Source organism: Agrobacterium radiobacter, assembly GCF_040801995.1.
Classification (GTDB): domain Bacteria; phylum Pseudomonadota; class Alphaproteobacteria; order Rhizobiales; family Rhizobiaceae; genus Agrobacterium; species Agrobacterium radiobacter.
Window position 1 is genome coordinate 1,326,912 of record NZ_JBEGHX010000001.1, and the last position, 57,065, is coordinate 1,383,976.

At 60.3% G+C, this 57,065-nt stretch carries 52 protein-coding genes, 1 tRNA gene and 1 pseudogene (2 of these 54 cut by a window edge); 23 read left to right on the forward strand and 31 right to left on the reverse strand.

Annotated features, from left to right (window positions below; all coding sequences use genetic code 11):
- Together MRBLRC7O_RS06700 and MRBLRC7O_RS06705 are read left to right on the forward strand one after the other, a co-directional pair.
- Positions 1-303, forward strand: partial view of an AMP-binding protein gene (locus MRBLRC7O_RS06700; RefSeq protein WP_003503015.1) — the end only. 1,230 nt of this gene lie to the left of the window's left edge; 303 of the gene's 1,533 nt are visible here — the last part of the coding sequence; its start codon lies off the left edge, out of view; the stop codon is at positions 301-303.
- A pseudogene (locus tag MRBLRC7O_RS06705) lies at positions 287-1,555 on the forward strand (type III PLP-dependent enzyme); the annotation flags it as partial. The gene MRBLRC7O_RS06700 and the pseudogene MRBLRC7O_RS06705, both read left to right, overlap by 17 nt.
- A gap of 501 nt (positions 1,556-2,056) precedes the next feature.
- Here MRBLRC7O_RS06705 and MRBLRC7O_RS06710 read toward each other — a convergent pair.
- The 6 genes from MRBLRC7O_RS06710 to coaD form a co-directional block, all read right to left on the reverse strand.
- Positions 2,057-3,214 (reverse strand): aminodeoxychorismate synthase component I, encoded by a 1,158-nt coding sequence (locus tag MRBLRC7O_RS06710; protein ID WP_080866175.1) that lies wholly within the window; start codon positions 3,212-3,214, stop codon positions 2,057-2,059.
- A gap of 37 nt (positions 3,215-3,251) precedes the next feature.
- On the reverse strand, positions 3,252-4,382 hold the full coding sequence (gene tgt, locus MRBLRC7O_RS06715) for a tRNA guanosine(34) transglycosylase Tgt (protein ID WP_006314436.1): 1,131 nt from the start codon (positions 4,380-4,382) through the stop codon (positions 3,252-3,254).
- Complete coding sequence (gene queA, locus MRBLRC7O_RS06720; protein ID WP_003503023.1) at positions 4,382-5,464, reverse strand: tRNA preQ1(34) S-adenosylmethionine ribosyltransferase-isomerase QueA; 1,083 nt, start codon at positions 5,462-5,464, stop codon at positions 4,382-4,384. The genes tgt and queA overlap by 1 nt, the downstream gene beginning before the upstream one ends.
- 320 nt (positions 5,465-5,784) lie before the next feature.
- Complete coding sequence (locus MRBLRC7O_RS06725) at positions 5,785-6,294, reverse strand: peptidylprolyl isomerase (RefSeq protein ID WP_003503025.1); 510 nt, start codon at positions 6,292-6,294, stop codon at positions 5,785-5,787.
- A gap of 36 nt (positions 6,295-6,330) precedes the next feature.
- Complete coding sequence (locus MRBLRC7O_RS06730; protein WP_003503027.1) at positions 6,331-6,900, reverse strand: peptidylprolyl isomerase; 570 nt, start codon at positions 6,898-6,900, stop codon at positions 6,331-6,333.
- Between the two features lie 29 nt (positions 6,901-6,929).
- Positions 6,930-7,424, reverse strand: a complete 495-nt coding sequence (gene coaD, locus MRBLRC7O_RS06735; RefSeq protein WP_003503029.1) for a pantetheine-phosphate adenylyltransferase — start codon at positions 7,422-7,424, stop codon at positions 6,930-6,932.
- 437 nt (positions 7,425-7,861) lie between these two features.
- On the opposite strand from coaD, the gene MRBLRC7O_RS06740 reads away from it, so the two are divergent.
- From MRBLRC7O_RS06740 to MRBLRC7O_RS06770, 7 genes are all read left to right on the forward strand, one after another.
- Complete coding sequence (locus MRBLRC7O_RS06740; protein WP_003503030.1) at positions 7,862-8,041, forward strand: hypothetical protein; 180 nt, start codon at positions 7,862-7,864, stop codon at positions 8,039-8,041.
- Between the two features lie 552 nt (positions 8,042-8,593).
- Positions 8,594-10,486 carry a peptidylprolyl isomerase gene (locus MRBLRC7O_RS06745; protein ID WP_080866176.1) on the forward strand — a complete coding sequence of 631 codons (1,893 nt, stop codon included), beginning with the start codon at positions 8,594-8,596 and terminating at the stop codon, positions 10,484-10,486.
- A gap of 16 nt (positions 10,487-10,502) precedes the next feature.
- Positions 10,503-11,516, forward strand: a complete 1,014-nt coding sequence (gene trpD / locus MRBLRC7O_RS06750; RefSeq protein WP_080866177.1) for an anthranilate phosphoribosyltransferase — start codon at positions 10,503-10,505, stop codon at positions 11,514-11,516.
- 10 nt (positions 11,517-11,526) lie between these two features.
- Positions 11,527-12,342, forward strand: a complete 816-nt coding sequence (gene trpC, locus MRBLRC7O_RS06755; RefSeq protein WP_080866178.1) for an indole-3-glycerol phosphate synthase TrpC — start codon at positions 11,527-11,529, stop codon at positions 12,340-12,342.
- Between the two features lie 7 nt (positions 12,343-12,349).
- On the forward strand, positions 12,350-12,841 hold the full coding sequence (gene moaC, locus MRBLRC7O_RS06760; RefSeq protein ID WP_080866179.1) for a cyclic pyranopterin monophosphate synthase MoaC: 492 nt from the start codon (positions 12,350-12,352) through the stop codon (positions 12,839-12,841).
- Positions 12,842-14,059: a molybdopterin molybdotransferase MoeA gene (locus MRBLRC7O_RS06765; protein WP_111820721.1), complete on the forward strand. Its 1,218-nt coding sequence runs from the start codon at positions 12,842-12,844 to the stop codon at positions 14,057-14,059.
- 505 nt (positions 14,060-14,564) lie between these two features.
- Positions 14,565-15,635, forward strand: a complete 1,071-nt coding sequence (locus MRBLRC7O_RS06770) for a GGDEF domain-containing protein (RefSeq protein ID WP_003509694.1) — start codon at positions 14,565-14,567, stop codon at positions 15,633-15,635.
- Positions 15,636-15,860: 225 nt separating this feature from the next.
- Here the strand turns inward: MRBLRC7O_RS06770 and MRBLRC7O_RS06775 are convergent, their stop codons facing one another.
- From MRBLRC7O_RS06775 to MRBLRC7O_RS06785, 3 genes are all read right to left on the reverse strand, one after another.
- On the reverse strand, positions 15,861-16,469 hold the full coding sequence (locus tag MRBLRC7O_RS06775) for a pyridoxamine 5'-phosphate oxidase family protein (protein WP_003509696.1): 609 nt from the start codon (positions 16,467-16,469) through the stop codon (positions 15,861-15,863).
- Positions 16,470-16,523: 54 nt separating this feature from the next.
- Positions 16,524-18,335, reverse strand: coding sequence for a monovalent cation:proton antiporter-2 (CPA2) family protein (locus tag MRBLRC7O_RS06780; RefSeq protein WP_112540172.1), 1,812 nt, complete (start codon positions 18,333-18,335; stop codon positions 16,524-16,526).
- 201 nt (positions 18,336-18,536) lie between these two features.
- On the reverse strand, positions 18,537-18,905 hold the full coding sequence (locus MRBLRC7O_RS06785) for a gamma-butyrobetaine hydroxylase family protein (RefSeq protein ID WP_003509699.1): 369 nt from the start codon (positions 18,903-18,905) through the stop codon (positions 18,537-18,539).
- Positions 18,906-19,037: 132 nt separating this feature from the next.
- On the opposite strand from MRBLRC7O_RS06785, the gene moaA reads away from it, so the two are divergent.
- The 5 genes from moaA (at position 19,038) to mobB (ending at position 23,553) form a co-directional block, all read left to right on the forward strand.
- Positions 19,038-20,087 (forward strand): GTP 3',8-cyclase MoaA, encoded by a 1,050-nt coding sequence (gene moaA / locus MRBLRC7O_RS06790; protein WP_080866182.1) that lies wholly within the window; start codon positions 19,038-19,040, stop codon positions 20,085-20,087.
- 161 nt (positions 20,088-20,248) lie between these two features.
- The gene (locus MRBLRC7O_RS06795) at positions 20,249-21,217 is read left to right on the forward strand and encodes a DMT family transporter (protein WP_060726306.1); all 969 of its coding nucleotides are present in this window, start codon (positions 20,249-20,251) and stop codon (positions 21,215-21,217) included.
- 1 nt (position 21,218) lies between these two features.
- The gene (locus MRBLRC7O_RS06800) at positions 21,219-22,418 is read left to right on the forward strand and encodes a multidrug effflux MFS transporter (protein ID WP_080866183.1); all 1,200 of its coding nucleotides are present in this window, start codon (positions 21,219-21,221) and stop codon (positions 22,416-22,418) included.
- Positions 22,415-23,041 carry a molybdenum cofactor guanylyltransferase MobA gene (mobA, locus tag MRBLRC7O_RS06805; protein WP_003509706.1) on the forward strand — a complete coding sequence of 209 codons (627 nt, stop codon included), beginning with the start codon at positions 22,415-22,417 and terminating at the stop codon, positions 23,039-23,041. The genes MRBLRC7O_RS06800 and mobA overlap by 4 nt, the downstream gene beginning before the upstream one ends.
- On the forward strand, positions 23,038-23,553 hold the full coding sequence (gene mobB / locus MRBLRC7O_RS06810) for a molybdopterin-guanine dinucleotide biosynthesis protein B (protein WP_003509707.1): 516 nt from the start codon (positions 23,038-23,040) through the stop codon (positions 23,551-23,553). Before mobA ends, mobB begins: the two co-directional genes overlap by 4 nt.
- Positions 23,554-23,843: 290 nt before the next feature.
- On the opposite strand, the gene MRBLRC7O_RS06815 is transcribed toward mobB, so the two are convergent.
- From MRBLRC7O_RS06815 to MRBLRC7O_RS06875, 13 genes are all read right to left on the reverse strand, one after another.
- Positions 23,844-25,406 (reverse strand): LysM peptidoglycan-binding domain-containing M23 family metallopeptidase, encoded by a 1,563-nt coding sequence (locus MRBLRC7O_RS06815; RefSeq protein ID WP_003509709.1) that lies wholly within the window; start codon positions 25,404-25,406, stop codon positions 23,844-23,846.
- Positions 25,407-25,752: 346 nt separating this feature from the next.
- A complete protein-coding gene (locus tag MRBLRC7O_RS06820) occupies positions 25,753-26,406 on the reverse strand; it encodes a protein-L-isoaspartate(D-aspartate) O-methyltransferase (protein WP_026364136.1) in 654 nt (217 codons plus the stop codon).
- Entirely contained in the window at positions 26,403-27,173 is a 771-nt protein-coding gene (gene surE, locus MRBLRC7O_RS06825; RefSeq protein ID WP_003509717.1) for a 5'/3'-nucleotidase SurE, read from the reverse strand. Before surE ends, MRBLRC7O_RS06820 begins: the two co-directional genes overlap by 4 nt.
- Before the next feature lie 205 nt (positions 27,174-27,378).
- Positions 27,379-28,662 (reverse strand): serine--tRNA ligase, encoded by a 1,284-nt coding sequence (gene serS, locus MRBLRC7O_RS06830; RefSeq protein WP_080866185.1) that lies wholly within the window; start codon positions 28,660-28,662, stop codon positions 27,379-27,381.
- A 102-nt stretch (positions 28,663-28,764) separates the two neighbouring features.
- Entirely contained in the window at positions 28,765-29,568 is an 804-nt protein-coding gene (gene tatC / locus MRBLRC7O_RS06835; protein WP_111820722.1) for a twin-arginine translocase subunit TatC, read from the reverse strand.
- Positions 29,565-30,302 (reverse strand): Sec-independent protein translocase protein TatB, encoded by a 738-nt coding sequence (tatB, locus tag MRBLRC7O_RS06840; RefSeq protein WP_003509721.1) that lies wholly within the window; start codon positions 30,300-30,302, stop codon positions 29,565-29,567. The genes tatC and tatB overlap by 4 nt, the downstream gene beginning before the upstream one ends.
- Positions 30,303-30,358: 56 nt before the next feature.
- Positions 30,359-30,565: a twin-arginine translocase TatA/TatE family subunit gene (locus MRBLRC7O_RS06845; protein WP_003509722.1), complete on the reverse strand. Its 207-nt coding sequence runs from the start codon at positions 30,563-30,565 to the stop codon at positions 30,359-30,361.
- A 128-nt stretch (positions 30,566-30,693) separates the two neighbouring features.
- On the reverse strand, positions 30,694-31,428 hold the full coding sequence (gene scpB, locus MRBLRC7O_RS06850; RefSeq protein ID WP_003509723.1) for an SMC-Scp complex subunit ScpB: 735 nt from the start codon (positions 31,426-31,428) through the stop codon (positions 30,694-30,696).
- Positions 31,418-32,266, reverse strand: coding sequence for a segregation and condensation protein A (locus MRBLRC7O_RS06855; RefSeq protein ID WP_003509724.1), 849 nt, complete (start codon positions 32,264-32,266; stop codon positions 31,418-31,420). The genes scpB and MRBLRC7O_RS06855 overlap by 11 nt, the downstream gene beginning before the upstream one ends.
- 58 nt (positions 32,267-32,324) lie before the next feature.
- The gene (nagZ, locus tag MRBLRC7O_RS06860) at positions 32,325-33,341 is read right to left on the reverse strand and encodes a beta-N-acetylhexosaminidase (RefSeq protein ID WP_003509725.1); all 1,017 of its coding nucleotides are present in this window, start codon (positions 33,339-33,341) and stop codon (positions 32,325-32,327) included.
- Between the two features lie 239 nt (positions 33,342-33,580).
- On the reverse strand, positions 33,581-36,610 hold the full coding sequence (locus MRBLRC7O_RS06865) for an SPOR domain-containing protein (protein WP_080866186.1): 3,030 nt from the start codon (positions 36,608-36,610) through the stop codon (positions 33,581-33,583).
- A gap of 66 nt (positions 36,611-36,676) precedes the next feature.
- On the reverse strand, positions 36,677-38,434 hold the full coding sequence (gene argS / locus MRBLRC7O_RS06870; protein WP_080866592.1) for an arginine--tRNA ligase: 1,758 nt from the start codon (positions 38,432-38,434) through the stop codon (positions 36,677-36,679).
- Positions 38,435-38,510: 76 nt separating this feature from the next.
- Positions 38,511-39,728 (reverse strand): deoxyguanosinetriphosphate triphosphohydrolase, encoded by a 1,218-nt coding sequence (locus tag MRBLRC7O_RS06875; protein WP_003509728.1) that lies wholly within the window; start codon positions 39,726-39,728, stop codon positions 38,511-38,513.
- Between the two features lie 214 nt (positions 39,729-39,942).
- Here MRBLRC7O_RS06875 and erpA point away from each other — a divergent pair, with 214 nt between their 5' ends.
- Entirely contained in the window at positions 39,943-40,275 is a 333-nt protein-coding gene (erpA, locus tag MRBLRC7O_RS06880; protein ID WP_003509729.1) for an iron-sulfur cluster insertion protein ErpA, read from the forward strand.
- A 308-nt stretch (positions 40,276-40,583) separates the two neighbouring features.
- Positions 40,584-41,381, forward strand: a complete 798-nt coding sequence (xth, locus tag MRBLRC7O_RS06885) for an exodeoxyribonuclease III (RefSeq protein ID WP_080866187.1) — start codon at positions 40,584-40,586, stop codon at positions 41,379-41,381.
- 45 nt (positions 41,382-41,426) lie between these two features.
- Here xth and exoR read toward each other — a convergent pair whose 3' ends face one another.
- From exoR to MRBLRC7O_RS06925, 8 genes are all read right to left on the reverse strand, one after another.
- On the reverse strand, positions 41,427-42,221 hold the full coding sequence (gene exoR, locus MRBLRC7O_RS06890; RefSeq protein WP_003509731.1) for an exopolysaccharide production regulator ExoR: 795 nt from the start codon (positions 42,219-42,221) through the stop codon (positions 41,427-41,429).
- Between the two features lie 562 nt (positions 42,222-42,783).
- Positions 42,784-44,073, reverse strand: a complete 1,290-nt coding sequence (locus MRBLRC7O_RS06895; protein ID WP_003509739.1) for an outer membrane protein transport protein — start codon at positions 44,071-44,073, stop codon at positions 42,784-42,786.
- Positions 44,074-44,534: 461 nt separating this feature from the next.
- The gene (locus MRBLRC7O_RS06900) at positions 44,535-47,378 is read right to left on the reverse strand and encodes a valine--tRNA ligase (protein WP_080866188.1); all 2,844 of its coding nucleotides are present in this window, start codon (positions 47,376-47,378) and stop codon (positions 44,535-44,537) included.
- Between the two features lie 219 nt (positions 47,379-47,597).
- Positions 47,598-48,584, reverse strand: coding sequence for a cell division protein PopZ (gene popZ, locus MRBLRC7O_RS06905; RefSeq protein ID WP_080866593.1), 987 nt, complete (start codon positions 48,582-48,584; stop codon positions 47,598-47,600).
- Positions 48,585-48,975: 391 nt separating this feature from the next.
- Positions 48,976-49,647 carry a protein-L-isoaspartate O-methyltransferase family protein gene (locus tag MRBLRC7O_RS06910; RefSeq protein WP_020810546.1) on the reverse strand — a complete coding sequence of 224 codons (672 nt, stop codon included), beginning with the start codon at positions 49,645-49,647 and terminating at the stop codon, positions 48,976-48,978.
- A 183-nt stretch (positions 49,648-49,830) separates the two neighbouring features.
- A complete protein-coding gene (locus MRBLRC7O_RS06915; RefSeq protein WP_162686120.1) occupies positions 49,831-50,076 on the reverse strand; it encodes a hypothetical protein in 246 nt (81 codons plus the stop codon).
- A gap of 43 nt (positions 50,077-50,119) precedes the next feature.
- Positions 50,120-50,193: transfer RNA gene (locus MRBLRC7O_RS06920), tRNA-Cys, on the reverse strand.
- Between the two features lie 240 nt (positions 50,194-50,433).
- Entirely contained in the window at positions 50,434-50,586 is a 153-nt protein-coding gene (locus tag MRBLRC7O_RS06925) for a DUF3309 family protein (RefSeq protein WP_003495626.1), read from the reverse strand.
- 707 nt (positions 50,587-51,293) lie between these two features.
- Between MRBLRC7O_RS06925 and MRBLRC7O_RS06930 the strand changes: the two genes are divergently transcribed.
- On the forward strand, positions 51,294-51,596 hold the full coding sequence (locus MRBLRC7O_RS06930; protein WP_003509745.1) for a hypothetical protein: 303 nt from the start codon (positions 51,294-51,296) through the stop codon (positions 51,594-51,596).
- A 94-nt stretch (positions 51,597-51,690) separates the two neighbouring features.
- A complete protein-coding gene (locus tag MRBLRC7O_RS06935) occupies positions 51,691-51,936 on the forward strand; it encodes a DUF982 domain-containing protein (RefSeq protein WP_003509748.1) in 246 nt (81 codons plus the stop codon).
- A gap of 512 nt (positions 51,937-52,448) precedes the next feature.
- Here the strand turns inward: MRBLRC7O_RS06935 and wrbA are convergent.
- Positions 52,449-53,048 (reverse strand): NAD(P)H:quinone oxidoreductase type IV, encoded by a 600-nt coding sequence (gene wrbA, locus MRBLRC7O_RS06940; protein ID WP_003509751.1) that lies wholly within the window; start codon positions 53,046-53,048, stop codon positions 52,449-52,451.
- A gap of 277 nt (positions 53,049-53,325) precedes the next feature.
- On the opposite strand from wrbA, the gene MRBLRC7O_RS06945 reads away from it, so the two are divergent.
- The 5 genes from MRBLRC7O_RS06945 to MRBLRC7O_RS06965 form a co-directional block, all read left to right on the forward strand.
- Positions 53,326-54,117 carry a competence/damage-inducible protein A gene (locus tag MRBLRC7O_RS06945; RefSeq protein ID WP_080866189.1) on the forward strand — a complete coding sequence of 264 codons (792 nt, stop codon included), beginning with the start codon at positions 53,326-53,328 and terminating at the stop codon, positions 54,115-54,117.
- Positions 54,118-54,220: 103 nt separating this feature from the next.
- Complete coding sequence (locus MRBLRC7O_RS06950) at positions 54,221-55,066, forward strand: universal stress protein (protein WP_080866190.1); 846 nt, start codon at positions 54,221-54,223, stop codon at positions 55,064-55,066.
- A gap of 299 nt (positions 55,067-55,365) precedes the next feature.
- A complete protein-coding gene (gene gpt / locus MRBLRC7O_RS06955; protein WP_003508098.1) occupies positions 55,366-55,863 on the forward strand; it encodes a xanthine phosphoribosyltransferase in 498 nt (165 codons plus the stop codon).
- Positions 55,864-56,160 (forward strand): hypothetical protein, encoded by a 297-nt coding sequence (locus MRBLRC7O_RS06960; RefSeq protein ID WP_143242732.1) that lies wholly within the window; start codon positions 55,864-55,866, stop codon positions 56,158-56,160.
- 382 nt (positions 56,161-56,542) lie between these two features.
- Positions 56,543-57,065, forward strand: partial view of a vitamin B12-dependent ribonucleotide reductase gene (locus MRBLRC7O_RS06965; protein ID WP_111820724.1) — the 5' end (the start) only. It continues 3,296 nt past the right edge of the window; the window shows 523 of its 3,819 coding nt (coding positions 1-523); the start codon lies at positions 56,543-56,545; its stop codon lies off the right edge, out of view.

Consider the following 57,065-nt stretch of genomic DNA (forward strand, 5'->3'; position numbering starts at 1 on the left):
TCAGGCTATCGCATCAGCCCGACCGAGGTCGAGGAGAGCCTGATGTCGACAGGGCTTTTCCAGCAGGTCGCCGTTATCGGCCTGCCCGACCCGTTTGCGGGCGAAAAGGTGCATGCCGTGGCGACCGCCGCCAACCAGAATATCGATGTTTCGGCCGCGCTTAAAAAAGCCGCCGAAATGCTCGCCCCCTTCATGATCCCGCGCGCCATCGAACTGGTGGAACGACTGCCGACAACGGCCAATGGCAAGGTGGATTACCGCGCGCTGGTGCGCGAACGGACGGACAATGGCGCCAACGGATAAACCCCAGAGCCACGGCCCGGCCTTTGCAGCCGCGTTATTCGGCATAAGCGAAAACGATCTGATGATCGGTGGACTTCCCGTGCGCGATATTGTCGCCGGAACCGGAACACCATGCTTTCTCTATGACGCCAGCGCCATGCGCCGCGCCTATCGCAATCTCGAAACGGCGCTCAGTGGCTTTGCCGACATCTATTATTCGGTGAAGGCCAATCCCCTGCCCGCCATCATCTCGCTTTTCCGCCAGGAAGGCGCCGGTGCGGAAATTGCTTCCGTCGGCGAATACCGCGCCGCCATCAAGGCCGGTGTCGCACCGGAAAAAATCATCTTCGCCGGCCCCGGCAAAAGCAAAGCCGAATTGCGCGAAGTGATCGAGGGCGGCATCGGCGAAATCCACATCGAAAGCGCCGAGGAAATCGGCCGCATCGAGGCGATCGGCAAGCCGGTCAAAGCCTCGATCCGCATCAATCCGGTGCCGGATGCACAGGCCGGCGCGATGCGTATGGGCGGCAAGGCCACGGCCTTCGGTTTCGATGAGGAAGAGCTGGAAAATGTCCTGCCACTCTTCAAGGACGCCCGCCATATCGATCTCATCGGCGTCCATATTTACGGCGGCACGCAGATACTCGATGCCGACATGCTCGTCTCCCAATGGCGACACGGCATTTCCCTTGCCGCGCGCATGGCCGAGATGCTCGGCAAGCCGCTCGAGACCATCGATCTTGGCGGCGGTCTCGGCATCCCCTATTTCGCCGGGGAAACACCGCTCGATCTTGAGAAAGTCAGCGCCGCCATTCCCGACCTCAAGGCGCTTCTGAAGGCGCATCCGCTAGTCGCAGACGCCCATATCATTGTCGAACCCGGCCGTTTCCTCGCCGGCCCGGCTGGCATCTATGTGGCGGAGGTGAATTCGGTAAAGAACTCACGCGGCACCACCTTCGTGGTGATGGATGGCGGCATGCACCACCACCTCGCCGCCTCCGGCAATCTCGGCCAGATCGTCAAGCGCAACTACCCCATCGTCGCACCGGCCATGATGCAGGCAGACTATGAGGAAACGGCAACCATCGTCGGCCCGCTCTGCACACCGCTCGACACCCTGGCCCGCAATGCGGCCCTGCCGAAGCTGAAGGCTGGTGATCTCCTGGCAATCCTGCAATCGGGCGCCTATGGCGCCACCGCTAGCCCTTCGGGTTTTCTCAGCCATCCGGCGGCGAAGGAAGTGCTGATCGAGGATGGTGACATCGCCATTGTCACGTCGGCTCGAGATAGGGCTGGAGACAATATTGCTACCCTCACATCCGAAAATCCCCATCAAACACTAAGAATTTATGACATTCGCGAGGGCGTAATTGCAGCCGATCTTTACGATCTCCTTCATCTCCTCGCACCGGCCTCTCAAACGGCAACTTGGGTCGTTTCCACGGTCAAGTCTCTGCAATCCGCCGATGAATGGTTTGAGGTGGTGGGTGAATCGCGAGATGACCTCGAGATGTTGGCCCAGAAAGATGCGCGTATTTCAGGCGCCGTTCTGGCCGACCTCGCGAAGAAGGCGAAACAAGTGATATGGGGGCAGTTTACTGCATTGTCGCCAGCCTTGGATCAGGAATGGGTGACCATTCGGGCAATCGACAGTAGCTTCTATGAGGTAACGACGCCTGACGCGAATGTGCAGGATAAGATTAAATCGTTCTTTCGGGATGTCCGCCCTACAGATTCGCAATACCGGTAAACTGAGACGCAACGCACGGGATAATCACCCCCGTAACAGTCTGTCCCCAACCGCAAATTTGGATTTCAGCAGACACTCATCATATTCCGCCTCGGCATCGGAATCGAACACAATACCGCCGCCAACATTGAAGACCGCGCGACCGTCATCGAACAGCGTCATCGTGCGGATCGCCACGGAGAACCTCATCTCCCCACCAGGCGATATGGCGCCGATCGCGCCGCAATAGGCGTCGCGCGGCGTCTGTTCCAGTTCGCGCAGGATCTTCATCGCCCACATTTTCGGCGCGCCGGTCACCGAACCGCAGGGAAAAAGCGCCGCGAAAATATCCTCCACCGTCACATCAGGCAAAAGCTTCGCGCGCACATGGCTGACCATCTGGTGCACGGTGGGATAGGTCTCGATATCGAACAGTCGCGGCACATGGAGGCTGCCGACCTCGGTGATGCGGGAAATATCGTTGCGCAGGAGATCGACGATCATGCGGTTTTCGGCAAGCGTCTTTTCATCCTCAAGCATCGCCGCGATGATCGTCCGGTCCTCTTGCGCATTCGCACCGCGCGGCGTCGTTCCCTTCATCGGATGGGTTTCAATGAAACCTTCCCCGTCCACCGAGAAAAACAGTTCCGGTGAGCGCGACAGGATCACCGGTCCACTGAGATCGACCAGCGCGCCATATTTGACCGGCTGGCGCTCAACCAATGACCAGAAAGCCGTGAGCGGATCGCCGCTCCAGCGAGCATGAACGGGCATCGTCAGATTGCCCTGATAACAGTCGCCGCGACGCAGATGCCCGTGCAACCGCTCGAAGCGCTGGCAATAATCTTCAAGGCTCCATGCGGGCGCGGGATCGGACAGGAACGCATCGGCATCCGGCAGACTTTCGGGCCGCGCAAATCGCCCCTCATCCGGCTGTGGGCCGGAAAAGACGCCGAAGCGAAGGAACGGCACGTTGCGAGGCTCGGCAGCAAAGTCCACAAGTTTCGGCTCGAACAGGAAACCCGCCTCGTAGGACATATAGCCGGCAAGGTATTTCCCGGCGCGGCGCAGCTGCTCCATGCGCGTCAGGGCGGCAAAAAACGCTTCCGGCTCGTCCGCGACGATGATCTCTTCCGGCTCGGTGAAGGCAGTCACCGTGCCGGTCGTATCATCCCGGAAAAGAACGTAAGGCGCATGTGCCAATGAAAGCGTCCGAAACAGGAGAAAGGGTCGGGAAACGTCAGACCGGGTCTATATCGCCCCGCGCCCACATCTCGATGGTTTCCGCATAAAAATCGGCGAAACGGCCTTCCTCGATCGACTTGCGGATACCCTGCATCAGCTCCTGATAATAGGCAAGATTGTGCCAGGAGAGCAGCATGCCGCCCAGCGCCTCGTTGGAGCGCGTAAGATGATGCAGATAGGCGCGGGAGTAATCACGCGAGGCCGGGCAGTTTGACTGCTCATCGAGCGGCCGCATATCCTCCGCATGGCGGGCATTGCGGATATTGACCCTGCCGCGACGGGTGAAGGCAAGCCCGTGACGACCGGAACGGGTCGGCATCACGCAGTCGAACATGTCGATGCCGCGCGCGACGGATTTCAGAATATCGTCAGGCGTACCGACGCCCATCAGATAACGCGGCTTTTCAGTGGGCAGCACCGGCAGCGTGATGTCGAGCATGCCCAGCATCACATCCTGCGGCTCGCCGACGGCAAGGCCGCCGACCGCGTAACCCTTGAGATCAAGCTCCTTCAGCCCTTCGGCGGAACGAATGCGCAGATCCGGCTGGTCGCCGCCCTGCACGATGCCGAACATGGCCTTGCCAGGCTGTTCGCCAAAGGCAACGCGGCAGCGTTCCGCCCAGCGCAGCGACATTTCCATGGCGCGCTCGATTTCCTTGCGCTCGGCTGGCAGCGCGATGCATTCGTCGAGCTGCATCTGGATATCCGAATCGAGCATGCCCTGGATTTCGATCGAGCGTTCCGGCGACATATGATGCAGCGAACCATCCACATGGCTCTTGAAGGTCACGCCCTTCTCGTCCAGCTTGCGCAGGCCCGAAAGCGACATGACCTGAAAACCACCGCTGTCGGTGAGGATCGGGTGCGGCCAGCGGATCAGCTCATGCAGGCCGCCAAGCCTTGCCACGCGCTCCGGGCCGGGCCGCAGCATCAGGTGATAGGTATTGCCGAGAATGATATCGGCGCCGAGCTCGCGCACCTGATCGAGATACATGGCCTTGACGGTGCCGACAGTGCCAACAGGCATGAAGGCGGGCGTGCGGATGACGCCGCGCGGCATGGCAACCTCGCCAAGGCGTGCGCCGCCACTCGTGGCTTTCAGGGTGAAGGTGAATTTCTCGTGCATCAGTTTTTCCGGAACAACAGGCTGGAATCGCCATAGGAATAGAAGCGGTATCCGGTTTCGATGGCGTGCTTATAAGCGTCACGCATCGTTTCGAGACCGCAGAAAGCCGAAACGAGCATGAACAGCGTCGATTTCGGCAGGTGGAAATTGGTCATCAGAATATCGACCGCGCGGAAGCGATATCCGGGCGTGATGAAGATGCCTGTGGGGCCTGACCATGGGTGAATGACGCCGTCTTCGGAGGCAGCGCTTTCGATCAACCGCAGCGAGGTGGTGCCGACGCAGACGATGCGCCCGCCGCGCGCCTTCACGGCATTCAGCCTGGCTGCGGTTTCCTGCGACACATGGCCGATCTCGAAATGCATCTTGTGATCGTCGGTATCGTCGGACTTAACCGGAAGGAAGGTGCCTGCCCCAACGTGAAGTGTCACGAAATGTCGCTCGACGCCCACCCCATCAAGAGCTTCGAACAGGTCGGGCGTGAAATGCAGGCCGGCGGTGGGGGCGGCGACGGCTCCTTTTTCGCGGGCGTAGATGGTCTGGTAATCGGTCTGGTCCTGCGCATCTTCCGGCCGTTTGGCGGCGATATAGGGCGGCAAGGGAATATGGCCGACGGAGGCGATCGCCTCATCCAGAACAGGGCCGGAAACGTCGAAAAGCAGCGTGATTTCGCCCTCTTCGCCCTTTTCCTCGACGGTGGCCTCGAGATGGGCAAGGCCGCAGGCATTGTCGCGCTCATAACCGAAACGGATGCGGTCACCTTCTTTGATGCGCTTGCCGGGGCGCGCGAAAGCCTTCCAGCGCGACTGGTCGGCGCGCATGTGCAGCGTGGCCGAAACAGCCGTCTCCGGCGCGCCTTCGCGCAGGCGAACGCCCTCAAGCTGGGCGGGAATGACGCGGGTATCGTTGAAGACAAGCGCATCGCCGGGCTTCAGGAAAGACGGCAGGTCAAAGACGCGGTGGTCTTCCATGCGGTTTTCATTCGGATCGACCACCAGCAGGCGCGCGCTGTCGCGCGGGTTCGCCGGGCGAAGGGCGATATTCTCCTCGGGCAAATCGAAATCGAACAGGTCTACACGCATTGCAAGGGTCTTCCAGACATCAAAACTTTACACGGCACGGTGAATTTCGGTCCGCCGCATCCCGCCCACTCCCCTCATTCCTGTGCTTGTCACAGGAATCCAGTCGACACGCGTCTGCCTGGCGAGGGTGGCTTTCCAGCCCAAAGACTTGGGCTGGCTGGATTCCTGTGACAAGCACGGGAATGAGGGAAAAAGGAAACGGCGCAAAGAACAGCAATCGTCAAATCTGCCGCACCGTCCTCCACATCAAGCACCGTCAATAAACATCAAAACCCGCCCCGCATAAACTGCGGGACGGGTCAAACTGCAACTTCCGAAAATCAGGCCGCAGAAGCGAGCTTGATGGAAACGATCGAATCGGGATCCTTCACCGGCTCGCCGCGCTTGACCTTATCGATGGCTTCCATGCCTTCGATGACCTGGCCCCAGACGGTGTACTGCTTGTTGAGCCACGGAGAATCCGTGAAGCAGATGAAGAACTGCGAATTGGCGGAGTTCGGGCTCTGCGAACGGGCCATGGAGCAGGTGCCCCGCACGTGCGGGATGGCGGAGAATTCAGCCTTCAGGTCCGGCTTGTCGGAACCGCCCATGCCGGCGCGGGCCGGGTTGAAGCTGTCGGAACCCTTCTTGCCGAACTGCACGTCGCCGGTCTGGGCCATGAAGTCTTCGATGACGCGGTGGAACACGACGCCGTCATAAGCGCCTTCCGATACGAGTTCCTTGATGCGGGCAACGTGGCCCGGAGCAACTTCCGGCAGCAGCTGGATCACGACCTTGCCGGTCGTCGTTTCCATGATGATGGTGTTTTCCGGATCCTTGATCTCGGCCATGGTTATTCTCCTCTGTTCGGGCTCTATTGCCCTACCTTACTTTTTGCCGACGGTGACCTTGATCATCCGGTCGGGGTTGGAAACTTCGCCGTTGCCGCCGGCGCCGCGCTTGATCTTGTCAACGGCTTCCATGCCGGACACGACCTTGCCGACCACGGTATATTGCCCGTTCAGGAACGGGCCGTCGGCAAACATGATGAAGAACTGCGAATTGGCGGAATTCGGATCCTGCGAGCGGGCCATGCCGACCACACCGCGCGTGAACGGAACCTTGGAGAATTCGGCCGGAATATCCGGAAGGTCGGAACCACCCGTACCTGCGCGCTGGGCGCTGAAGCCCTTCTCCATATTGCCATACTGCACGTCGCCGGTCTGCGCCATGAAGCCGTCGATGACGCGGTGGAAGGCGACGTTGTCATAAGCGCCCTTCTTGGCCAGCGCCTCGATCTGCGCCACGTGCTTCGGCGCAACATCGGGCATCAGCTCGATGACAACGAGACCATCCTTCAGCTGGACGGTGAGAAGTTCGGCGGCCGAAGCGAGGGTGCTGGCGGCAAGCGCGCCTGCAAACATGGCGCCGGCAAAGGCAAATCGAACGAGTTTCATCGGATTGGCTCCAGAATGTGGGGCTGAAGTCAGCGCTTCAGCTTGGCGTTGAGGGCTTCAAGCACGGCCTTGGGCACGAAGGCGTCGACATTGCCGCCCATGGCGGCGATCTGCCGGACCAATGTGGCTGTAATGGGTCGCGACGACGTGCCGGCGGGCAGGAACACGGTCTGAATATCAGGCGCCATCTGGCGGTTCATGCCGGCCATCTGCATTTCATAATCGAGATCGGTGCCGTCACGCAGGCCGCGCAACAGAAGGTGCGCGCCGTGCTGGCGCGCGGCGTCGACGACCAGATTATCGAAGGAAACGACTTCCATGCGCGCCGCCTGATCGGGCAGCTGTTCGGAAAGCGCCTGCTTTATCAGCGCCGCCCGCTCTTCGAAGCTGAACAGCGGCGCTTTTCCGGGATGGATGCCGACGGCAACGATGACTTTCGACGCCACGTTCAGCGCCTGGATAAGCACATCCAGATGTCCGTTGGTCATCGGATCGAAGGATCCTGGATAAAAGGCAATCGTCATATCGCTCTCAGGTGGTGGGCGCGCTTCGATGCTGGGTATCATGTGCCCGCCTTTTGTCATGGAGAGGCACGCGGCGCAAGACTTTATAACCATCCCTCACAAGCTCGGCTGCGGCGTGAACCCGGGATGAATGGGCCGTTCAGTGCGGTTTCACAGCTATTTTGTTTAAATGCACAACATCGGGAAACCGAAACGCCCCTCACTCGTTAAGCATCCGGAGAATTGAAAATGCTGGCCTTCATGATCGTCCTTTCGATCATCGCATCATTCGCTGCCGAGTATCTTTTTCTCGAATGACGGCCTTAGCCAGTTTCCTGAACGCCAGATGAACGAGCCATTCAAGGAAGTTTCACAGGCGCGATGCTAATCGATTTTTACGGTTGACGCGGAACATGTTGAGACATGGCGCGTTAAGAAAGAACCAAAGGAACGGACAGATGTTTGTAAGAGAAAAACAGTCTACTTCGGCGAAAATCAGCGTCATCAGCACCGCCTGGACAGTACTGGTTATCGCAATGGTAGCAACGACGTTTAGCCTTTATGAGCAGAAGCCTGAAACCCAGGGACCGGACTACCCGCAGCTGACCGCCCGTTACCAGTATATGAATTATTACTGAGGAACGGGGAGAATTTCCCCACAACTCCCGGAGACGATATCAATGTTCACATTTCTGACGATGCTTCTGGCCCTGATCAGCGTAATGTTCGTGACATCGATGATATCAGTCGTCGCCGAGATGCGGCGGGACCGCGCCTTCTGAGCGCGGCGAACCGACCCGACGGCCCCTTAGAAATGATTCTTTTCAACCGCCTGGACCTTCCGGGCGGTTTTGTTTTGCCAAGCCGCCAGCCTCTCCTTCCCTCATTCCTGTGCTTGTCACGGGAAACCGGCCGACGCGGCTCTCGTGCAGTGGGAGGAGTCCTTTCAGCCCAAGGACTTGAGCTGGCTTAATTCCTGTGACAAGCACAGGAATGAGGGAAGAAGAGGCAGCCGATATCGAACCGTCGCCTCCATTTCGGCGCCTCCAATCACACAACCGTTTTCAAAACCCCGTTTTTCCAAGGCAAATTCCCTTCAATTTCCGTTTGGATTGATTTAAGGAACGCCGATACGTTGCGGGCCGGACAGCCGGCGACCGCGATGACGTTCCTGTGAGGTTTGCATAACGATGCTCGATTCCCTGAGAAATGCTTCTCGAACCATGGCAGCCAAACTGCTGCTTCTCCTGCTTGTTGTTTCGTTTGGCGTCTGGGGCGTCTCCGCATCGCTTGTCACCGCCAATTCCCACGCCGTCATGACGGTGGGCGACCAGACGGTCAGCCCTGAGGAGTTCCGTCTCGCCTATCAGCGCCAGATTTCCGATCTCAGCCGCCAGTTCGGCACCCGGCTGACGACCGAACAGGCCAAGGCCTTCGGCATCGACCGTCAGGTCTTCAGCCAGCTTGCGGCCGGTGCAGCCCTTGACGAGCTGGCCGCGAAGATGAATCTCGGCCTTTCGGAAAACCGCCTCGCCAACCTCATCGCCGAAGACCCGGCCTTCAAGTCGGTCAACGGCCAGTTCGACCGTAATCTCTTCAGCGAGCGCCTGCGCAATTCCGGCTTCCGCGAGGACGACTACATCAAGGAACGCAGCAAGGTTGCCGTCCGAAGCCAGATCGTTGAAGCCGTCTCCGATGGTTTTGCCGCACCGCAGGTGCTGGTGGATGCGCTGAAGCAATATCGTAATGAACAGCGCTCGGTCGACTACGTCATTCTTTCGAACGCCGTCATTCCGCCGGTCAAGGCGCCGGGCGACGATGTGCTCACGCCCTGGTTCGAGACCAACAAGACGAAATACCGCGCGCCCGAGTTCCGCAAGTTCACCTATGTGAAGCTGGAACCGTCGGACATTGCCGATCAGGCCTCCGTCACCGACGCCCAGATCGCTGATTATTACAACAGCCACAAGGACAGCTTCCGCACCGCCGGCCGCCGCACGGTGGAGCAGCTGACCTTCCCTGAAAAGGAAATGGCCGAAGCCGCCGCCGAACAGATCCGCCTCGGCAACACCACTTATGACCAGGTGGTGAAGGATCAGGGCAAGGCCGCGTCGGACGTCACGCTCGGCGAATTCACCAAGGATACCATCCCCGACCAGTCGATTGCCGATGCCGCTTTCGCCATCCAGAAGGATGGCGGCGTATCGCCGGTGGTCGAAGGTTCCTTCGGCCCGGTGCTCCTGCGCGTCACCGGCATCAAGCCGGAAACCACCCGCACGCTGGAAGAGGCGAAAGAGGATATCCGCAAGGACCTCGCCACCGCGGCCGCTGCGGAAGAAATCACCAATGTTCATGACCGTTACGAGGACCTGCGCGCCGGCGGCTCTTCGCTCGCGGATGCGGCAACGCAGCTGAACCTGAAGGCCGTCACCATCGCCGCCATCGACGCTTCCGGCCTCGATGAGAAGGGCGATGCGATTCAGGGCCTGCCCTCCCCGCAGCTCGCGCAGGAGGTCTTCAAGACCGAACCCGGCACGGAAGCCCTGCCGATCAATCTCGGCCGTGAAGGCTACATCTGGTTCGATGTCGACCAGATCATCGCCGCCCGCGACCGCACGCTTGCCGAAGTCCGCGACGATGTCGTGGCCGACTGGACGGCGGAACAGCAGCGCAACGCGCTTGCCGCCAAGGCCGAGGAACTGAAGGCGCGCGTCGAAAAGGGCGACACGCTGGAAGCCGTGGCCGGTGAGCTGAGCCTTGCCGTCGAGCAGAAATCCGGCCTGCGCCGCACCAGCGAGGACGCTATTTTCGGACGGCAGACCATCGCCGCCGTCTTCTCGGGCGCCGAAGGCGTGGTCGGCACTGCCGCCGATGCCGAGGGTTCCAGCCGCATCCTCTTCAAGGTCACCTCCGTCGACACCAATGCGCCTGCAGACGCGCTTGCCAATGACGACCAGCAGTTTGCCGCCATTGCCCGCGCGGCCGGCGACGACATGCTGGACCAGATGGTCAACCGCCTGCAGAATGACTATGGTGTCACCATCAATCAGGCCCTCGCCGATCAGGCGATGGTCGGCTTCTAACCCGGGGGGCGACAAGATGGCCGAACTGAAGCCGCTGATCGCCAAGGTCGCAAATGGAGAGAGCCTGAACCGCGAGGAATCGCGGGCGGCTTTCGACGTTCTGATGTCGGGCGAAGCCACGCCGTCGCAGATTGGCGGCTTCCTGATGGCGCTGCGCGTGCGCGGCGAAACGGTGGACGAAATCGTCGGCGCCGTCTCCTCCATGCGCGCCCGCATGCTGCCGGTTTCGGCTCCCGCCAATGCCATCGATATCGTCGGAACCGGCGGTGACGGCATCGGCACCTATAATATCTCGACACTCGCCTCGATCATCGTCGCCGGAACGGGCCTGCCCGTTGCCAAGCATGGCAACCGGGCGCTGAGCTCCAAATCCGGCACGGCAGACGCACTCTCCGCGCTTGGCGTGAAGCTCGATATCGGTCCTGAGCTCATCGCCCGCTGCATCAGCGAGGCGGGTCTCGGCTTCATGTTCGCGCAGCTGCACCATTCGGCCATGCGCCATGTCGGCCCCAGCCGCGTCGAACTCGGCACGCGGACGATCTTCAACCTGCTTGGCCCCCTCTCCAATCCGGCAGGCGCAAAACGCCAACTGCTCGGCGTCTTCTCGTCGCGCTGGCTGGTGCCGCTTGCCGAAGTGCTGCGCGATCTCGGTTCTGAAAGCATCTGGGTCGTGCATGGCGACGGCATGGACGAGGTGACGACCACGGGCGTTACCCATGTGGCGGCGCTGGAAGGCGGCAAGATCCGCACTTTCGACCTGACGCCGAAGGATTTCGGCGTCGAGCCCGCTTCCATGGAAGACCTGAAGGGCGGCGACGGCATTGCCAATGCAGCAGCACTGCGCGAGGTCCTGTCCGGCAAACGCAACGCCTATCGTGACGTGTCGCTGTGCAACGCGGCCGCAGCGCTGGTCATTGCCGGCAAGGCGGAAACGCTCACTGAGGCGATGGCGATCGTCAGCGAGGCGCTGGACAGCGGCAAGGCCGCAGCCGCGCTCGACCGTCTGGTTGCCGTGTCCAACGAAGAATGAGAGCGAGATCATGAGCGACATTCTCAAAAAGATCGAGACTTACAAGCGCGAGGAAATCGCCGCCGCCAAGGCGAAGGTTTCGCTGGCCGATCTGAAGGCCATGGCCGCAGACCAGAGCGCGCCCCGCGGCTTTTATAAAGCGCTGAGGGCAAAGCAGGCCGAAGGCAAGTTCGGGCTGATCGCCGAAATCAAGAAGGCGAGCCCCTCCAAGGGCCTGATCCGTCCGGATTTCGATCCGCCGGCGCTGGCCGCCGCCTATGAAGCCGGTGGCGCCGCTTGTCTGTCGGTTTTGACGGATACGCCGAGCTTTCAGGGCGCACCGGAATTCCTGACCGCCGCCCGCAATGCCTGCGCTTTGCCGGCGCTGCGCAAGGATTTCATGTTCGATACTTACCAGGTGCATGAAGCCCGTGCCTGGGGCGCGGACTGCATTCTCCTCATCATGGCCTCGCTTTCCGACGACGAGGCGAAACGGCTTGAGGATGAGGCTTTTTCGCTCGGCATGGATGTGCTGGTCGAGGTGCATGACGCCGAAGAAACCGAACGGGCGCTGAAACTCGCCTCGCCGCTTCTCGGCATCAACAACCGCAACCTGCGCACCTTCGAAGTCAGCCTCGAAGCCAGCGAGAAGCTGGCGGGCCTCGTGCCGGCTGACCGGCTGCTGGTGGGCGAAAGCGGCATCTTCACCTTCGAGGACTGCCAGCGTCTGGAAAAGAGCGGCATCAGCACCTTCCTCGTCGGCGAAAGCCTGATGCGCAAGGATGATGTGACGGCGGCGACCAAAGCGCTGCTGACAGGCCAATCCGGCATTCTGGCAGCGGAATAAAGCGCCGATGAGCGAGACGGGAAAGCTCACCCATATCGATGCGAGCGGCGAAGCGCATATGGTCGATGTCGGCGACAAGGCCGAGACCGTCCGCGTCGCCGTGGCCGAAGGCTTCGTGAAGATGAAGCTGGAAACGCTGGCGCTCATCCGCGACGGCAATGCCAAGAAGGGCGATGTCATCGGTACTGCCCGGCTGGCGGGCATCATGGCCGCCAAGCAGACGGCAAACCTCATTCCGCTCTGCCATCCGCTGATGCTGACCAAGGTTGCGGTCGATATTACCGAAGATACCGCCCTGCCCGGCCTGAGAGTCGAGGCCATGGTGAAACTGTCTGGCAAAACGGGCGTGGAGATGGAAGCGCTGACCGCCGTCTCCATTGCCTGCCTGACGATCTATGACATGGCGAAAGCCGCCGACAAGGCGATGGAAATCGTCAATATCCGCCTTCTCGAAAAGAGCGGCGGCAAATCCGGCGATTTCCGGCGACAGGAGACCTGAATGAAACCGCTGCTGCCCGTGGATGAGGCCATAACACGCCTTCTGGAGGCAGCGGTTCCGGTGACCGAAAGCGAGACCCTGCCGCTTGCCGAATGTGATGGTCGCGTTCTCTCGGCCGACCTTACGGCGCGTCTCACCCAGCCGCCCTTTGATGCCTCGGCCATGGATGGTTATGCCCTGCGCAGCGCCGATGCGCTCAATATCGGTTCGGTCCTCACCGTCATCGGTCAGGCCGCCGCCGGCCATGCTTTTGCCGGCACTGTTGGTGAAGGCCAGGCCGTGCGCATCTTCACCGGCGCGCCGGTGCCGCAGGGTGCGGATACGGTCCTCATTCAGGAAGATGCCGAAGTGCTGGAGAGCGGAAAGATCCGCACCGCCTTCGACGTCACCGCCGGGCGACATATCCGCCCGCGCGGGCAGGATTTTACCGAAGGCGAAACGGCGCTGAAGGCCGGGCGTGAACTTGGCTTCACCGACCTGACACTGGCGGCGGCGATGAACCATGCCGCGCTGACCGTCTATCGCAAGCCGCGCATCGCCATCCTCGCCACCGGCGATGAGTTGCTGCCGCCGGGAAGCGCACCGCAGCCCGCCCAGATCATCGCCTCCAACATCTTCGGTGTCGCAGCCCTTGCCCGGCAGGCCGGCGCAGAGGTTCTCGACCTCGGCATCATTGCCGATGACGAGGGGTTGATCCGCGCGGCCATCGGCAAGGCCGTCGCGGCGAAGGTCGATGTGCTGGTGACGCTCGGCGGCGCCTCCGTTGGCGACCACGACCTCGTGCAGGCCGCGTTGAAGGCGGAAGGCATGCAGCTCGATTTCTGGCGCATCGCCATGCGTCCGGGGAAACCGCTGATGGTCGGCGCCATTGGCGCCATGCAGGTTCTGGGCCTGCCTGGAAACCCGGTTGCAAGCCTCCTCTGCGGCCTGCTGTTCCTCGAACCCCTGGTCCGCAGCATCGCCCGCCGCGCCCCCCTGCAACGCGAAGCTACAGCCCGCACCGCCACACCGCTGAAGGCGAATGACCAACGGCAGGACTATCTGCGCGCCCGTTTCAGCACGGACGAAAACGGCATGCTGGTGGCGGAAGCCTACGCGAAGCAGGATTCATCGATGATGAAGATATTGGCCCATTCCGATGGCCTGATCGTGCGCCCGCCACATGCGCCGGCGGCAACCGCCGGGGCGGAATGCCCGGTCATAAGGCTGAAATCCTGACACGCAGTCGGTGCGGCCGAAGCTGCGGCCGGAAGCATAATTGATCCCTTCGCAAAATTTGCCGAATGGTTGCGGCGCCGTCACAAAATGGCACTGCCGCATCCCGCATGGCATGGAGCCGCAAATAAAACTGTAACGTTACTGTATCCCGACACGGATGACAGAAAACGCCGCCTATAGGCGGTGTCTCTCCCAACTCAAAAAACCTCATCTCTTTTCATCCCGGCAATATCTTTCCTTATTGTTGTGCCAAAATAAATCACACCAACCCCGTTATTGGGATTGACAGAATAAATGCGATGCTGTCACCAAGACGAATAGTAGAGATAAAAAGCTCCGGAATTCTTCAAAATGAAAATTACTTATATTTATCAATTAACTAAAATAAAAATTGGCGAAAAACGAGTTTCTGGAAACAAAAATTAGTTTCCCGTAAATTAAGCTTTCCAAAACTAGCTTCATAATAATAATCATAGTCGATAAGCAGACTCACTGGAGTTTCTTGATGAACACGGCATCCACGCCCAAAACCACGGGGCCCGACATTGCCGGGCAGATTGCCTATGCCATGCGGAGCATGGGTGTTTCGCCGATCCCGCGTAACTACAGCCTGTTTTACGAAGCCTATATCGGTTCGAACCCTGCCCTGACGAAGGATCTGGCCGCGCTCGGCAACCGGGTGACGCAGGAAGATCTGGACGAGCTGTCCTCACGCTACGGCGAAGGTAATCCCGCACGGTCGATCGACGATGCGCATGACAAGCTGCGGCGTGAACTGGAGGGCCTGCTGGGAACGCTGAGGCGCGAACAATCCTCCATCGAAAACTACAACAGGATTCTCGGCGAAACGCGCCAGCGCATCGACGACAAGAACGCCGCCAGCAGCAATATTCTGAGGAATGCAATCTCATTGCTGGCCGAAGCCACCGGCTCGAAAATCATCGACGGCGAAAAGGCGTTCAATGACGTCAATCGCCATGCCGAGGAAATGCATCAGGTGCGCCTCGAACTGGACGAATACAAGCGCATCGCCAATACCGACTCGCTGACGCGCCTCTCCAACCGGCGCGCCTTCGACGACCGGCTGGCATCGGTTTATGACAGCTCCATCGGCCTGCAATATACCACGCTCGTGCTACTCGATATCGATCACTTCAAGCGGGTCAACGACACATTCGGCCATCCGGTCGGCGACAAGATTCTCGCCACCGTCGCCTCGGTCATCCGCGCCAATGTCCGCAAGGATGGTTTTGTCGCCAGAAGCGGCGGCGAGGAATTCGCCATCATTCTGGATGGCAACACGCCCGAAGAGGTGATGGTGACGTGCGAGCGCATCCGCCTGTCGCTGGAAAGCACGCCGTTCCGCAATTCGAGATCAGGCGCCGACTATGGCACGGTGACAATTTCCATCGGCTTCGCCTCCGCCGCACAGGCCACCAATCCGAGCGAGCTTTACGGCCATGCCGATACGGCGCTCTACCATGCCAAGGAAACCGGCCGGAACCGCTCCGTCTATTATGAGGACGGCATGCAGAAGAACTATGTCGGGAAGAACTGGCTGATTTATCGGACTTGAGGATGTTGGCGTACGCGCCACTATCTCCCCCGTCATGCCGGACTTGATCCGGCATCCAGTCACGGCGCGTCTGCGCCGTGAAAAGAGTCTCTGGCGATCAAGGACTTGATCGCGCTAGACCCCGGACCAGTCCGGGGTGACGGAGTGAGACACTCCGCTTTCGCCAATGGCGTAAGCCTTGCGAGGCTTGCCTCAGCGGCCCGACGGTCGCGTCTTTATTGCGCCTCACCACATGGTCTTCGCCGCCCGCGCCGCCCATTCGCGGTCATAGGTTTCCTGATCGAACTCCGCCTTCGCCGCCTTGAGCAGAAGACCGGGTGTCGGGAGCGCCGCCGGATCGACGAAATTATCGGGGTTCCACAGCTCGGAGCGCATCAGCGCCCGGGCGCACTGGAAATAGACTTCGTCGATCGTCACCACGATAACCGTGCGCGGATGTTTGCCATCCATCTCGAAGCTCTCCAGCAGATCGGGAGCGACGGAGACCACGGCGCGGCCGTTGATGCGCATCGTCGTGTTCGAGCCGGGGATCAGGAACATCAGCGCCACGCGCGGATCGCGCACGATGTTCAAAAGCGAATCCACGCGGTTATTGCCGCGCCAGTCCGGCAGAAGCACCGTCCTGTCATCAGCCACCCTGACCACGCCGCCCTTGTCGCCGCGCGGTGAACAGTCCATGCCCTCGGGCCCGACCGTCGCCAGCGCGAGGAACGGCGAAGTCTCGATCATCAGCCTGTATTCGGCCGTCAGCGTGGCCGTCACCTTGGCGATCGATGCCTCGCTCGTGCCGTCATAGATCGCCTTCAATTCCTCAACCGTGCGAATGATCGTCATATCTGTTCCTACCCTTACGAATTCCCTTTGCCGACATCGAAAGATCGGCGCGTCCTATTCCTCTGCCGCTTCCGCCTTTTCCCGCTCGGCCCGCTCGCGCGCCGTGCGGGCGGCAACCAGATCGGCCGGCTGGGCGTTGCCGCGGATCAGCGACCGGCCGGCATAGATGCCGCCGACGACTTCCATGGCGAAACGTTCCTCGTCGCGGTCTCGGAATTCCTCCACCAGACGGGCGGCGTCTTCCCGTTCCTCGCCCATGGCGCCAAGCACTTCCTCGCTGAAATTCAGCGCCGATTCCAGCGTCTCGCGGATCTGGTAATCGACACCCGCCTTGAGCAGATCGATGGCATGGCCACGGTCGTAAGCACGGGCAAGGACAGGCACCAGCGGGAATTCGTGCTTGACGATCTCCGCGATCCTGACCGCCGCCTCCTTGTCATCGACGCAGATGAGAACCGCGCGCGCCGTGCTGGCGCCGGCCGCATGCAGGATTTCCGACCGCGAACCGTCGCCATAATAGACCTTGAAGCCGAACTCCGCCGCATCGCGCACGAACTCGGCATCCTTGTCGATGAGCGACAGCGTGTAGCCCCGCGCCAGAAGCGGCTGGCTGACGATCTGGCCGAAACGCCCGAAGCCGATCAGGAGAATGCTGCCTTCGACATTCTCGGGCACGTCGAGATCGTCGGTATTGGGAACCGCCGCCGGCACCAGCCGGTCATGCAGGATGACCATTAGCGGCGTCAGCACCATGGAGATGATAATGGTCGCCGTCAGGATGGCGTTCGCCTCCCGGTCGAGAATACCAGCGCTGACGGCGGCCGAATAAAGCACGAAGGCGAATTCACCGCCCTGCGCCATCAGTACCGCCCGTTCCAGGCTTTCGCGTCTGGTGGTGCCCAGCGCCCGCGCCACGCCATAGATCAGGAAGGCCTTGAGCAGCATGTAGGCGACGACGCTGACCAGCACGAGCTGCCAGTTGGAGGCAATGACGGCAAGATCAATGGCCATGCCGACGCCGAGGAAGAACAGCCCGAGCAGAATACCGCGAAACGGCTCGATATCTGCCTCGAGCTGGTGACGGAAAGAGGATTCCGACAGAAGCACGCCGGCAAGGAAAGCACCCATGGCCATCGAAAGACCGCTGACCTGCATCAGAAGCGCCGAACCGAGCACCACCAGCAGCGCCGCGGCCGTCATCACCTCACGCGCGCCGGAAGCGGCGAGCAGGCGGAAAAACGGGTTGAGAAGATAACGCCCGGCAAGAATGAGCGCGCCGACGGCGGCAAGCGCGATGCCGACGGAGACCCAGCGCTCCGACGCCGTCACATGTTCGCCGCCCGCACCGAGGAAGGCGACAAGCGCCAGCAGCGGCACGATGGCCAGATCCTCAAACAGCAGGATGGCGATGATGCGCTGGCCCTTGAGGCTCGACATGCTGTTGCGTTCCTGCAGCATCTGCATGACGATCGCCGTCGAGGTCAGCACGAAACCGGTGCCGGCGACGAAGGACATGATGACGGGAAAGCCGAGGCTGACGCCCACCAGCGTCAGACCCGCCATACAGACCAGCACCTGCAACGCACCCAGCCCGAAAATATCCTGCCGCATCGACCACAGCCGCGAGGGCTGCATTTCAAGGCCGATGATGAACAGGAACATCACCACGCCGAGTTCCGCTATATGCAGAATGGCCTGCGAATCGGAAAAGAAACCGAGACCGTAAGGCCCGATCACAAGGCCGGCGGCCAGATAACCGAGCACCGAGCCGAGGCCCATGCGCTTGAAGATCGGCGCGGCGACAACGCCTGCCGCCAACAATACGACCACCTGGGCCAGATCATTTCCGTTCGCTCCTACAGCCACACGCCACCCCGCTGAAAATCAATAAGACGAGGGTGTTCCCTCCCTCACTTCCTAGCGCATCGACGGGAAAAGCGAAAACGATTTTACTGACGGACGGCGCGCAGATTCAACGGGTTATTTGCTGCCGGGACATGGTGCTTCAGATGCCCTGTGCTCCCCCCTCATTCCTGTGCTTGTCACCGGAATGAGGGAAGTAAGCGCCTACCGGAATCGCGGTTCCCTGCTCAAGCCCTTTTCGGCGAGCTGCCGTTCATAATCGGCAAACAGCGCATCCCCTGTCTCACCCAATTCCTTCAGATATTTCCACGTGTAGATGCCGCTATCGTGGCCATCGTCGAAAACGATGCGAACCGCATAATTGCCGGTCGCGACCATGGAACGGATGGCGACATTGCGTTTGCCGGGCACCGTGACCTTTTGTCCCGGCCCGTGGCCCTGCACTTCCGCCGAGGGCGAAAGCACGCGCAGCATCTCGGCGCCAAGCCGGTAAACGCTTCCATCATCAAAGGAAACAGTCAATTCGCGCCGGTCTTTCGACACAAGCAGCTCAGTCGGCCAGGCATCACTCATTTTTCACTTCCGCAAGCTCGTCACATGCGTCAGAATTACGGACTTGCCTCACGATAGGCAAGCCACTACATCACCTAATAGAGCACACATCAGGCGTGTGTGCCCGGCGCAAGGCGCAATGAGGATGGAGACGTGAACAGTTTCCCCGGCTCGCTTGAAAAAGCGAAAACCCTGACGGAAAACAGCACACCGATGGTGGACCCTTTCGGCCGCGCCATCACCTATCTACGGGTTTCCGTGACCGACCGCTGCGACTTCCGCTGCACCTATTGCATGTCCGAGCACATGACCTTCCTGCCGAAGAAGGACCTTCTGACGCTCGAAGAACTCGACCGCCTCTGTTCCGTCTTCATCGCGCGCGGCGTGCGCAAGCTGAGGCTGACTGGCGGCGAGCCGCTGGTGCGCAAGAACATCATGTCGCTGGTGAGGAACCTCGGCCGACATGTGCAAACAGGCGCGCTCGACGAACTGACGCTGACCACCAACGGCTCGCAGCTTGCGAAATTCGCCGCCGAACTCGCCGATTGCGGCGTGCGCCGCATCAATGTCTCGCTCGATACGCTCGACCGCGATAAATTCCGCCATATCACCCGCTGGGGCGATATCGACCGGGTGATGGAAGGGCTGGATGCCGCCCAGGCCTCGGGCATCAAGGTCAAGCTCAACGCCGTGGCGCTGAAGGACTTCAACGACGCCGAGATTCCCGATCTGATGCGTTTCGCCCATGGCCGCGGCATGGACCTGACTGTCATCGAAACCATGCCGATGGGCGAGATCGAGGAAGATCGCACTGACCGCTACCTGCCGCTTTCGCAGCTGCGCGCCGATCTCGAAAAGAGCTTCACACTCATCGACAGCGATTACCAGACCGGCGGCCCCGCCCGTTACGTGACGGTGAAGGAAACCGGCGGCCGGATGGGCTTCATCACGCCGATGACACATAATTTCTGCGAAAGCTGCAATCGCGTGCGCCTCACCTGCACCGGCACGCTTTATATGTGTCTCGGCCAGGATGACGCCGCCGATCTGCGCACGGCGCTGCGCGCCTCCGACAGCGACGCCTATCTCTCGAGCGCTATCGATGAAGCCCTGCTGCGCAAGCCGAAGGGGCATGATTTCATCATCGACCGAACCCATAACCGGCCCGCCGTCTCCCGCCACATGAGCGTGACCGGCGGCTGAGCCTCTTTCTCGTCCACCCGCCCATATAAGCGGTTGAAATACCGGCTGTGCCGTGCCACGTCTCTTTGCATGGAGGAATGCGTGGTTGCGCCGGAACGGCGGCTCCAGATCGCCCGCAAGGGCGGACGGAGTAAACCGCGCATGGTCTGGGATATTTGGGAATGGCATTGACGGACAATACGCGCGGCGCACTTTTCATGGCGCTCGCAATGGCAAGCTTCACGGCCAATGATGCGCTGACGAAGTCCGTCACTCCCTATATCAACACCGGCCAGATCATGTTCGTGCGCGGCATCATGACCGTGGTGCTGATCTATATCGCCGCACGCCATTTCGGCGCGCTCCGGCCGCTCAAAACCCTGCTGCGGCCCATCATCATCCTGCGCTGTCTCTGCGAGGTGACAGCCGCCGTGCTTTATCTGACGGCGCTCGGCCTCATCGAATTCTCCAACGCCTCGGCCATATTGCAATCCCTGCCGCTGGTGGTGACGCTGGGGGCTGCCCTTTTCCTGCGCGAACCCGTGGGCTGGCGGCGCTGGGCGGCCATCATCACCGGTTTCATCGGCGTGCTGATCATCATTCGCCCGGGCCCTGAAGGCTTCACGCCGGGGGCGCTGCTCGTCGTCGCATCGCTTGCGGTCACCGCCGCGCGTGACCTGCTGACCCGGAAGATGTATGCGGATGTGCCCTCACTCGCCATCACCGTCATCACCGCTTTCGTCAACATGGCCGTGGGCGGCCTGTTGATCGTGCCCTTCGGCGGCTGGCAGCCGATGAATTTCATGATTCTCTCGCATCTCGCCGGTTCCGCCATCCTGGTGCTGGTGGGCTATCAGGCGATCATTCTCGCGATGAGATCAGGCGAAATCTCCTTTGTCGCGCCATTCCGTTACACCAGCCTGCTCTGGGGTTTCATGATTGGCGTGTTCTTCTTCAACGAGAAAATCGACAGCTACACCATCGTTGGCGCCATGATCGTCATCGGTTCGGGCCTCTATACCTTCTATCGCGAAAGCCTGCGCAAGCGTTCGCAGATGGCCAAGCGCTCGGCTGCGACACCCACCGCCGCAACCACGGTGCGGCCGGCTTCCGTAACGAAAACTACCGTAACGGAAGAAGCGGGAGAATGAGATGAACAGCGGCCGTTTCCTCGACAGGACCACCCCGCCCCACATCATCACGCTAGTCGTCATCGCCGGTGTCGCAGCGCTTTGCATGAACGTATTCCTGCCCTCGCTTGCGGCCATGGCGCTTTATTTCGAGACCGATTATGCCGTGATGCAATTTGCCGTTTCGGGCTATCTTGCCGCCACCGCCTGCCTGCAGCTCGTCATCGGCCCGCTCTCCGATCTCTTCGGACGCCGGCCGGTGATGCTCGTCAGCATCGCCATCATGATCGTCGCAACGCTCGTCTGCATGCTCGCACCCAACATCACCGTTTTCATGATCGGGCGCGTGGCGCAGGCGGCCGTCGTTTCGGGCTTCGTGCTGGCGCGCGCCATCGTGCGTGACATGGTGCCGATGGAACAGGCGGCCTCGATGATCGGCTACGTGACCATGGGCATGTCCGTGGTGCCGATGGTGGGGCCGACGGTTGGCGGCCTGCTCAACGACATCTCCGGCTGGCAGTCCAGCTTCGCCCTCCTCTGTCTGCTCGGCATCGGCATTCTGGTGCTCGCCTGGTTCGATCTCGGAGAAACCAACCACAACAAATCGGCGAGTTTTTCCCAGCAGTTTCACGCCTGGCCGGAACTTCTGCGCTCGCCGCTCTTCTGGGGTTATGCGCTGACCTCGACCTTCTCCTCAGGCATGTTCTTCTCCTTCCTCGGCGGCGCGCCCTTCGTCGGCAGCGTGCTTTACGGGCTTGCGCCGGCCATGCTCGGCCTGCAATTCTTCTTCATGGCCAGCGGCTATATGCTCGGCAACTTCATTTCCGGCCGTTATGCCAGCGAAATCGGCATCACCCGCATGATGCTGTCGGGCAATGTCATCGCCATTGCGGGCATCGTCACGACCATGGTGCTGATCTCGGCCGGGGCGGAAAGCGCCTATGCGTTTTTCGTGCCGCTTGCCCTGATCGGCGTCGGCAACGGCGTGACGCTGCCGAGCGCCAATGCCGGCATGGTCAGCGTCCAGCCGCATCTGGCCGGTTCCGCCTCCGGTCTTGGCGGCGCGATGACCATTGGCGGCGGCGCGGCATTGTCAGTGCTTGCCTCCTCGGTCCTGTCCAAAGAGGATGGAACCTGGCCTCTTCTTCTCGTGATGCTGGCGACCGGCCTTGTCGCCCTCCTCACCACCTATATCGTAAGGCTGCAGGAAAAGCGGGAATGACGGCCCCTTTTGAAATACCCGGTCTCGTGCTCGCCGGCGGGCTTTCGCGGCGCATGGGCAGCAACAAGGCGATGGTGCAGCTGGGCGATCGCCCCCTCATTTCCCATGTCATCGGCCGCATCACGCCGCAGGTCTGCGATGTCACCATCAATGCTGCCAATGGCTGGGCGGAGAGTTTCGGCCTGCCGCTGCTGCCGGATACACTGAACGGCCATGCCGGGCCGCTCGCGGGTATTCTGGCCGGCATGCGTCATTTCCAGCACCGCGAGAACGCGGCTAGCCACTTCCTGACCGCGCCCGCCGACAGCCCGTTTTTTCCCGACGATCTCGTGGCGCGCCTTTGCGAGCACGTATCGGATCATGCGATCGTCATCGCCGCCTCCAGCGGCCAGCTTCACCCGGTTTTTGCGCTGTGGCCGGTGGCCCTTGCCGATGATCTCGAGGCGTGGCTGAAGAACGATGCAAACCGGCGCATCCGCGCCTATCTTGCCCGGCATGTCACCATCGGCGTAGCTTTCCCGCCGCTGGAAACGGCAAAGGGCAGCCTCGATCCGTTCTTCAACATCAACACGCCGGATGAACTGGCGCTGGCGCGCAGCTATCTGGAGAGCATGGAACCATGACGGCACAAAAGGTCTTTGGCATCGCCGGCTGGAAGAACTCGGGCAAAACCGGCCTCGCCGTGCGCATCGTCACCGAGCTGACGGCGCGCGGCTACCGCGTCTCCACCATCAAGCACGCCCATCATGATTTCGACATCGACAAGGTCGGTGCCGATAGCTGGCGTCACCGGCAGGCCGGCGCGCACGAGGTTACCATCGTTTCCGGCACCCGTTTCGCCATCATGCATGAACTGCGCGGCGAACCGGAACCCTCCTTCGAGGATATTCTGTCCCGCCTCGCCCCCTGCGATCTGGTGCTGATCGAAGGTTACAAATATGAGCCGGTGCCGAAGATCGAGGCGCGCCGTCTGGAGGCCGCCAAGACCGAACCGCTTGCGCCGCTCGACCCGCATATCGTCGCGATTGCCGCCGATCATGAGGTGGCGGACGCCACCCTTCCCGTCTTCGATCTCGACGAGACCGCCACGATCGCAGACTTCATCGAGAAGACGGTTGGGCTGGTCAGGGGCTAGACACGTAGCGGATCGACGTGACTTGGGCTGCATCCCCACATCCGTCATACCGGCCTTGAGCCGGTATCCAGCCAGCCCAAGTCCTTGGGCTGAGGAGACTCATTCCGCCGCGCAGACGCGCGTCGACTGGATGCCGGATCGGGTCCGGCATGACGGAGGAGAAAACCGCGAGGAAACCAACACCCACTAAGCCCGTGGCACCCATTCCAGCACCTTCTCCGCACGCACCACCCCAAAAATGAAAAAGCCGGGTTCTTCACCCGGCTTCATCATTCCTTGAGACGCAATACCTATTCAAGGAAACTGGAGGGGTTCACCGGCGTCGCATCCTTGCGGACTTCGAAGTGAACCTGCGGACGCTTGGCGCTGCCGGTCATGCCTGAGGTGGCGATGGTCTGGCCGCGCTGGACCTTCTGGCCGCGCTGTACGTCGAGATTGGCGGCGTTGCCGTAAACCGTGACCTTGCCATCGTCGTGACGGACGAGAACCGTGTTGCCGAGCTGCTTCAGGCCGTTGCCCGCATAGATGACCACGCCGTTTTCGGCGGCCTTGATCGGCGTTCCCTCGGGAACGGAGATGTTGATGCCATCGTTGCGGCTGCCTTCGACATTGTCGCCGAAATTGTTGATGACCGCACCGCGGACCGGCCAGCGATATTTGCCGATACCGGTGGATTCCGGTGCGATGGAGGCCATATCGGCCTTCTTCTCGATATCGCTGACACTTGCCGTGGCCGGTGTGGCAGGCGCAGTCGGAGCGGCGGCAGCAGCGGGAGCCTTGTAGGGCTCAGGCTTGACGGATGCGGTTTCGACCGCCTTCGCCGCTTCCTTGGCAGGAACGGAAGCTGTCTTGATGGCATCCGTCGAAGCGCCCGGCATGGTGAGCGTCTGGCCGACGCGGATGCTTTCGTTGCCGAGACCGTTCGCGGCCTTCAAGGCAGCAACCGACACGCCGTTTTCGCGGGCGATCTTCGCCAGGCTATCGCCCGGCTGAACCTTGTAACCACCGGTCGGCGGCAACGGCTTACCGCCCGGAGGCGTCAGCTTGCCGGCTTCGGAGGAAACCTTGTCACGGACGGCGGTCTGCGACGGCAGCACGGCTACGTTCCCCTCGGGGCCGCGCAGCGGGGTCGGCTGGTCGCCATTGCGGTTGAGAGCGATATTGCCGGCAGCATCCTTGGCGGCATTGCGGGCCTGGCCGAATTTCGGGATGAGGATCGACTGGCCGGCCTGCGCCGAGGATGCGGTCTTCAGACCGTTGACGCGCAGCAGTTCCTTTTCCGGAACGCCGTAACGGTTGGAGAGCGTCGCGATGCTTTCGCCGGGACGCAGGGTCACGGAGGAAGCGCCATCGGTGTGCCAGCCATTCTTGTCGGAACGTACGGTCGCGGTGGTCAGGTTGTCGGCGACGGGAGCGGCAGCCTGCTGGGCGGGCGCAGCAAGAGACGGCGCGGCTTGTCGCTGAGCGGACGGGAAAGGCTGGGCCATGGCTTCGTTGCGGGTCGACGGATCGCGGCTTGCCACGGCGGTTGGGGCCGAAAGCTCGGAACGCTGCACCGGCGAGGCCGAAGCGCGGGCCGTGGAAGGCTGAACGCCGCCATAACCACCGGACTGCGGATAGGAGTTGCCGGCCATGTTCTGGTTGGCGTAACCACCCTGCGGCGCGGCAGAGGCGTAACCGCCATTCATGTCGCCCTGCGGGACCGGGACCTGCCCGTAAGCACCGCCGCCCTGACGGGCAGGAATTGACGCCGTTGTCATCCGATCCGGTCCACTGGAAAAGAGGCCGCTGAACCGCGTTGCATCCGAGCTACAGCCCGTTGCGACGCTTGCCAGCAATGCCGCTGCGAACATTTTTGCGACTGATTTTCCGATTTTAGACGAATGTCTCATACGCATGACTCGATCTACACTGACGCCAACCCGCCGCATCTAGATGCGATCCGGCACAAATTTCACTTCTTGCAAGGCCCATTTCCCGAGGTGGGGAAAACCATGCGTCGATGTTTATGATTAAAGCGCGTTAGTGTTACCACGCCGTTAAAACGTTAAGCCGCTCAGCGCTTTTTTGACACTTCGATAACCATGACGGAAACCATATGCGTCATGTTGAGACAATAATGATATTAAAAATCAGATAGTTGCGACAATTCAGAACATTAGGAGACAAAAATAGAATGTCTCCAAAATTTTCAGTTTGTCACAAATGGCGCGCAATATGGGTGCTGAGCGGCAGGTAAGGCGCCTCGAACAGCTCTTCCTTCTCGAAGCGGCTACCGGTCTTGGAGAAACGCGTCATCACGCAACGGTCGCCTTCAAGAATGATCGGCGCGATCATCATGCCGCCCGAAACGATCTGCTCGGCAAAGAAGCGGGGCATGGTGGTAAAGGCGGCGGTGGAGACGATGCGATCGAAGGTTCCCTCGCCCACCAGACCGTTGCTGCCATCCGCCTGGCGGATGACGACATTGCGGATGGAGAGATCGTCCAGACAATTCTGCGCCTGCTGCACCAGCGTCTTGTAGCGCTCCAGCGAAAAGACGCGCTCCACCCGGCGTGCGATGATCGCGGTCATGAAACCGCTGCCCGTGCCGATTTCCAGCACGCGCTGGCCGGGTTTCAGCTGCAGGCGGGCGAGAATCTTCACCGCCATGTCAGCGCCTTCCATGAAGGCGCCGCAGTCGATCGGAATGGTGCGGCTGGAATAGGCGTCGGCCGCAAATTGCGGCGGCACGAATTTGGAACGCGGCGTCTGCTCGACAGCCGTCAGAAGGTCAAGGTCGGAAATCCCCTCGCCCCTTAAGCGGAGAACGAGAGCGGCAAAACCTTCCTTTTCGACCATTGCGGATTTCAATCGGCGACTCCGAATCCAAGTGCTTGCGCAACCCGATCCTTCACCGTGTAGTCCGTCAGGTCAAGCTTAAGCGGTGTGACCGAAATCTTGCCGTGCTTCAAGGCGTGAATATCCGTGCCCTCGCGGAAGGTGCCGAGGCGCTCGCCGAAGCGCAGCCAATAATAAGGAAGACCGCGACCATCCTGCCGCTCCTCCACCGTCAGGCCGAAATCGAGCTTGCCCTGCCCGGTGACGGACACGCCCTGCACATCCTTTGGCGCACAATTGGGGAAATTGAGGTTGAGGAAGGTGCCGTCAGGCAGATCGACATCAATGAGCTTGCGAATGAGATCGGGCGCATAGGTCTCAGCGACTTCCCACGGCACAACGCGGCCTTCGGCGTGGCTGAACGCCTGGCTCAGCGCAAAGGAGCGCACGCCCTGCAGCGTGCCTTCGATGGCGCCGGCAATGGTGCCGGAATAGGTGACATCATCGGCCATGTTGGCGCCGGCATTGACGCCTGAGAGAACGAGATCGGGTTTTTCCGGCAGAACCTCGCGAATGCCCATGATGACGCAATCGGTGGGCGTGCCGCGCAGCGCGAAATGTTTGTCGGAAACCTTACGCAGACGCAGCGGTTCGGAAAGCGTCAGCGAATGGGCAAGCCCGCTCTGGTCGGTTTCCGGCGCAACGATCCAGACATCGTCGGACAGCGTGCGGGCGATACGCTCCAGCACGGCCAGACCTTCGGCGTGAATACCGTCGTCATTCGTCAGCAAAATCCGCATGTTTTCCTCCGCTGCTGTATCCCGCTACGAGGACACAATGATTTCTCTCACAGAAGCATCCCCACAACCGTCATTCCGGCCTTGAGCCGGAATCCAGTCGACGCGCATCCGCGCGGCGGGAAGCGTCTCTCCAGCCCAAGGACTTGGGCTGGCTGGGTACCGGCTCAAGGCCGGCATAACGGTCGCGCCTTTAACAAACGGACAATCAGGCCGCCTTCTCGATCCGCGTCAGCCCGCCCATATAGGGCAGCAGCACGTCCGGAATTGTGACGGAACCATCGTCGTTCAGATAATTTTCGAGAACGGCGATCAGGCAGCGGCCGACGGCGGTGCCGGAACCGTTCAGCGTATGAACGAACTTTGTCGCCTTGTCATCCTTGCCGCGATAACGCGTATTCATGCGCCGCGCCTGGAAATCGCCGCAGACCGAGCAGGACGAAATTTCGCGATAGGTATTCTGGCCGGGCAGCCACACTTCCAGATCGTAGGTCTTGCGGGCGCTGAAGCCCATATCGCCCGTGCAGAGCGTCATGGTGCGGAAATGCAGGCCAAGGCGCTTCAGAACTTCTTCGGCGCAGGCCGTCATGCGCTCATGCTCGGCAACGGCGCTTTCCGCATCGGTGATGGAGACGAGCTCACATTTCCAGAACTGGTGCTGGCGCAGCATGCCGCGCGTGTCGCGACCGGCCGAGCCCGCTTCCGAACGGAAGGACGGTGTCAGCGCGGTGAAGCGCAGCGGCAGCTTCTCCTGATCGAGAATTTCGCCGGACACGAGGTTGGTCAGCGTCACCTCCGCCGTCGGGATCAGCCAGCGGCCGTCCGTGGTCTTGAACAGGTCCTCGGAGAATTTGGGCAATTGCCCGGTGCCGAACATCGCCTCGTCGCGCACCATCAGCGGCGAGGAGACTTCGGTATAGCCATGTTCGCTGGTGTGCAGGTCGATCATGAACTGGCCGAGCGCTCGCTCCAGACGCGCCAGCTGGCTGGTCAGCACGGTGAAACGTGCGCCGGAAAGCTTGGCAGCACGCTCGAAATCCATATAGCCGAGCGCTTCGCCAATCTCGAAGTGCTCCTTTGCCTCATGGTTCCAGCCGGGCTTCTGGCCGACCACACGGGCGACCACATTGTCATGCTCGTCCTTGCCGTCGGGCACATCGTCGAAAGGTATGTTGGGCAGGCGCGACAGCGCGTCGTTCAGCTCGGCGGTGACCTGACGGTCCTCCTCCTCGGCGCGCGGCATGTTGTCCTTGAGGTCGGCGACTTCGGCCTTGAGCTTTTCAGCAAGCTCCATGTTCTTCTGCGCCATGGCGGCGCCGATCTCCTTGGAGGCGGCATTGCGGCGCGACTGCATGTCCTGCAGGGACTGGATGACGGAACGGCGCTTTTCATCGAGCGCGATCAGGCCGCTGGCGGCAGGCTCCGCGCCGCGGCGCGCAAGCGCCGCATCAAAGGCTTCGGGGTTTTCGCGTATCCATTTAATGTCGTGCATCGTCGTTCCAGACCGTTGTTGCATTGCCCGTGTTTTACAGCAAAACGCCGGGCATGAACCCGGCGCGAGGAGATTTTCAGAGCGGCGAGACCTTCAGGAAAATCAGGTCTCCTCCAGCTCCTTGCTTGCGGATTCCGCAGCGCGCTTCCTCTCCACGAGTCGAGCCATGTAGATGGAAATCTCGTAGAGAATGATCGCAGGCAGTGCAAGACCGATCTGGGACATGGGATCCGGCGGCGTCAGCACGGCGGCAACCACAAAGGCCATGACGATGGCGAACTTGCGCTTTTCCCTGAGCCAGTCGCTGGTCAGAAGACCGACGCGCGCCAGAAGCGTGGTGACGACGGGCAGCTGGAACACCAGACCGAAGGACAGCACCAGCGTCATGATGAGGCTCAGATATTCCGACACCTTCGGCATCAGTGAAATCGCGACTTCGCCATCTTCCGGCAATTGCTGCATGGCGAGGAAGAACCACATGACCATAGGCGTGAAGAAGAAATAGACGAGCGCCGCACCGATAAGGAACAGGATCGGGGAAGCGATGAGGAATGGCAGGAAGGCGGCGCGCTCGTTCTTGTAGAGACCGGGCGCCACGAATTTGTAAAGCTGCGAGGCGATCACCGGGAAGGAGATCACCATGGCGCCGAACATCGCAACCTTGATCTGCGTGAAGAAGAATTCCTGCGGCGCAGTATAGATCAGTGACGATTTCGTCACATCCAGCCCCGCCCAGAGCACTGCCCATTTATAGGGAATGACAAGCAGGTTGAAGAGATGTTTGGCAACGGCGAAGCAGCCGATGAAGGCAATGAAGAACGCGCCGAGCGCCCAGATCAGCCGCGTGCGCAACTCCATGAGATGCTCAATAAGCGGCTGCGGCTTATCCTCGATATCCCCGCTCATGCTTCATCCTTTGTGGGCTTTGCAGCCTTGGTTTTTGCCGTCTTCGCCGGCTTGGCATCGGCCACCGCCGCCTTGTCTGCGGAAGACTTCCGGACGGCCGCCTTTTTGGCGACGGTCTTCACGGCGGGCTTCGAGGCGGCGGGCTCACTGGTTTTCACGGTGACGGCGGTTTCGGGCGCTGCGGCAACCTTGCTCCGGGCTGCACGTTTCGGCTTGGCGGCAACCGCTTCGGCCTCAACAGTCGCAATAGATTTCGCCCGCGCGCGCTTCGGCTTCTCCTCCGCAGCGACGGCCGCGGCAACCGGCGCAGCGGGTGCGGCTACAACAGGCGGCGCATCCGGCAGCTTCATTTCAGGCTCAGGCACGCTGACCAGCGGCGCGACCGGCTCGCTTGTCGCCGGCGCCGGCGTGGACGAAAGGCCATCCGGCGCAGCCGTCGCCTTCTGAAGATCGGACTTGATCTCGTTGCCGAGCTGGCGAAGCGGGTTCATCGCATCGCGCAGCGAGTTGGTGGGGTTGAGATTGCGGACATCGGAGATCGTCTGGCGCACATCGTCCATGTCGGCCTCTTTGAGAGCCTCATCGAACTGCGTGCGGAAGTCCCCCGCCATCTTGCGAAGGCCGGCCATCGTTTTGCCGAAGGCGCGGATCATGGGCGGCAAGTCTTTCGGTCCGACGACCACGATCAAAACGACCGCAATCACCAGAAGCTCGCTCCAGCCGATATCAAACATCAATATGCTCCCGAGACCCTAACGCCCGTCAGTCTCACACCAAGCGGCAAGGCCGCTTACTTGATCTCGTCAGCCTTGTGGTCGACGGTCTTCGTGTTGGCATCGGCCGGCGGCGGCGTCTGGTCTTCGTCAGCCATGCCCTTCTTGAAGCTCTTGATGCCCTTTGCAACATCACCCATCAATTCCGGAATCTTGCCGCGTCCGAAGAGGACGAGAACGATCACCAGCACGATGAGCCAATGCCACACACTAAAAGAACCCATAACTGAAACTCCTGAATTTCGCTTTCAGACGATGTAAGACGTTTGAAAGGCTTTTTCAAACGACAAATCGTCGCTTCAACAGCGAGTGCGCATAAAGTTTTCGTGGCCGCGCCAACAGGATGGCGATATCAATCGTCGCCATCGCCGCCGCCAGGCGCAAGCAGGCCCAGTTCCTCAAGATCAAGCTGCGTGATCGGGTCTTCGTCCTCACGCAATTCGTCGCTCATCATCGGCAGAGGCACGCCGAAATTGGAGGGAATGCGGCCGGAAAGCAGCCCTGCGCCCTTCAATTCCTCAAGGCCCGGCAGATCGCGCAGTTCCTCAAGGCCGAAATGGTCGAGAAACTCCACCGTGGTGCCGATCGTCACGGGCCGGCCGGGTGTACGCCTGCGGCCACGGAACCTGACCCAGCCCGCCTCCATCAGCACATCAAGCGTGCCGCGCGAGGTCTGAACACCGCGGATTTCCTCGATTTCGGCGCGTGTCACCGGTTGATGATATGCGATAATCGCCAGAACTTCCAGCGCCGCGCGCGACAGCTTCTTCGGCTCCTTCTCCTCGGCGCGGATGACGAAAGAAAGATCACCGGCGGTGCGAAAAGCCCATTGCCCGCCCACCTGCACGAGATTGACGCCCCGCTCCGCATAGAGAACCTTGAGACGCTGCAGAATGGCGACGACATCCATGCCGCGCGGCAGGCGCTCGGCGATGAAACCGACGGAAACCGGCTCGGACGAGGCGAAGACCAAAGCCTCGGCGATCCGCGCGGCCTCCTTCAGCTGCCGTTCGGAAAATACCGTCTGTTCGGGCTCGGCCCCATCTGCCGCGATGGTGGCCTCGGCGGTTTCATCGTCATTCATCATTATCAGTCCTTTCGGCATTCACGGCACGGTCGTCCCTTGCGCCGCGGCGCATATAGATGGGCTGGAAAGCACCGTCCTGCCGGATTTGCAGCGAGCCCTCGCGCACCAGCTCCAGCGAAGCGGCAAAGGCGCTGGCAATCGCCGTCACGCGCATGGCCGGATCGGGCACATATTGCAGCAGATATTGATCGAGCACGGTCCATTCCCCGACATCGCCAAGGAGGTGGGTCAGAAGCTCGCGCGCCTCGACAAGCGACCAGACCTGCCGTTTTTCAATCGTGACCTGGGTAATCGCCTGACGCTGCCGCAGATTGGCATAGGCGCTGAGCAGATCGTAAAGATTGGCCTCATAGGCCGAGCGGTTGATATGCGGAATATGCTCCGGCGCGCCACGGGCAAAAACATCGCGGCCGAGCTGGGCGCGGTTGACGAGGCGTTCCGCCGCCTCGCGCATCGCCTCCAGGCGTTTCAGCCGGAAGGCCAGCGTCGCGGCCATTTCCTCGCCCGAGGGGCCTTCATCTTTGGATTGCTGCGGAATGAGGAGCTTGGATTTGAGGAAGGCGAGCCACGCCGCCATCACGAGATAATCGGCCGCCAGCTCGATGCGCACGCGGCGCGCACTTTCCACGAATTGCAGATATTGTTCGGCGAGCGCCAGCACCGAAATGCGCGACAGATCGACCTTCTGCGTGCGGGCAAGATGCAGGAGAAGATCGAGCGGGCCTTCAAAACCCGCGACATCGATGACCAGCCCGGCCTCACCCGTCAACCGCTCCGGCGTCACATCCTGCCAGAGCTTGTCCATCGGCGTTGAATTGCGAGACTTGTCTGCGGCCATTGTTCCATCCGCCGGGCGTCCGGCCTTGATCCCGAGTGAGCGGCCGCCCCCAAGATCGTCAGGAAACGGCCCACATGGCGTTGAATTCGGCTCTCAGTTCCGCTTCGTCGGACGGGTCCGCAGTCGGGAAACCCGCTTCAACTGCCCGCACCCGCTCCAGCGAGCGGCCGGAAAGAACGGGAACCTCCTTCACGACTTCAAGCATTTCACCCATCACGCCGTTGCAATGCAAGACTATATCGCAGCCACCCGCAACAATATTCGCAGCCCGCTCGCCCAGCGTACCCTTCAACGCGTTCATGGAACTGTCGTCGGACATCAGCAGGCCATCAAAGCCGATACGACCGCGAATGATCTCCTCGATGACCTTCGGCGAGGTCGTAGCAGGCCGTTCGCGGTCGACGGCATTGAATACCAGATGCGCGCTCATCGCCATCAATTCGTGGTTCAGCGCCCGGAACGGCACAAAATCATGGGCGTCCAGCTCATCGAGCGGTACATCGACGACAGGCAGTTCATGATGCGAATCCACCATGCCGCGACCGTGACCCGGCATATGTTTCATGACAGGCAGCATGCCGCCCGCCTTCAGGCCATCGGCGGCCGCCTGCCCCATCTCGGCCACCATGGTCGGCGTGTAGCCATAGGCGCGGTTGCCGATGACGTTGCTGGCGCCTTCCACCGGCACGTCAAGCACCGGCAGGCAATCGACATTGATACCGAATTTCATGAGGTCGAAGGCATGCAGGCGCGACATCAGCCAGGCGGCACGCAGACCCGCCCCCCGGTCGCGCTCATAGATTTCACCGAGAATGCGGGCATTCGGATAGGCCTGCAGGATCGGCGGCTTGATGCGCTGAACACGCCCACCCTCCTGATCGATCAGAACCGGCGCGTCTGGCCGCCCGACGGCGTCGCGCATGGCGGCGACGAGATCGGTGATCTGCTGCGGCTCGCCGATATTGCGCCCGAACAGGATGAAGCCCCAGGGCTGTTCATCGCGGTAAAGGGCAATCTCGTCGGCGGTCAGCGAAAGCCCGCTGCATCCGAGGATCATAGCTTTGCAATCAGTCATGATGTCACGCTCTCAGGGAAGATAGGGGTAAGGGTAAGGAGACTGCGCCATCGGGACTGCGAAAATCGTCCGATAACCTCTCCGCCGTCATCCTCGGGCTTGATCCGAGGATTCATCGCTCCGGGTTGTGGTTCCTCGGGACAAGCCCGAGGATGATGCAGAGTGTGATGGAAGGTCCAAATACTCTAAGGGCTGCCTCATGCGGCAGCCCCAATCTTTCTACGCCGGATCAGCCTCTATCAGCGCGCTACCAGGCAGCTGCCGCCGGCTGAGCGGAACTTTTCGCACAGCGCCACGGCTTCGTTCTTGTCACCCGCCGGGATGCGGACGCGGTAGAACGTGCCCTTGCCGGCGATTTCGGCGGCCTTGATGTCGACGCCACGTCCACCGATGACCGAGCCGAACTTGGCCGACATGTTCTGGTAGGACTTCTGGGCTTCCGCCTGGCTCGGCAGCGAGGCGATCTGGATGTAGTAGCCACCGGCAGAAGGCGTGCTGGTCGCTGCCGGGGTCGCGGCTGCCGTCTGCTGCTGCGCGGCCTGCGGCTGTGCCGGAGCGGTCGCGGGGCGCACGTTGCCCTGGTTGGTCACCGTTGCCACTACATTGGCAGGCTGCGAGGACGGACGTGCCGCTGGAAGCGGTGCTGCCGACTGCGCTGCCGGCTTGGCGGCGGCGGCAGGTGTGTTGGCCTGCGGCTGAGCCTGCTCCGGCGCGACCGGAACCCGCGATGCCGCGATGACGGCGGGAGCGCCCTCACCGGGCTTGGCGGTCTGCGGCGCTGCAAGCTCCTCGACCTTGTCGGCCTTCGGCGGCTGGGCTGCAGGTACCTCGACCTCCTGGGCAACCAGCGTGCCATCAGGCTTGACGATCATGGTGCGGACTTTGCGCGGCGAAACGCCGGTTGCAGCCGAACCTTCGTTCTGTGCTGCCTTTTCTTCCGGCGAAAGCAGGCGCGGATCCTCGGTCTCGCCAACCGGCGTGCCGGCGGCTTCCATATCCGCGTCGTTTTCGCCTTCAAGCGGCAATTGTTCGGGGATCAGCGTGCGCTGAACCACATCCACCGGCTGCTCGTTGCTGGAAATCAGCGCCGGCTGCTTCGGATCGGCAGCGCTGCCGCCGGCCACGCGGTCATAAACCGCCTTGTCCTGATTTGGCACGACGCGACCGCCCGGATTTTCCGGCACGACCTTCATCGGGTCATTGTCGGCGGAGATGATGACAGGTGCGCCATTGGAGCCCGTGCTGGACGAGCCGCCGGAAACCAGCGCGTAAACGCCGCCACCGATCAGCACCAGACCGATTGCGGCTGCAACCGGCATGACCCAGCGGCGACCGCCCCGTTCATCCTCGTCACGATAAGCCGCCGGATGCTCCACATAGGTATTCTCGGCGTCGCGGGACGCGTTGCCACGGGAAGCCGCAGCCTCCTGCATGGAACGACGGAAATCCTCTTCCAGCGCCCGTTCGAATTCATCGGCCTCTTCCGGAGCCTGAACAGGACGCGCCTGGGCGGCGCCGCGATTTTCCGCATGTTTGTGACGGTCGAGACCACCGGCGACAGCAGGCGCAAACAGCGTCGCTAGCTCGGTATCGATATCGAGATCTTCTTCGTGACGGCGCGCGGCCGGCTTGGGTTCAAAAACCCCGACCGGCAGTTCCGGCACATCCATTTCTATGATGGTTTCCGGATGTTCTTCCGTCTCGCCGATCTGCGAAGGATCGAAAGGCAGGCTTTCCAGCGTCTGCGGTGCGGCCGGCTGCGGTGCTGCAGCAGCGGGACGCGGCTGAACAGCAGCAGCAGCGACCGGTGCGGCAACGGCAACGGGAGCCGGGCGCGGCTGCGGCGCGGGCTGTTCTCTCACGGGCTGCGGCGCGACGTCAGCAACGGCAACCGGAGCAACCGGCTGCTGGCGAACGGGTTGCGGCACGGGCGCAGGTGCAACTTCCGCCTCGGCGATTTCAGACAAATCCAGATCAAGATCGAGATCGTCGAGCGCGAGCTCGAAATCATCATCGTTGAAGCCAGCGAAATCCGTGAAATCCAACTCTTCGACGGGTGCTGCGGGCGCAGCAGCGACAATCGGCGCTGCCTTCGCCGGCGCGGCGGCGACCACGGGCAGCTCCACCTCCGCAGCCTGCGCAGCGGGAACGTCCTGCACGAGCGGTGTTTCGCCACGACCGGGAATGGAATATTTTGCGACGTCGTAAATCAGCTCGTCCATCGGCGAGAGATGTTTCGATGCCGGCTTCTCGGCAACCTCCAACGCCAGAGGCTCTGCGGCAGGTATGAAGGTCTCGGCGACCGAAGGCGTAAAGGACGGAGCGGTCTCTTCCGCCTGAACGACGGCAGGCGCGGGAGCGGCTTCGACCTGCGGCTCGATACGGGCCGCGGCAGGCTGCTGCTCGGAGCGCGGCTCAACCCGCTTCGGATCGACAGCCGAAACATCCCGGCGCGCGCCGAAATTGGCAAGCGGCAGCCGCAGGCTGGAGAATTCCAGCGAAGACCGGCCGCCATGCGACGGCGGGCGCACGGAAATCGGTGCGGGCGCTTCCTCAGCGACAGCTATTTCGACCTCATCGGCGAGATCGAAAGCCTGCGGCTCCGGTGCATAGGACTGAACATTGCTCGAAACATCGGCCGGGAGCTCCGGCATGGCGTGCCATTCGGGCTGCACGGGCTCGGCGGCCTGCGGCTCTTCCCATGCTGCCTGCTGGGCGACCGGCTGGTAAACCATCGGCTCGGCGGGACGCGACTGGCGCGAATGCACATCGAAAACTTCCGCCACCGCGCCGGCATCATCGCGGAAATCCGCGCGAATATCCTGCGTGGTCGTTTCGACGTAGTTGTGAATATAGGCCTGATCGATTTCCGGAAGCGGCTCTTCCCTCACCTCTGGCGCAGATGCGGCCACGGGTGCGGGTTCGGCCACCGGCGCAAGCTCCGGCTCACGGCGGGCGAAAACAGATTCGACACGCTGCATGAAATCGTTGGGGTGGATGCCCGCACGAACATCGTTTGCCGGATCAAGAACGACCGGATCGGCGTGCGGCGCATCGTAAACCTCGAACTCCCGAAGCAGTTCGTCCTCGAGGTTGAATTCGGGTTCGCGGCGGGTTGCCGGTGAGGCAGCGCGTGGCGCAGCTTCGGAACCCGCATGCGAAGGACGATCTTCGAAGCCGACGATACGTGCCAGCTCTGCCAGAGGATCGTTGTCAGCGAAGCCTTCGGACCGGGTGTCCCGGTTATACGCGACATTTTTTTCGACCATTACGTGTTCCACCATCTACGCATTGCAGCTCTTGCCAGCGTATTGTGAGCAAATAATGGTGATATGTTATCGCATTTCAGCAGGTGCGTCCGCTCCTAAAAGCGTAAGGCCGGACCTCAAAACATTTGCGACAGCATTCACCAGCCCAAGTCTGGCAATGCTCAATTCTCGGTTTTTATCGTTAATAAAACGTAATTCCGGCTGGTCTTTACCCTTGTTCCAGTGTCCATGGAAGGAACTGGCGAGATCATAGAGGTAAAAAGCAAGCCGGTGCGGCTCATGCGAAAGGGCTGCGGATTCGATCAGGCGCGGATATTCGGCGAGCTTTGCAACCAGCTGCAACTCATTGATATCACTGATCAAAGCGACAGATGCCGCCATCTCTTCCGCAGAGGGAGCAAGCCCCGGAAACGCTTCCTGCGCCTGCCGGAAGATCGACATTGAGCGGGCGTGCGCATATTGCACGTAAAAAACCGGATTATCCTTCGATTGTTCGGTCACTTTCGCGAAATCGAAGTCCAGCGGCTCGGAATTCTTCCGATAAAGCATCATGAATCGCACGGGATCGCGACCCACTTCGTCGACAACATCGCGCAGCGTGACGAAGTCGCCGGAGCGTTTCGACATCTTCACCGGCTCGCCGTCACGGAACAGCTTGACGAGCTGGCACAGAAGAACCGTCAGCTTCGACTTGCCCTCGGAGACGGCGCGCGCAACGGCTTCAAGACGCTTGACGTAACCGCCATGGTCAGCACCGAGCACATAGATCATCTCGGAGAAACCGCGATCGAACTTGTTCTTGAAATAGGCAACGTCGGCGGCGAAATAGGTGTAGGAACCGTCCGACTTCATCAGCGCGCGGTCCATATCGTCGCCCACTTCCGTGGAGCGGAACAGCGTCTGTTCGCGGTCTTCCCAGTCCTCAGGCAATTCGCCCTTCGGCGGCGGCAGCGTGCCCTTGTAGACATGGCCCTTGAAGGTGAGGTCGTTGATGGCCGAGAGAATCGGACCGCCATTGCCCTCATGCAGCGTGCGCTCCGAGAAGAACACGTCGTGCCTGACGTTGAGCAGCGCAAGATCCTCACGGATCATCACCATCATCGCGTCGATCGCCTTGTCCTTTACGATCGGCAGCCATTTTTCCTCGGGCATGGCGCGCAGCTTGATGCCATATTCATCCGCCAGCGCCTGGCCGACGGGAACGAGATAGTCACCGGGGTAGAGACCGGACGGAATGGTGCCGATATCTTCACCAAGCGCCTCGCGGTAACGCAGGAACACCGAACGGGCCAGCACATCGATCTGCGAGCCGGCATCGTTGATGTAATATTCCTTGGTAACGCCGTAACCCGCAAAAGCGAGCAGGTTCGCCAGCGTGTCGCCGACAACGGCGCCACGGCAATGGCCGACATGCATCGGGCCGGTCGGGTTGGCGGAGACATATTCGACGTTGATCTTCTGGCCAGCACCGACGGTGGAGCGGCCGAAATCGATGCCCTGACTGATCATATCGGCCAGAAGACGCTGCCAGTAACCGACCGAAACCTTGAGATTGATGAAGCCCGGACCGGCGACATTGACGCTGTCGACATCGCCATCCGCCTGAAGTGCGGGCACGATGAGTTCGGCAAGCGCGCGTGGATTGGTGCCGAGCGGCTTCGCCAGCACCATGGCGGCATTGGTTGCTACATCGCCGTGGCTCAGATCACGCGGGGATTCGACCGTAACTCGACTGAAATCGACCTTTTCGCGGTTCTCTTTCACGAGATCGAGGGTCTCGAGCGCGTTTTTGATCCTGGTATCGAAATCAGCAAAAATGTTCATCGTTCCAACCTGCGCGAAGGGCTTCTGTTTATGTCCGGCCATCATAACCGGGTCGGCTCCGCGATTGCCCGCTGCCCTATCGCAAATCGGGGGTGTGGTCAAACAGACGCTGGTGGGCGCGCAGTGCATAACTGTCGGTCATGCCGGCCAGATAGTCGCCCACATGCCGGGCTTTTGCGGCCACGCTCATGCCGGAAATGCTGTCCACCCAGTAGTGGCTCTGCATTTCCGCCGGCGTTTCCATATAACGGTGGAAAAGATCGGTAACGATCTGTGTCGCACCGGCGCGGATGCGCATGATTTCCGGATGCCGGTAGATATGGCCAAACAGCAGCTTCTTGATCTGCCGGTCGGTTTCGGCCATTTCAGGCGAGAAGGTCGCGACGGTGAAATCGGCAGCGCGGATATCGGCGGCGCTTCGCGGTTTCAGGCGGGCAAGATTCTGCTGCGCCACACCGATCACATCCTCGACCATGTGGGTGATCTGCCGGCGCATGATCTCATTCGCGAAACGCTCCTTGTCGAGCACGGGATATTTCGCCCGCACCTGCGCCATCAGTCCACTGAGGAAAGGCACCTCCTCCAGCATCTCGAAGGTGAGATAACCGGCGCGCAGGCCGTCATCGATGTCGTGGGTATTATAGGCGATATCATCGGCAATCGCCGCGACCTGCGCCTCGAGGCTGGCATAGCTGCCGATTTCCAGATCCTGCAGCTCGCAATATTCGAGGATGGGCAGCGGAACCGGTCCCTTGATCCCCTCGCCCTTGGCATTGACCAGCGGGCCGTTGTGCTTGACGAGACCCTCGAGCGTTTCCCATGTGAGGTTGATACCGTCATATTCGGCGTAGCGGCGCTCCAGCTTGGTGACGATGCGCAGCGATTGCGCATTGTGGTCGAAACCACCATAGGGCAACAGCACGGCATCCAGCGCGTCTTCGCCGGTATGACCGAAAGGCGTGTGGCCGAAATCATGCACCAGCGCCACGCCCTCAGCCAGATCCTCGTCCAGCTTCAGCGCGCGGGCAAGCGCTCGCGCAATCTGCGCGACTTCGATGGTGTGGGTGAGACGCGTGCGATAATGGTCGCCGTCAGGGCTGATGAAGACCTGCGTCTTGTGCTTCAGGCGGCGAAAAGCTGTCGTGTGGACGATGCGGTCACGGTCGCGCTGGAATTCGGAACGCGTCAGGCTTCCCTCTTCCGGAAAAAGACGTCCGCGCGTGGTCCATGGATCAGAGGCGAAAACCGCCCTCTCGCCGCTTCCGAAACCCAATGCGCGCTGGTCTATGATCATGCATCCACCTGTTGTCTTCTCTGGCCGGCACTTCCTTTGGTCTCGGCCATTGACCTTTTCATTCACCCTTCATACCTATCGCAGAGGTCAGCGCAAAGCATCATCGCCGCGCTGACCGCCTTCACACAGGCTATAGACCGGTAATTTGACCGGTTTATAATGGTGACAACGAGATTATTGCTCTCCGGTTTTTGACCCCGGCAGGAGAAACGACATGGAAAACAGCGACATTACCCTTTCGGAAGCAGCGGCGAAGCGAATCGCCCAGATCGTCGCGGCCGACGCCGGCAAACAGGCGCTGCGCGTTTCGGTGGAAGGCGGCGGCTGCTCGGGCTTCTCCTACAAGTTCGATCTGGCCGAAGACAAAGCCGATGACGACATCGTGATTGCGCGCGGCGACGCCAAGGTGCTGATCGACAGCCTCTCGGTTGTCTATATGGCCGGCTCCGAAATCGACTTTGTGGATAATCTGCTCGGCCAATCCTTCCAGATCAAGAACCCCAATGCCGTGGCAAGCTGCGGCTGTGGCACAAGCTTCTCGATTTGAGTTGGAAATACCGGCGCGCAATCCGCATGCCAGCCACCAAGCTTTGAAGTAACTCGCCTCTCTCCTCCCCTCATTCCTGTGCCTGTCACAGGAATCCAGTCGACGCGCGTCTGCGCGGCGGGGACTCCTTTCAGCCCAAGGACTTGGGCTGGCTGGATTCCTGTGACAAGCACAGCAATGAGGGAGGAAAAAACGCAGCGATCCCGCCCGCCCGGCGTCTTTCCACCACATCCGCACGGCCATTTTCCAAAAACGGTGGCAATCGATTTTGCATCGGGTAAAAGTACCCTCACAAAAGGGAAACTCCGATGAAGATTGCCACCTGGAACATCAATGGCGTCAAGGCGCGTATCGAAAACCTCTGCCAGTGGCTGAAGGATTCATCGCCTGACATCGTCTGCCTTCAGGAAATCAAATCGGTCGATGAGGGTTTTCCCCGGCTTGAGCTGGAAGCGCTCGGCTATCACGTCGAGACTCACGGCCAGAAGGGCTTCAATGGCGTCGCGCTGCTCTCGAAGGTAAAGCCCGACGAGGTCAATCGCGGCCTGCCGGGCGACGATACCGATGAACAGGCGCGTTTCATCGAAGGCGTGTTTTCCGTCGAAGGCGGCGCGATCCGCGTCTGCTCGCTCTATCTGCCGAACGGCAATCCGCCTGACGATCCGGTCAAATATCCCTACAAGCTTGCCTGGATGGAGCGGCTGCGGCGTTTTGCCGAAGATCGCCTCGCGCTCGAGGAACCGCTCATTCTGGCCGGCGACTACAACGTCATTCCCGAGCCCTTCGATTGCCACGACCCACGCGTGTGGGAAGGCGACGCATTGTTCCTGCCAAAGACCCGCGCAGCCTTCCGCAAGCTGGAGAATCTGGGCTTCACCGATGCCGCGCGGGCTACGACGGATGAAGCAGGACTTTATTCCTTCTGGGATTATCAGGCCGGCGCATGGCCGAAAAACAACGGCATCCGCATCGATCATCTGATGTTATCGGCCGAAGCTGCCGACAGGCTGCAATCCGTCAACATCGAAAAACATGTGCGGGCTTGGGAAAAACCGTCCGACCATGTGCCGGTCTGCGGTTATTTTGCGTTCAGTCCTGCCGGCTGACGACCGGCCCTCTTCAGGCGGAAGAAGCCGCCCTGATCGCCATTCTCAATCCGGATCGTTGAACTGCATGTTCTGCGCCATGGCGATTGCCGCGCGGCGATCATTCTCGCCGGCGAGCGAAAAAGCCTGCTCCTGCAGGTTCTGTATCCAGGTGCAGTCCGCCGCCGTGCATTTGTCGAGCGCGGCCGTCATGAAGGCCAGCCCCTGCGTCGTCTGGCCTTCCTGGAAGATCAGGTTGCCGAAGATCGACATGGCGCCGGCATGGCCGTGCTTGCGGGCCTGGTTGAGCCACTTCTTGGCCTGCTGCACATCAGCGCGGCCGCCCTCGCCGGCGAGAATCATCTCCGCCAGACGGAACTGCGCTTCAGCAACACCAAAGGTGGAGGCCACCTGGAAATAAAGCTGGCGGGCCTGCGAAAGGTCCATTTTGACAGGGCTGCCGGGAATGCCGTGACGGTAATAATCGGCGAGAGAAAGCAGCGCATTAACGAAGAAGCCGGTATCTTCCGAACCCGGCTCGACGCCCTGATTGGCAATTTCGCTGTAGATCTTGAAAGCTTCGAAGTCGTTCTTGGCGACGCCGTCGCCATAGGCGTACATATTGGCCAGCGCCCAGCGCGAGCCGGTATGGCCCTTTTCAGCCGCGTAGCGATAGGCCTCGACGGCTTCACCCTTGTTACCGTTCTTGTAGGCTTTGAAGCCGAACTTGAACAGGTCGAAGGGGCCGGATTCCTTGGTCACGCCCGCATTGATGTCAAAAGCCGCAGCAGGCATTGCGAGCGACGCAAGCAACATGCCCATGAGGAGCGGCTTTAAAACGTTGGCTTCACATTTCAGCATTTCAGCGAACTTCTCTCACTCTTCCCGGCATATAGCCAATACTTGCGGAATACTGCAAAGCCGAACCCGCCGGGTCGCGATTTTTCGAACACACTGCGTCTTTCCGGCAGCACTTTCCAGCGCACCACCGGTGGTCATCTGCGGCAATTGCCCTCATTTTCCAGTGAGACAGATATAGGCATAATTTCCGGCAATATAACGGCATTTCACCGTCCACCGGTCAGCGCCAAACAAGAAAGCCGGACCCAATTCCCGTATTACTTGCTTAAACCCTGAATCCAAACCCGTTTTCACTTTCTGGCCTTGCGCACCACCACATCAAAAGCCTGCATGTTCTTTCATTCCCGCGTCCCTAAACATAAGCCAAGCACCCTGTTTGTGGCGGGAAATGGACAGATATGCTCACATTCCAACGCGACCACACGCTTGCAGAAAAGTGTTGCCAAATCGTCACAAAACTTTCGGGCTAGAAAATTTTATCGAGCAGGAATCATAGTCGCGCATGAAAAAAGGCCCGGTTGGTAAACCGGACCTTTATTTTAGCATCTGCGGAAGGATGGTGTCAGAACTTGACCTTCACGCCGGTCGAGATTGCTGCGACGAGGTCGTTACCGAAGTCGTAGCCCGCCTCGTTGCCGCAGGTGAAGCCTGCGCCGCACGGTCCGCCATTGATGGACGAGCTACCCGAGGTGAGAAGGCCGAGAGCACCGGCAATCTTGAACTCGATGTTCTTGTTCGGGGAGTAGACGATCTGCGTACCCAGCGTCCAGGTATCGGTCTGGGTGCCGATGACGGTCGATGTACCGCGATCCCAGGTCAGGCTTACAGCACCGCTCCACTGTTCGTTGAACTTGTGACCAACGCCGCCGGAAATCGTCCAGCCGTCGCGATAAAACAGGTCGAGCGTATTCAGCGTGTCTGCGCCACTCGGAACGCAGGGAGACGTGCCGACCGCGCAGAAAGGAATGACCTGAATCTGGCTCCAGTCCGTCCACTTGACCGAACCGAAAGCAAGCCAGTCCGGCGCAATACCGGATTGCACCTTGAGCTCGATACTGTCTGGCATGGAAACAGAGCCATAGATCGGCACGAGCTTGCCGCCGTATTTTGCAAGCGTGGGAGATATGGACGGCGGCGTCTGCGGGATCGCCCTGACGTCGGCGAAACCGGTCAGGTCGTGATCGACGGCGCTGTTGTAAACGAGGCTCGCACGGAACGCGATCTCGGGAATCTCATAGGCCATGCCGGCGCGCCAGCCCCAGCCGTCACCTTCCATCTCAAGTTTGCCGACGCCGCTGAAGCTGGACCAGGCCGGATTGAGGCCCAGAACGGCCGGGCCGAGAACCTGACGGTATTTATAACCGCTCAATTCCTGATAGAAGCCGCCGCCGATGATCGAGAAGTCACCCTTGCCAAGATCGAACTTCACCCGGCAGGTGGTGGCGTAATTGTGCGACTTGACCTTGGTTTCGATATTGTAGCTCGATCCCTGCCAGATGCCGGGATTGAGATGCGCGCCCCATGGCTGCGAATAGTCGAACATGCAGTCGCCGAAATCGCCGATTGCCGCCTTGGCGCCGACGCGGGTCGACCAGAAGTTTTCAGAGTCATCTGCGCTTCTTGACCAGGCCGCAGGCAAAGGACCGCTCTTCAGCGGATTGTCCCGCGCATTCTCCACCTTACGCTGCGGTGCGACGAAGGTCGCGGAACTGTCGAGAACATAATCGGACGGATCGAACAGCAGGTCGATATTGTAACCACCGCGCTCAAGGCCACCCGCCAGTGAAGGCGTTACCGCCGCGATGCTGACTGCGAAACATACCGCGCCGCGAAAAATTGCAGTTTTTGCCATCTCTCTCCCCAATCAAGGCAATGTGATCATCAAAAGAGTGAAGCTCTTCGCAGCAAATGACAATCTGCCGCACACTGGCACAGTTCTGCGACACTTCTCCATTTTTTACGTAAGAATTTCATGTCGATCCCCTTGCATAGTCATTTTAGGTTATTTTTCTAATCCAATTGAAGCAATCCGACATAAAATGAAACAAATTCCCACTTGAGACGGGAATTGTCTCCAAATAACCACACTCACGGGTTTCCCGAGGAAACGCGCTTATCAGGCCGTTTTTGTTGGCTTTTTTAACTGTTCGGACAATTTCTGGCTGAAAATGGCGTGAAATAATCGCTCATTCGAGTGCACATGATTCGCCATTGCAGTGCAGCAATCAATCGAGACGACTTGATATACCAAAGCAAAAAAACGCCCCGTTTCAAACGGGGCGTTTTTGTTTCTCCAAAGCCGTAAGCGGTATATTACCCCGCTTCGCTGACCCGTGTGAGCGCCGTTCTCAGGCTTGCAAGCTGCACTTCCAGCTCGGCCTTGCGCTCGCGCTCGGCGGCAACCACTTCCGGATCGGCATTGGCCACGAATTTTTCGTTCGACAGCTTTTTGTCGATGCGTTCCATTTCCGCATCCACCTTGCCGATCGCCTTTTCGAGACGGGTCTGCTCAGCCGCGAGATCAACGAGGTTGCCGAGCGGCAGGCATACCGTCGCCTCGCCGACGATGATCTGCGCGGAACCCTTCGGCGCAACCTCGGCGGCACGGATTTCATCCGCCCGCGCCAGACGCCGGATGGCGGCGGCGTGGCGGTCGAGCCGTGCTTCGGTGGAGGTATTGGCGCCGACGACCACAAGCGACGCGGTGGCGCCCGGCGGCACGTTCATTTCGGCACGCGCGGAGCGGATGCCGGAAACGAGATCGATCAGCCAGTTGATTTCCGCAGCTGCGGCATCATCGCGAAACTCCGGCGTCGGCCAGTCGGTGAGGCACAGCAGATCATCCCGCTCCTCGCCCTCGCCCGCCGTGTGCGCCCACAGCTCTTCGGTCATGAAGGGCATGAAGGGATGCAGGAGCTTGTAGATTTCTTCCAGAACATAGGCCGCACAGGCCTGGGATTCCCGCTTCGCCTTTTCGTCTTCGCCACTGAAGACAGGCTTCAGCAGTTCCAGATACCAGTCACAGAACTGGTTCCAGACGAAGCGATAGAGAATGCCTGACGCATCGTTGAAGCGGAAATTCTCAAGCGCCGCCGTCACGTCGCGCGCCGTATTGGCAAGCTCGGTCAGGATCCAGCGGTTGATGGTCAACGATGCGGTTTCAGCCAGGAAGTGCGGATCGCGCTTGACGCCATTCATCTCGGCAAAGCGCGTGGCGTTCCAAAGCTTGGTGCCGAAGTTGCGGTAACCGGCGATACGTGCCGGATCGAGCTTCACGTCGCGACCCTGCGCCGCCATGATGGCCAGCGTGAAACGCAGCGCATCCGCGCCGTATTCGTCGATCAGTTCCAGCGGGTCGATGACGTTGCCCTTGGACTTCGACATCTTCTGGCCGTTCTTGTCGCGAACCAGCGCGTGAATATAGACCGTGCTGAAGGGCTCAACCGGATTGCCGGCGTCGTCCTTCATGAAATGCAGGCCCATCTGCATCATCCGCACCACCCAGAAGGGGATGATGTCGAAACCGGTGACCAGCACGTTGGTCGGGTAATAACGCGCCAGTTCCGGCGTCTGTTCGGGCCAGCCGAGTGTCGAGAACGGCCAGAGCGCCGACGAGAACCAGGTGTCGAGCACGTCTTCGTCGCGCGTCAGGATTTCGCCCGGCGCGAAGTTCTCGAGCTTCTCTTCGACCCAGGCCTTCCACGGACCTTCATGGGCGATATAGTGCTGGATGGCGGCCTGCAGGGCCTCTTCTTCGGTCTTCTCAACAAAGACCTGCCCGTCCGGGCCATACCATGCGGGAATCTGGTGTCCCCACCACAATTGCCGCGAGATGCACCACGGCTGGATATTCTCCATCCACTGGAAGTAAGTGTTTTCCCAGTTCTTCGGCACAAAATTGGTGCGGCCTTCGCGAACCGAGGCAATCGCCGGCTGCGCCAGCGTCTTGTTGTCCACCCACCACTGGTCGGTCAGGCGCGGCTCGATCGGCACGCCGCCGCGGTCGCCATGCGGCACCACATGCTTGTGCGGCTCGATCTTGTCGAGCAGCCCGGCCTCTTCGAAGATTTCAACGATGATCTTGCGCGCGGTAAAGCGATCCTGTCCTTCCAGACGATCCCATGCGCCGTGGAGCGCAGCGGGATGGCTGAGGCCTTCGAGGAAATCCTCGTTCTCCTTGATGGTGATCGTGCCGTCGATATTCATGACATTGATGGCGCGCAGGCTGCAGCGCTTGCCGACTTCGAAATCGTTGAAGTCATGCGCAGGCGTAATCTTCACGGCGCCCGTGCCGGCGGTCGGATCGGCATAGTCATCGGCAACGATCGGGATCTTGCGGCCGACGATCGGCAGGATGACATGCTTGCCGACAATGCCCTTGTAACGCTCATCCTCGGGGTTCACCGCAATGCCGGTATCGCCGAGCATCGTTTCCGGACGCGTCGTGGCGACGACGATATAATCGCGGGTCTCGAACTCGGTGGGTTTGCCCTCCTCATCGAAAGCGATCGGATACTGATAGGTAACGCCCTTTTCGAGCGGGTAGCGCAGGTGCCAGAGATTACCCTTGACCTCGATCTGCTCGACTTCCATGTCGGAAATCGCGGTCAGCAGCTTCGGATCCCAGTTGACCAGACGCTTGTCCTTATAGATCAGGCCCTGCTTGTAGAGTGTGACGAAAACTTCGAGTACAGCCTCGGAGAGACCTTCATCCATGGTGAAGCGCTCACGCGACCAGTCGCAGGATGCGCCAAGGCGTTTCAGCTGGTTGAAGATCAGACCGCCGGATTCGGCCTTCCATTCCCAGACCTTCTCCACGAAAGCCTCGCGGCCCATCTCACGGCGGCCGGGAAGCTGGCCTTCCATCAGCTTGCGCTCGACGACCATCTGCGTGGCGATGCCGGCATGGTCCATGCCCGGTTGCCACAGCACGTCCTTGCCGCGCATACGCTCGAAGCGGACCAGAATATCCTGCAGCGTGTTGTTGAGCGCGTGGCCCATATGCAGGGAGCCGGTCACATTCGGCGGCGGGATGACGATGGTGAAGGTTTCCGCGCCCGGCTTGGCGTTGGCGCCGGCACGAAAAGCATTAGCCTCGTCCCAGGCTTTGGCGATCTTCGGTTCGACGGATGCGGAATCGTAGGTCTTTTCGAGCATTTCCTGACCTGAATTTTAGAGTTCTTGTGTGGATTTTTTTAAATAAGGATGGACGGGAGAGAGTCAACAGAAACCCGCCCGCGAGCCAACCATTGAGCGGACCCACGGGTGACTATGACCCCATAACACCTTCATCTTCAACAAAAAAGCCGCCCCGTTGCCGGAGCGGCCGCTGTTTCATCGCATCATCAGCAATTGCAGATGCGACAAGAGCGGGACTTAGCGGCGCGAACCGCGCGCCACACGCTCGATTTCCTCGCGCACGAGACGCTCCACCAGCGTCGGCAGATTGTCTTCCAGCCAGTCCTGCAGCATCGGGCGCAGCATCTCGGCGGCCATATCCTCGATCGAGCGCCGCTCGACACCGTCGAAAACCTCCGCCAGCTCGCTGAAGGAACGGGCGATCTGCGCACCGGCAGCGGCGGAAAGCAGATTGAGCGACAGGCCGCCCTCAACATCCGCCTCGTCTTTTGCCTGCAACTCGGCCAGATCGAATGTCGGCGTCTCAACGACAGGGTTCAGCACCGCGATGTCGAAACGCTCCGCTGTCAGCGGCGTTTCAATAGCACCGCGCAGAGTAAGCTGATCGAAACGGCTTTCGGCCGAAGGCGCGCTTTCGACGGCGGCAGCGGCGGCGCGATCCTCAGCGGCAAAAGATGCCGGCTGCTCGTTCACACCTGCGGCCACCACGGCTGCCATCAGCGGCCGAACATCCGTCGGACGCTGCGGCGCGGCGCGGTCGGAAGACGATACGGACGAAGGCTGCGATACATTCGGGGCGGCTGCGGCCGGCAACCCGGTCTCGGCCGCGCCACGCTGCGCCTGCGCGGCGAAAGCCTGCGGTCCCATGGCGGCGTTACGGTCGGCGGCAGCACGCACACGGGCGGCGACATCGGCAAGCGACATGGTCTTCTCGGCAGAGCTTTCCTGCCGTTCAGCCATGGGCCCTTCAGAAATCGGCGAAAAATCCTGCGCAGGCCGTGCGCCAAAAGCCTGGTTTGCGGCGGGGGGAACGCGTGCCGGCGGGCTGATGGGCTCCGCCACGAAGGCCGCTTCGCTTGCAGCCTCGTCTTCATCGTCATAGACCGGCGGCAACTGCCCGGAAAACGCGCCGGTGGGTCCGGTCTCGTTGCTTTCGATGATCCGGCGGATAGACGCCAGAATCTCTTCCATGGACGGTTCACGCGCTACGCTTGGCTGAGCCATATCAATCCCCGGTTTCCACTCTTCGAGCGCCCTTACCGCATCCCACGGACATCGGATGAAGCGCTCCTTGACCTGTTCAATTCGCACATCGCGTTTCCGACAACCAAAATCGATCGTCACACCGATGCTCTGAAACATGGTCGGCCAAAGCGCTTGAGCAATTTTGCCGTCCCTGTCACAGGATCATGCGGGGCAGAAATACGCACACCCCGAATCACCCTTAGTTTAGGTCAGCATAGCGAGGAACTAAATCACTGATTCGACAAGTTTCGTGATGATGCACAGCTTTGTGAGAGCGGCCGGGAGGAAGCGCTCTTCCGGCAAACCAAACGCAAAAACGCCGGGGCGGAAAGTCCACCCCGGCGTCAAAAAGACGATGATCGTTTGCCGATCAGAAAACGAATTCAGCCGCCTTGGCAAAACCCGGCACCGGCTTGACCGACGCATTGAAGAAGGTAGCGGCCGATGTGCCGTTACCATCGCGGCGATAGACGGTGGCCTTCGCGGCTCCGCCATATCCGACAACGACAACCAGACGTCCGCCGTCGCGGAGCTGGTCGATCAACGCCGCCGGCACTTCTTCCACCGAGCCATTGATGAAAATGAGGTCATACGGCGCTTCGCCCGCATAGCCCTTTTCGAGATCGCCGGTCACGACGGCGACATTGTCATATCCGAGCGAAGCCAGCGTCTCGGTCGCCTGTGCGGCCAGCGCCTCATCGCTTTCGAGCGAAACCACCGAACCGGCAAGCTGGGAAAGAATGGCAGCCGCATAACCTGCACCGCCACCGACTTCCAGGACGACGTCTTCCTTCGATACGGCCGAAAGCTGCAGCAGCTTCGCCAGCGGCGAAGTCTTCATGACATAACGGGCCGGGCGGCCGTCGCGGGCGGGACAGATCTGCAGATCCTCGTCCACATAGGCAATCTGCCGCACGCCCGCCGGCACGAAAGCCTCGCGCGGCACGCTCAAAAACGCCTTCAGCACGGAATGCGACGTCACGTCGGTCGTGCGCAACTGGCTGTCGACCATATTGGCGCGTGCGGTTTCGAAATCCATCATGTCCTTATCGCCTCAATTTCACGGATAGGGGCCAAAAACCAGCCCAAGTCGGAAGATGCAGCCGACCGTTAAAACAATCTCATAATTGCCAGAGGCTGCGCTTTCAAGCGCGCTCATTGGCTGCGGTCCTAAAAAGCACCGGAGGGTGATGCAAATTTCCCGCGATTGGCGTGAATCGCATCGTCAGGAAGCAGGAATATCCGGCATGATCCACCAGAAAAGCTGAACGAGATCGCTCCAAAGCTGCGTCAGGTCCTCGATCATCTGGATCGTCGTCACATAGGCATAGATCGCCAAGACAGTCACGACACCGAGGAGCAGCCATGGCCAGAGCCTTCGCTTCCTGCCGTTGCCCGCCTTGTCCTGCCGATCCTGATCCACGCTCTTCTCCTGCATTCTGGCCAAAAAAACAGCGCGCATGCGCGTCATCTACGGGTCGCAGATCTGATGTAGTGCCGATGGTGGAGAAATTTGGAGGCCTCGCCCGGAATTGAACCGGGGTACAAGGATTTGCAGTCCTCTGCGTCACCACTCCGCCACGAGGCCTCACACGCTCATCAATCAAGCGATGGCGGGCATTTAGAACGAATCCATTATGGGCGCAAGAGGGTTCGTTCCGAATGTAGTGTTTTTTCGGATAGGACCGGCACGCAGCAAAGGTGGGTCACCTAAGCGCTTAAGATTCCGAAGCTTTTTGTATCTGCTTCATATCTCGGAAGAAAACAAAGCCCGCATCCGGCGCGTTTGCGCCGTCGCGGGCAATGCTGCATCTTATATGCCGATCGGTCAGATCCGTCCAAGCAGGACCAGGATCAAGACGATGACCAGAACCAGTCCGAGACCACCCGAGGGGCCGTAGCCGTAATTATGGTAACCCCAGCTGGGCAGCGCGCCGATCAGGAAAAGAATGAGCAGGATGACGAGGATGGTGCCGAGCATGTGTAACCCTCCACTGTTGGCATGTGTCTGCCTGATTGAATGATGAAACGCGCAAAAAGTTCCCTTTCCTGCAGGTCCGGCAGCATAATTGCAGGCAGGCATCCTGTTCCGTTTCAACGGGTTACACCGGCAGTTCAAGAATGCGGCCCTTGCTCCCGTCTCCTGAAGTAATTCTCTGGCTAATTATATCGCGGCGGGAAGCTCCGGATGCGAATGACAGGCCTGCCCTCACGCGGATCGACCAAACCAGCGATTTATTCGTGGTAATTTCTCGGCCTATGTCTATCGGCAGTTGTCCGTCATATTAAGCGCCAGTCCCCCGTACCCTGAAACTGGCGGGAGACGGAGAGATCTGGCATCACTGGCAGTGCGCCAGATCTCTCCCGCCCCTCCCCAAGGGCCTCAAATTCTCCTTTGCAGGCACACGGATATTTTACCGACCGTGTCACGCCTTTGCCTTGCCTTGCCGGTTTCAGTCCGGCTAGACCCCGTGCCGGGAGGGAGAAACGAGAATCATATGTCCGGTTTTGCGAACCTCATCCCGCTTTTCATCTTTGGCCTGCTCGTCTACTTTTTCTTTCGCTGGGTCGCGCGCGACATTCAGAATCCGAAAAGCAAATAGTCGGGGAAAATCGCCTCCGGCCCCTTGCCCGCCGGGAACCGCCGCGCCTCCATCTCGTTTTCACAGACGCACTTCGGAGGACAGGATGAAAACGCTCGCATCATCGGCCACTATAGCGCTTGCACTGGCACTTGCCGGATGCACCGCCGGCACGACCGCCTATGTCGGCCCCGCGCCCTATGTCGAACCCATCCCCGGCAGCATCATCTACAGGGGCCAGCCGCGCACCAAGCTGACGAAATCGCCGATCGGCAGTACGTTCAGCCATGAATTCCGCATAGACGGCAGCACAAGGGCGGTGGAAACCTATCGCATTGCGCCCGACCGCTCGCTGGAACTCATCGACCGGCGCATCATTCGCGACTGGCTGTTCGGGCGCGACGACTGACCGCACCGCAACCGGCAGAAACGCATCCGCAACGGGATTGCGCATCCTGACCGCTTCGTTTAGAGCCGGGCGCAACAACCAAGATGGATAGGCGATGAATACGCGCTGGCAAAAACCCGTCCTGATCGCGTTCGAAACGCCGGGCGATTACACGAGCATCGAAACCACGCAGGCCGCCTCCTGGGCGCTGATCGAGGACTGGCCGATAGAAGACGGCGATGCGCTGGACAAGGCGCTGCTGATCTGCGCCGCCGTCGATGCAGGCCGGAAAAAGCCCGAGGACGCGCGCAAGGCCTTCATCGCAGCCGCAATCGAAGCGGGCCTCGATATCAAGGCCTGATGGCGCAATAACTGGGGCCGCAGACTATAAATGCCGTCTGCAGCGCTACGTTTTCAACAAGACAGGTTCGATGGATCGCAACAGATGGAAGCTTCCGGAAACATGAAAAAAGCCCTGTTCATTTTTCTCCTCTCCTGCCTGGCGATCGGCCTTCTCGGCCACCTCGTGGTCGCCTTCGTCGTCACAGGCTGAAGCGTGAAAACGCCCTCCGTCGAAAGGCGGAGAGGCTGGATTTTAGAATTTCCTGAATTTCATTCTTTCGTTATGGAACCGCGATAAACTTTGACCGTTCTCTTTTCACTCAACAGGAGGAGGGTTGGAATGCGTGACGGATTGAACGGTTTTCTCGAAATCTCGATGATTGGCTTCGTGGTCGCAAGCTGCCTTTTCATGGTCAACCTGCCGATTTGACCCACCTCAAAAATCTATCTCCGGCAGAACCGGCGACTTGACGTTCCGGCATAAAAAATGCGGCCTTTTGGGCCGCATTTCTGTTTCAACAAATCATCACATCAGGCAGAAAGCTTGGCGGCCAGCTTGGCGACATGGGCGCCCTGATAACGAGCGGCTTCCAGCTCGATTTCGGAAGGCTGACGCGAACCATCGCCATCGGTGATGGTGGAGGCGCCATAGGGCGAACCGCCCTTGATTTCATCAACGCCCATCTGGCCCTGGAAAGCATAGGGCAGGCCGACAACGGCCATGCCGTGGTGCAGGAAGGTGGGGATGAAGCCGAGAATGGTGGATTCTTGACCGCCATGCTGGGTGGCGGACGAGGTGAAGGCCGAGCCGACCTTGCCGACCAGCTTGCCACTGAACCACAGGCCACCGGTCTGGTCCCAGAAATTGCGCATCTGCGACGCCACCGTGCCGAAACGCGTGCCGGCGCCGACGATGATCGCATCGTAATCCGCCAGTTCGTCCACCGTCGCCACCGGAGCCGGCTGGTCCAGCTTGAAGTGGGAGGACTTGGCAACCTCTTCCGGAACGAGTTCGGGAACGCGCTTGACCACGGCTTCCGCGCCGGTGGACTTCACGCCCTCGGCAACCGCATAGGCCATTTTCTCGATATGGCCGTAAGAGGAGTAATAAAGTACCAGAACCTTCGTCATTCTCTTCGTTTCCTTTGCTGGAACTGTTTCCGGCGTACCGGCGACAAGCTTCTTTAAAAACTCGATGATCATCGGCGTTGACCTGTAAAAACCGTATGACAAAAACGTAGCGGACGGATCGGTCTCTCGCCAGCCGGGGATTGGCATACGCACTGTTCACGATGAGTGAACACTCGATGCCATCGTCAACCAATCCCCTTTTGCGTTTCTTTAAAACCGCTTTGCATTCGCACTGGCGCGGCGTTAACGTCTGACAAAACAGATGACGAGTGCACCCATGTCCAACCCCTCCTCCACCTCCTCCGTTGTTACCGCCGCCATGCTTGCCATCGGCGACGAACTGCTTTCGGGCCGCACCAAGGACAAGAATATCGGGCACCTCGCGGATGTGCTCACCATGTCCGGAATTGACCTGAAGGAAGTGCGCATCGTCGCCGACGAGGAGGAAGCGATCGTGGAAGCGCTGAACGCGCTGCGCAGCCGCTTTGATTATGTCTTCACATCAGGCGGCATCGGTCCGACCCATGACGACATCACAGCGGATGCGGTATCTGCGGCATTCGGCCTGCCCTGCGAACACGACGCCGAGGCGCTGCGCCTGCTCGGTGACATGTATCGCGTCCGCGAGATGGAATTCACCGAGGCGCGCAAGCGCATGGCGCGCATGCCGAGAGGTGCGACCCATATCGCCAACCCCGTTTCCGTCGCCCCCGGCTTCGTCATCGGCAATGTCCACGTCATGGCCGGCGTGCCGCAGGTGTTCCAGGCCATGCTCGACAATGTCATGCCGACGCTGCGCACCGGTGCCAAAGTCATGTCGCAGGCGGTGCGTTCGCCCTATGGCGAAGGTGATATCGGCACGCCGCTGACGGCCATCCAGAAGGCGCATCCCGAAACCAGCATCGGCTCCTATCCGAAATATGACGGGCAGCGTTTTTCGACGGAGATCGTCGTGCGCGCCCGCGACGCCGGCGTGCTGAAGGCGGCGACCGAAGCGGTTGCGGCCATGATCGAAACCATCGGCCAGGAGAAACAATTGGCCGCCAGCAAGGGCGATGCAACCGCCTGAAACGAAAAGGCCTGAAACAAAAAAGTTTGACCAAAATCAAGGTGGCCATCGGCAAAGACGGCCACTCTCCCCCTAGAAAAGACATGTCACCGAGGAGAGAGAAATGGGTTACAAAACGATACTGGCAGTGGTCGATAATGTTTCGAACACGCAGAAGCTCGGCGAATTCGTGGTGAGCCTTGCCGACCAGTTTTCCTCGCATGTGATTGGCCTGCACACGGAAACGCTGGCCGCCGTTCCGCTCGTCGCGCCGATGGAGATTCCCGATCCCGCCACCGTGCAGGCGCTGCAGGATGTGGCGCACAAGGAAACCACCGACGTCGGGACTATCTTCGAGCACACCCTGTCCGCCAATGGCATCTCGCATGAATGGCGCAGCTTCGTCACCTCGGTGGGTTACGCCTCCGCATCGGCGATCGACAGCGCGCGTTGCGCCGATCTCATCGTCGCCCGCCAGAGCAGCTCCTCGGCACTGTCAGACAGCCGCTCGGACATTGACGGCTTCCTTTATGAAAGCGGCCGCCCCGTTCTTCTCGTGCCGCATGTGCTGACCGTTGCAAAACCGATCAAGCGCGTCCTGATCGCATGGAACGGCTCGCGCGAGGCGACCCGCGCGACCTTCGACGCCCTGCCCTTCCTGAAGGCCGCAGACAGCGTCGAGATTTTCTCCGTCGATCAGGCCGAAAGCGAAACGCAGTCTTCCGGTCTTGCCGGTGCGGAACTGGCCGCCACCCTCGCCCGCCACGGCGTCAATGTCACCGTCACCTCGCAGGAAAAGATCGCAGGGATCTCGCCGCAGGCCGCGATCGAAAACCGCCTGTCGGACAACAGCATCGACCTGCTGGTCATGGGCGCTTATGGCCATTCCCGCTGGTGGGAGCTGCTGTTCGGCGGCGTGACGCGCACGCTGCTCGATTCCATGACCGCAATGACGCTGCTGTCGCGTTGAATAAGGATGCGGCGCAAACAGTGCCGCATCCCCTCCGCATCCCGCATTATACGAGCGATCACCGCTTGTTTCTTCTCCCCGCCGGGGAGAAGTCCGCGGCAGCGGGATGAGGGGGCGACAGTCGAGATATGCGATGAGGCTTTCCCCTCATCCGACCCTTCGGGCCACCTTCTCCCCGGCGGGGAGAAGAAACAGGCGGCAATCTCCCGCCCTGTCCTTTTAGCGGAAAGCTTGCCTTTTTGCCGGTCTTGCGGCTATTAGCCAAAGCCATCGACAATTTTGACCAGATGGTAGACGACATGTCCCTTCCCGATAAAGCCTTTCCCGTTTCCTGGGACCAGTTCCACCGCGACGCCCGTGCGCTTGCCTGGCGTCTTGCCGGTCTCGACAAAGAGTTCCGGGCAATCGTCTGCATCACCCGCGGCGGCCTCGTGCCGGCGGCGATCATCTCACGCGAACTCAACATCCGCATGATCGACACGGTGTGCATCGCCACCCGCCACGATTACGTCAACCAGGGCGATACGGTTCTGCTGAAGGGCGTAGCGCCGGAGCTGATGTCCGACAGCGGCGAAGGCGTGCTCGTCGTCGACGATCTGACCGACACCGGCAAGACGGCGCTGGAAGTGCGTGAAATGCTGCCGAAGGCGCATTTCGCCTGTGTTTACGCCAAGCCGAAGGGCGTGCCGACCATCGACACCTTCGTCACCGAAGTCAGCCAGGATACCTGGATTTATTTTCCCTGGGACATGGGCTTCACCTATCAGGAGCCGATCGCCAAGGGATCGCGCGGCTGATTGCCGGCCGCCATTAGAAAACCGGACAGGAAAAACCGCCCCGCCGAGGGCGGTTTTTTTGGGAGAAAAGCCTTCTTTGACGACGGCGGAAAAACACGGAAAAACCGCAGTGTCGCCATTATGCCTCACCCCGGAAATGCGGGGTTTTGCCTTTCCGTTGCGGAAACCAGCCTCGCGCAAGCTTCAAATTTTCCCGCCAAGTCACTGATTTTTCTAATCGCTTTTGCTATCCCCGTTTTCCACAGGCACTTCACACAATATCTTGTGGTTAAAAATGGGTTTCAATCTATGGCTTGACGAATCTGTGCCGCGAGAGGAAAGTGACATTTATGTTGCGGCGGCAACGGACCGGAAAGTAACGAGGCCGGTTCCTCTCCATCTTCAGCGCGCATGTCCAAACGGCGGTCCCGACCATGAGGGGGCGGTTCGCCGCAGGCTTTTGCGCGCCTTTCGGAAACCGCCAAAAACATGACGCGGGGACTGGCGGCAGGAAGCTGTTGATACTATATTTAGTATTCCATGACATGCTTGCAGCCGAATAAGCCACGAGATACAGGGATTACATCCAAGGATGAACATCCCTTACAGATCGGCAACAACCGGCTGCGCGAAGGCATCGCACGGCTGGACCGGATTTTTGCGCCCTTCACCGGGCGCCCAATGGACGAGGACAGAAACCATGCGCATTGAACGCCGCTTCACGAAGCCCGGCCAATCGCCTTACGCGGAGATCGACTTCCGCAAGGCCGTCAGTGAAATCAAGAACCCGGATGGATCGATCGTGTTCCGTCTGGCTGACATCGACGTTCCCGCGCAGTTTTCCCAGGTTGCCACAGACGTTCTGGCGCAGAAATATTTCCGCAAGGCCGGTGTGCCGAAGTTCCTGAAGAAGGTCGAGGAAAACGACGTTCCTTCCTTCCTGTGGCGCTCCGTTCCCGATGAAAAGGCGTTGAAGGACGTTCCGGAAGCCGAACGTTTCGGCTCCGAGACCGATGCGCGTCAGGTTTTCGACCGTCTGGCCGGCACCTGGGCCTATTGGGGCTGGAAGGGCAAATATTTCTCGTCCGAAGAAGATGCCCTCGCCTTCCGCGACGAGCTTGCCTATATGCTCGCCACCCAGCGCGTTGCGCCGAACTCCCCGCAATGGTTCAACACCGGCCTGCACTGGGCCTATGGCATTGATGGCCCCGGCCAGGGCCATT

What these genes read in the sequence shown, in the direction of transcription:
- tgt (WP_006314436.1), bottom strand. Translation starts at nt 4,382, where the DNA reads ATGCACGAGAAATTCACCTTCACCCTGAAAGCCACGAGTGGCGGCGCA.
- queA (WP_003503023.1), bottom strand. Translation starts at nt 5,464, where the DNA reads ATGCGTGTAGACCTGTTCGATTTCGATTTGCCCGAGGAGAATATCGCC.
- MRBLRC7O_RS06725 (WP_003503025.1), bottom strand. Translation starts at nt 6,294, where the DNA reads ATGGCCGAGATCAAGGATCCGGAAAACACCATCATCATGGAAACGACG.
- MRBLRC7O_RS06730 (WP_003503027.1), bottom strand. Translation starts at nt 6,900, where the DNA reads ATGAAACTCGTTCGATTTGCCTTTGCCGGCGCCATGTTTGCAGGCGCG.
- coaD (WP_003503029.1), bottom strand. Translation starts at nt 7,424, where the DNA reads ATGACGATTGCCTTTTATCCAGGATCCTTCGATCCGATGACCAACGGA.
- MRBLRC7O_RS06740 (WP_003503030.1), top strand. Translation starts at nt 7,862, where the DNA reads ATGTTTGTAAGAGAAAAACAGTCTACTTCGGCGAAAATCAGCGTCATC.
- MRBLRC7O_RS06745 (WP_080866176.1), top strand. Translation starts at nt 8,594, where the DNA reads ATGCTCGATTCCCTGAGAAATGCTTCTCGAACCATGGCAGCCAAACTG.
- trpD (WP_080866177.1), top strand. Translation starts at nt 10,503, where the DNA reads ATGGCCGAACTGAAGCCGCTGATCGCCAAGGTCGCAAATGGAGAGAGC.
- trpC (WP_080866178.1), top strand. Translation starts at nt 11,527, where the DNA reads ATGAGCGACATTCTCAAAAAGATCGAGACTTACAAGCGCGAGGAAATC.
- moaC (WP_080866179.1), top strand. Translation starts at nt 12,350, where the DNA reads ATGAGCGAGACGGGAAAGCTCACCCATATCGATGCGAGCGGCGAAGCG.
- MRBLRC7O_RS06765 (WP_111820721.1), top strand. Translation starts at nt 12,842, where the DNA reads ATGAAACCGCTGCTGCCCGTGGATGAGGCCATAACACGCCTTCTGGAG.
- MRBLRC7O_RS06770 (WP_003509694.1), top strand. Translation starts at nt 14,565, where the DNA reads ATGAACACGGCATCCACGCCCAAAACCACGGGGCCCGACATTGCCGGG.
- MRBLRC7O_RS06775 (WP_003509696.1), bottom strand. Translation starts at nt 16,469, where the DNA reads ATGACGATCATTCGCACGGTTGAGGAATTGAAGGCGATCTATGACGGC.
- MRBLRC7O_RS06785 (WP_003509699.1), bottom strand. Translation starts at nt 18,905, where the DNA reads ATGAGTGATGCCTGGCCGACTGAGCTGCTTGTGTCGAAAGACCGGCGC.
- MRBLRC7O_RS06795 (WP_060726306.1), top strand. Translation starts at nt 20,249, where the DNA reads ATGGCATTGACGGACAATACGCGCGGCGCACTTTTCATGGCGCTCGCA.
- MRBLRC7O_RS06800 (WP_080866183.1), top strand. Translation starts at nt 21,219, where the DNA reads ATGAACAGCGGCCGTTTCCTCGACAGGACCACCCCGCCCCACATCATC.
- mobA (WP_003509706.1), top strand. Translation starts at nt 22,415, where the DNA reads ATGACGGCCCCTTTTGAAATACCCGGTCTCGTGCTCGCCGGCGGGCTT.
- mobB (WP_003509707.1), top strand. Translation starts at nt 23,038, where the DNA reads ATGACGGCACAAAAGGTCTTTGGCATCGCCGGCTGGAAGAACTCGGGC.
- MRBLRC7O_RS06815 (WP_003509709.1), bottom strand. Translation starts at nt 25,406, where the DNA reads ATGTTCGCAGCGGCATTGCTGGCAAGCGTCGCAACGGGCTGTAGCTCG.
- surE (WP_003509717.1), bottom strand. Translation starts at nt 27,173, where the DNA reads ATGCGGATTTTGCTGACGAATGACGACGGTATTCACGCCGAAGGTCTG.
- serS (WP_080866185.1), bottom strand. Translation starts at nt 28,662, where the DNA reads ATGCACGACATTAAATGGATACGCGAAAACCCCGAAGCCTTTGATGCG.
- tatC (WP_111820722.1), bottom strand. Translation starts at nt 29,568, where the DNA reads ATGAGCGGGGATATCGAGGATAAGCCGCAGCCGCTTATTGAGCATCTC.
- tatB (WP_003509721.1), bottom strand. Translation starts at nt 30,302, where the DNA reads ATGTTTGATATCGGCTGGAGCGAGCTTCTGGTGATTGCGGTCGTTTTG.
- MRBLRC7O_RS06845 (WP_003509722.1), bottom strand. Translation starts at nt 30,565, where the DNA reads ATGGGTTCTTTTAGTGTGTGGCATTGGCTCATCGTGCTGGTGATCGTT.
- scpB (WP_003509723.1), bottom strand. Translation starts at nt 31,428, where the DNA reads ATGATGAATGACGATGAAACCGCCGAGGCCACCATCGCGGCAGATGGG.
- MRBLRC7O_RS06855 (WP_003509724.1), bottom strand. Translation starts at nt 32,266, where the DNA reads ATGGCCGCAGACAAGTCTCGCAATTCAACGCCGATGGACAAGCTCTGG.
- nagZ (WP_003509725.1), bottom strand. Translation starts at nt 33,341, where the DNA reads ATGACTGATTGCAAAGCTATGATCCTCGGATGCAGCGGGCTTTCGCTG.
- MRBLRC7O_RS06865 (WP_080866186.1), bottom strand. Translation starts at nt 36,610, where the DNA reads ATGGTCGAAAAAAATGTCGCGTATAACCGGGACACCCGGTCCGAAGGC.
- argS (WP_080866592.1), bottom strand. Translation starts at nt 38,434, where the DNA reads ATGAACATTTTTGCTGATTTCGATACCAGGATCAAAAACGCGCTCGAG.
- MRBLRC7O_RS06875 (WP_003509728.1), bottom strand. Translation starts at nt 39,728, where the DNA reads ATGATCATAGACCAGCGCGCATTGGGTTTCGGAAGCGGCGAGAGGGCG.
- erpA (WP_003509729.1), top strand. Translation starts at nt 39,943, where the DNA reads ATGGAAAACAGCGACATTACCCTTTCGGAAGCAGCGGCGAAGCGAATC.
- xth (WP_080866187.1), top strand. Translation starts at nt 40,584, where the DNA reads ATGAAGATTGCCACCTGGAACATCAATGGCGTCAAGGCGCGTATCGAA.
- exoR (WP_003509731.1), bottom strand. Translation starts at nt 42,221, where the DNA reads ATGCTGAAATGTGAAGCCAACGTTTTAAAGCCGCTCCTCATGGGCATG.
- MRBLRC7O_RS06895 (WP_003509739.1), bottom strand. Translation starts at nt 44,073, where the DNA reads ATGGCAAAAACTGCAATTTTTCGCGGCGCGGTATGTTTCGCAGTCAGC.
- MRBLRC7O_RS06900 (WP_080866188.1), bottom strand. Translation starts at nt 47,378, where the DNA reads ATGCTCGAAAAGACCTACGATTCCGCATCCGTCGAACCGAAGATCGCC.
- popZ (WP_080866593.1), bottom strand. Translation starts at nt 48,584, where the DNA reads ATGGCTCAGCCAAGCGTAGCGCGTGAACCGTCCATGGAAGAGATTCTG.
- MRBLRC7O_RS06910 (WP_020810546.1), bottom strand. Translation starts at nt 49,647, where the DNA reads ATGATGGATTTCGAAACCGCACGCGCCAATATGGTCGACAGCCAGTTG.
- MRBLRC7O_RS06915 (WP_162686120.1), bottom strand. Translation starts at nt 50,076, where the DNA reads ATGACGCGCATGCGCGCTGTTTTTTTGGCCAGAATGCAGGAGAAGAGC.
- MRBLRC7O_RS06925 (WP_003495626.1), bottom strand. Translation starts at nt 50,586, where the DNA reads ATGCTCGGCACCATCCTCGTCATCCTGCTCATTCTTTTCCTGATCGGC.
- MRBLRC7O_RS06930 (WP_003509745.1), top strand. Translation starts at nt 51,294, where the DNA reads ATGAAAACGCTCGCATCATCGGCCACTATAGCGCTTGCACTGGCACTT.
- MRBLRC7O_RS06935 (WP_003509748.1), top strand. Translation starts at nt 51,691, where the DNA reads ATGAATACGCGCTGGCAAAAACCCGTCCTGATCGCGTTCGAAACGCCG.
- wrbA (WP_003509751.1), bottom strand. Translation starts at nt 53,048, where the DNA reads ATGACGAAGGTTCTGGTACTTTATTACTCCTCTTACGGCCATATCGAG.
- MRBLRC7O_RS06945 (WP_080866189.1), top strand. Translation starts at nt 53,326, where the DNA reads ATGTCCAACCCCTCCTCCACCTCCTCCGTTGTTACCGCCGCCATGCTT.
- MRBLRC7O_RS06950 (WP_080866190.1), top strand. Translation starts at nt 54,221, where the DNA reads ATGGGTTACAAAACGATACTGGCAGTGGTCGATAATGTTTCGAACACG.
- gpt (WP_003508098.1), top strand. Translation starts at nt 55,366, where the DNA reads ATGTCCCTTCCCGATAAAGCCTTTCCCGTTTCCTGGGACCAGTTCCAC.